General features: G+C 49.7%; 56 protein-coding genes, 1 tRNA gene and 1 other RNA gene (2 of these 58 cut by a window edge). 52 read left to right on the top strand and 6 right to left on the bottom strand.

Going from position 1 to position 57,671, the window contains the following annotated elements; all coding sequences use genetic code 11:
* Nucleotides 1-514, bottom strand: the 5' portion of a protein-coding gene (locus AUC31_RS03910; protein WP_058381289.1) for an antibiotic biosynthesis monooxygenase family protein. It extends 2 nt beyond the left edge of the window; the window shows 514 of its 516 coding nt (coding positions 1-514); the start codon lies at nt 512-514; the stop codon is cut by the window's left edge — 1 of its three bases falls inside, at nt 1.
* Between the two features lie 221 nt (nt 515-735).
* On the opposite strand from AUC31_RS03910, the gene hemE reads away from it, so the two are divergent.
* From hemE to AUC31_RS03925, 3 genes are all read left to right on the top strand, one after another.
* Nucleotides 736-1,779 (top strand): uroporphyrinogen decarboxylase, encoded by a 1,044-nt coding sequence (hemE, locus tag AUC31_RS03915; protein ID WP_058381288.1) that lies wholly within the window; start codon nt 736-738, stop codon nt 1,777-1,779.
* A 21-nt stretch (nt 1,780-1,800) separates the two neighbouring features.
* Complete coding sequence (hemH, locus tag AUC31_RS03920) at nt 1,801-2,733, top strand: ferrochelatase (protein ID WP_058381287.1); 933 nt, start codon at nt 1,801-1,803, stop codon at nt 2,731-2,733.
* Nucleotides 2,734-2,885: 152 nt separating this feature from the next.
* Nucleotides 2,886-3,338: a FixH family protein gene (locus AUC31_RS03925; RefSeq protein ID WP_058381286.1), complete on the top strand. Its 453-nt coding sequence runs from the start codon at nt 2,886-2,888 to the stop codon at nt 3,336-3,338.
* 87 nt (nt 3,339-3,425) lie between these two features.
* On the opposite strand, the gene yhfH is transcribed toward AUC31_RS03925, so the two are convergent.
* Complete coding sequence (yhfH, locus tag AUC31_RS17550) at nt 3,426-3,551, bottom strand: protein YhfH (protein WP_083509120.1); 126 nt, start codon at nt 3,549-3,551, stop codon at nt 3,426-3,428.
* A 144-nt stretch (nt 3,552-3,695) separates the two neighbouring features.
* Between yhfH and AUC31_RS03930 the strand changes: the two genes are divergently transcribed.
* The 7 genes from AUC31_RS03930 to AUC31_RS03960 all read left to right on the top strand — a co-directional run bounded on the left by AUC31_RS03930 (nt 3,696) and on the right by AUC31_RS03960 (nt 12,983).
* Nucleotides 3,696-4,688: a lipoate--protein ligase gene (locus AUC31_RS03930; RefSeq protein WP_058381285.1), complete on the top strand. Its 993-nt coding sequence runs from the start codon at nt 3,696-3,698 to the stop codon at nt 4,686-4,688.
* A gap of 71 nt (nt 4,689-4,759) precedes the next feature.
* Complete coding sequence (locus AUC31_RS03935) at nt 4,760-5,464, top strand: response regulator transcription factor (protein WP_058381284.1); 705 nt, start codon at nt 4,760-4,762, stop codon at nt 5,462-5,464.
* A complete protein-coding gene (locus AUC31_RS03940) occupies nt 5,464-6,471 on the top strand; it encodes a sensor histidine kinase (RefSeq protein ID WP_058381283.1) in 1,008 nt (335 codons plus the stop codon). Before AUC31_RS03935 ends, AUC31_RS03940 begins: the two co-directional genes overlap by 1 nt.
* Nucleotides 6,468-7,241 (top strand): ABC transporter ATP-binding protein, encoded by a 774-nt coding sequence (locus AUC31_RS03945; protein ID WP_058381282.1) that lies wholly within the window; start codon nt 6,468-6,470, stop codon nt 7,239-7,241. Before AUC31_RS03940 ends, AUC31_RS03945 begins: the two co-directional genes overlap by 4 nt.
* A complete protein-coding gene (locus tag AUC31_RS03950) occupies nt 7,213-9,150 on the top strand; it encodes an FtsX-like permease family protein (protein WP_058381281.1) in 1,938 nt (645 codons plus the stop codon). The genes AUC31_RS03945 and AUC31_RS03950 overlap by 29 nt, the downstream gene beginning before the upstream one ends.
* 139 nt (nt 9,151-9,289) lie before the next feature.
* Nucleotides 9,290-10,843, top strand: coding sequence for a fatty acid--CoA ligase family protein (locus tag AUC31_RS03955; RefSeq protein WP_058381280.1), 1,554 nt, complete (start codon nt 9,290-9,292; stop codon nt 10,841-10,843).
* A gap of 160 nt (nt 10,844-11,003) precedes the next feature.
* Nucleotides 11,004-12,983, top strand: a complete 1,980-nt coding sequence (locus tag AUC31_RS03960) for a S9 family peptidase (RefSeq protein WP_058381279.1) — start codon at nt 11,004-11,006, stop codon at nt 12,981-12,983.
* A gap of 48 nt (nt 12,984-13,031) precedes the next feature.
* On the opposite strand, the gene AUC31_RS03965 is transcribed toward AUC31_RS03960, so the two are convergent.
* Entirely contained in the window at nt 13,032-13,808 is a 777-nt protein-coding gene (locus tag AUC31_RS03965) for an enoyl-CoA hydratase-related protein (protein ID WP_058381278.1), read from the bottom strand.
* Nucleotides 13,809-13,908: 100 nt separating this feature from the next.
* On the opposite strand from AUC31_RS03965, the gene AUC31_RS03970 reads away from it, so the two are divergent.
* Together AUC31_RS03970 and AUC31_RS03975 are read left to right on the top strand one after the other, a co-directional pair.
* Entirely contained in the window at nt 13,909-15,525 is a 1,617-nt protein-coding gene (locus AUC31_RS03970; RefSeq protein ID WP_058381277.1) for an ABC1 kinase family protein, read from the top strand.
* A gap of 206 nt (nt 15,526-15,731) precedes the next feature.
* The gene (locus AUC31_RS03975) at nt 15,732-16,097 is read left to right on the top strand and encodes a YhjD family protein (RefSeq protein ID WP_058381276.1); all 366 of its coding nucleotides are present in this window, start codon (nt 15,732-15,734) and stop codon (nt 16,095-16,097) included.
* On the opposite strand, the gene AUC31_RS03980 is transcribed toward AUC31_RS03975, so the two are convergent.
* Nucleotides 16,094-16,648 carry a competence protein ComK gene (locus AUC31_RS03980; RefSeq protein WP_058381275.1) on the bottom strand — a complete coding sequence of 185 codons (555 nt, stop codon included), beginning with the start codon at nt 16,646-16,648 and terminating at the stop codon, nt 16,094-16,096. The genes AUC31_RS03975 and AUC31_RS03980 overlap by 4 nt on opposite strands.
* 176 nt (nt 16,649-16,824) lie before the next feature.
* Between AUC31_RS03980 and AUC31_RS03985 the strand changes: the two genes are divergently transcribed.
* The 4 genes from AUC31_RS03985 (at nt 16,825) to AUC31_RS04000 (ending at nt 23,383) form a co-directional block, all read left to right on the top strand.
* On the top strand, nt 16,825-17,064 hold the full coding sequence (locus tag AUC31_RS03985; RefSeq protein ID WP_058381274.1) for an IDEAL domain-containing protein: 240 nt from the start codon (nt 16,825-16,827) through the stop codon (nt 17,062-17,064).
* Between the two features lie 200 nt (nt 17,065-17,264).
* On the top strand, nt 17,265-19,247 hold the full coding sequence (uvrB, locus tag AUC31_RS03990; RefSeq protein WP_058381273.1) for an excinuclease ABC subunit UvrB: 1,983 nt from the start codon (nt 17,265-17,267) through the stop codon (nt 19,245-19,247).
* A gap of 6 nt (nt 19,248-19,253) precedes the next feature.
* Nucleotides 19,254-22,136 (top strand): excinuclease ABC subunit UvrA, encoded by a 2,883-nt coding sequence (gene uvrA, locus AUC31_RS03995; RefSeq protein WP_058381272.1) that lies wholly within the window; start codon nt 19,254-19,256, stop codon nt 22,134-22,136.
* Nucleotides 22,137-22,219: 83 nt separating this feature from the next.
* Entirely contained in the window at nt 22,220-23,383 is a 1,164-nt protein-coding gene (locus tag AUC31_RS04000; RefSeq protein WP_058381271.1) for a DUF4097 family beta strand repeat-containing protein, read from the top strand.
* Nucleotides 23,384-23,434: 51 nt separating this feature from the next.
* Here AUC31_RS04000 and AUC31_RS04005 read toward each other — a convergent pair whose 3' ends face one another.
* Nucleotides 23,435-23,977, bottom strand: a complete 543-nt coding sequence (locus AUC31_RS04005) for an N-acetylmuramoyl-L-alanine amidase family protein (RefSeq protein ID WP_058381270.1) — start codon at nt 23,975-23,977, stop codon at nt 23,435-23,437.
* 164 nt (nt 23,978-24,141) lie between these two features.
* On the opposite strand from AUC31_RS04005, the gene hprK reads away from it, so the two are divergent.
* From hprK to AUC31_RS04105, 20 genes are all read left to right on the top strand, one after another.
* Nucleotides 24,142-25,068 (top strand): HPr(Ser) kinase/phosphatase, encoded by a 927-nt coding sequence (hprK, locus tag AUC31_RS04010; protein WP_058381269.1) that lies wholly within the window; start codon nt 24,142-24,144, stop codon nt 25,066-25,068.
* Between the two features lie 21 nt (nt 25,069-25,089).
* A complete protein-coding gene (gene lgt / locus AUC31_RS04015) occupies nt 25,090-25,902 on the top strand; it encodes a prolipoprotein diacylglyceryl transferase (protein WP_058381268.1) in 813 nt (270 codons plus the stop codon).
* Nucleotides 25,903-25,921: 19 nt separating this feature from the next.
* On the top strand, nt 25,922-26,857 hold the full coding sequence (locus AUC31_RS04020; protein ID WP_058381267.1) for a nucleoside recognition domain-containing protein: 936 nt from the start codon (nt 25,922-25,924) through the stop codon (nt 26,855-26,857).
* Nucleotides 26,854-27,507, top strand: a complete 654-nt coding sequence (ppaX, locus tag AUC31_RS04025; RefSeq protein WP_058381266.1) for a pyrophosphatase PpaX — start codon at nt 26,854-26,856, stop codon at nt 27,505-27,507. Before AUC31_RS04020 ends, ppaX begins: the two co-directional genes overlap by 4 nt.
* Entirely contained in the window at nt 27,504-28,016 is a 513-nt protein-coding gene (locus tag AUC31_RS04030; protein WP_058381265.1) for an acyltransferase, read from the top strand. The genes ppaX and AUC31_RS04030 overlap by 4 nt, the downstream gene beginning before the upstream one ends.
* A 139-nt stretch (nt 28,017-28,155) precedes the next feature.
* Nucleotides 28,156-29,319 carry an ATP phosphoribosyltransferase regulatory subunit gene (locus tag AUC31_RS04035; protein ID WP_058381264.1) on the top strand — a complete coding sequence of 388 codons (1,164 nt, stop codon included), beginning with the start codon at nt 28,156-28,158 and terminating at the stop codon, nt 29,317-29,319.
* Complete coding sequence (hisG, locus tag AUC31_RS04040; protein ID WP_058381263.1) at nt 29,312-29,938, top strand: ATP phosphoribosyltransferase; 627 nt, start codon at nt 29,312-29,314, stop codon at nt 29,936-29,938. The genes AUC31_RS04035 and hisG overlap by 8 nt, the downstream gene beginning before the upstream one ends.
* Nucleotides 29,935-31,218, top strand: coding sequence for a histidinol dehydrogenase (gene hisD / locus AUC31_RS04045; protein WP_058381262.1), 1,284 nt, complete (start codon nt 29,935-29,937; stop codon nt 31,216-31,218). The genes hisG and hisD overlap by 4 nt, the downstream gene beginning before the upstream one ends.
* The gene (hisB, locus tag AUC31_RS04050) at nt 31,215-31,802 is read left to right on the top strand and encodes an imidazoleglycerol-phosphate dehydratase HisB (protein WP_249222073.1); all 588 of its coding nucleotides are present in this window, start codon (nt 31,215-31,217) and stop codon (nt 31,800-31,802) included. Before hisD ends, hisB begins: the two co-directional genes overlap by 4 nt.
* Complete coding sequence (gene hisH, locus AUC31_RS04055; RefSeq protein WP_058381261.1) at nt 31,799-32,428, top strand: imidazole glycerol phosphate synthase subunit HisH; 630 nt, start codon at nt 31,799-31,801, stop codon at nt 32,426-32,428. The genes hisB and hisH overlap by 4 nt, the downstream gene beginning before the upstream one ends.
* Nucleotides 32,421-33,149, top strand: a complete 729-nt coding sequence (hisA, locus tag AUC31_RS04060) for a 1-(5-phosphoribosyl)-5-[(5-phosphoribosylamino)methylideneamino]imidazole-4-carboxamide isomerase (protein WP_058381260.1) — start codon at nt 32,421-32,423, stop codon at nt 33,147-33,149. The genes hisH and hisA overlap by 8 nt, the downstream gene beginning before the upstream one ends.
* On the top strand, nt 33,143-33,895 hold the full coding sequence (gene hisF / locus AUC31_RS04065) for an imidazole glycerol phosphate synthase subunit HisF (protein ID WP_058381259.1): 753 nt from the start codon (nt 33,143-33,145) through the stop codon (nt 33,893-33,895). The genes hisA and hisF overlap by 7 nt, the downstream gene beginning before the upstream one ends.
* Nucleotides 33,892-34,515: a bifunctional phosphoribosyl-AMP cyclohydrolase/phosphoribosyl-ATP diphosphatase HisIE gene (hisIE, locus tag AUC31_RS04070; RefSeq protein WP_058381258.1), complete on the top strand. Its 624-nt coding sequence runs from the start codon at nt 33,892-33,894 to the stop codon at nt 34,513-34,515. Before hisF ends, hisIE begins: the two co-directional genes overlap by 4 nt.
* A gap of 85 nt (nt 34,516-34,600) precedes the next feature.
* Nucleotides 34,601-36,127, top strand: a complete 1,527-nt coding sequence (locus AUC31_RS04075; RefSeq protein ID WP_335339132.1) for a tetratricopeptide repeat protein — start codon at nt 34,601-34,603, stop codon at nt 36,125-36,127.
* Nucleotides 36,128-36,194: 67 nt separating this feature from the next.
* On the top strand, nt 36,195-37,154 hold the full coding sequence (gene trxB / locus AUC31_RS04080; RefSeq protein ID WP_058381256.1) for a thioredoxin-disulfide reductase: 960 nt from the start codon (nt 36,195-36,197) through the stop codon (nt 37,152-37,154).
* 206 nt (nt 37,155-37,360) lie between these two features.
* The gene (locus tag AUC31_RS04085) at nt 37,361-37,846 is read left to right on the top strand and encodes an NUDIX domain-containing protein (protein WP_058381255.1); all 486 of its coding nucleotides are present in this window, start codon (nt 37,361-37,363) and stop codon (nt 37,844-37,846) included.
* The gene (gene rapZ / locus AUC31_RS04090) at nt 37,839-38,720 is read left to right on the top strand and encodes an RNase adapter RapZ (protein WP_058381254.1); all 882 of its coding nucleotides are present in this window, start codon (nt 37,839-37,841) and stop codon (nt 38,718-38,720) included. The genes AUC31_RS04085 and rapZ overlap by 8 nt, the downstream gene beginning before the upstream one ends.
* A gap of 4 nt (nt 38,721-38,724) precedes the next feature.
* Nucleotides 38,725-39,720: a gluconeogenesis factor YvcK family protein gene (locus AUC31_RS04095; protein WP_058381253.1), complete on the top strand. Its 996-nt coding sequence runs from the start codon at nt 38,725-38,727 to the stop codon at nt 39,718-39,720.
* A 21-nt stretch (nt 39,721-39,741) separates the two neighbouring features.
* Nucleotides 39,742-40,692: a DNA-binding protein WhiA gene (gene whiA / locus AUC31_RS04100; RefSeq protein WP_058381252.1), complete on the top strand. Its 951-nt coding sequence runs from the start codon at nt 39,742-39,744 to the stop codon at nt 40,690-40,692.
* A 57-nt stretch (nt 40,693-40,749) separates the two neighbouring features.
* A complete protein-coding gene (locus AUC31_RS04105; RefSeq protein WP_058381251.1) occupies nt 40,750-41,007 on the top strand; it encodes an HPr family phosphocarrier protein in 258 nt (85 codons plus the stop codon).
* A 64-nt stretch (nt 41,008-41,071) separates the two neighbouring features.
* On the opposite strand, the gene clpP is transcribed toward AUC31_RS04105, so the two are convergent.
* Nucleotides 41,072-41,683, bottom strand: coding sequence for an ATP-dependent Clp endopeptidase proteolytic subunit ClpP (clpP, locus tag AUC31_RS04110; protein WP_058381250.1), 612 nt, complete (start codon nt 41,681-41,683; stop codon nt 41,072-41,074).
* Nucleotides 41,684-41,849: 166 nt separating this feature from the next.
* Between clpP and AUC31_RS04115 the strand changes: the two genes are divergently transcribed.
* From AUC31_RS04115 to AUC31_RS04190, 16 genes are all read left to right on the top strand, one after another.
* A tRNA-Arg gene (locus AUC31_RS04115) sits at nt 41,850-41,921 on the top strand.
* A 156-nt stretch (nt 41,922-42,077) separates the two neighbouring features.
* The gene (locus AUC31_RS04120; RefSeq protein ID WP_058381249.1) at nt 42,078-42,656 is read left to right on the top strand and encodes a LemA family protein; all 579 of its coding nucleotides are present in this window, start codon (nt 42,078-42,080) and stop codon (nt 42,654-42,656) included.
* Entirely contained in the window at nt 42,653-43,441 is a 789-nt protein-coding gene (locus AUC31_RS04125) for a TPM domain-containing protein (protein WP_058381248.1), read from the top strand. The genes AUC31_RS04120 and AUC31_RS04125 overlap by 4 nt, the downstream gene beginning before the upstream one ends.
* A gap of 14 nt (nt 43,442-43,455) precedes the next feature.
* Nucleotides 43,456-43,686 carry a glutaredoxin family protein gene (locus tag AUC31_RS04130; RefSeq protein ID WP_058381247.1) on the top strand — a complete coding sequence of 77 codons (231 nt, stop codon included), beginning with the start codon at nt 43,456-43,458 and terminating at the stop codon, nt 43,684-43,686.
* Between the two features lie 104 nt (nt 43,687-43,790).
* Nucleotides 43,791-44,834: a sugar-binding transcriptional regulator gene (locus AUC31_RS04135; protein ID WP_058381246.1), complete on the top strand. Its 1,044-nt coding sequence runs from the start codon at nt 43,791-43,793 to the stop codon at nt 44,832-44,834.
* Nucleotides 44,835-45,842 carry a type I glyceraldehyde-3-phosphate dehydrogenase gene (gap, locus tag AUC31_RS04140; protein ID WP_058381245.1) on the top strand — a complete coding sequence of 336 codons (1,008 nt, stop codon included), beginning with the start codon at nt 44,835-44,837 and terminating at the stop codon, nt 45,840-45,842. It abuts the gene before it with no gap.
* 110 nt (nt 45,843-45,952) lie between these two features.
* Nucleotides 45,953-47,137: a phosphoglycerate kinase gene (locus tag AUC31_RS04145; RefSeq protein WP_058381244.1), complete on the top strand. Its 1,185-nt coding sequence runs from the start codon at nt 45,953-45,955 to the stop codon at nt 47,135-47,137.
* Between the two features lie 13 nt (nt 47,138-47,150).
* Nucleotides 47,151-47,912: a triose-phosphate isomerase gene (gene tpiA, locus AUC31_RS04150; RefSeq protein ID WP_058381243.1), complete on the top strand. Its 762-nt coding sequence runs from the start codon at nt 47,151-47,153 to the stop codon at nt 47,910-47,912.
* The gene (gene gpmI, locus AUC31_RS04155; protein ID WP_058381242.1) at nt 47,905-49,437 is read left to right on the top strand and encodes a 2,3-bisphosphoglycerate-independent phosphoglycerate mutase; all 1,533 of its coding nucleotides are present in this window, start codon (nt 47,905-47,907) and stop codon (nt 49,435-49,437) included. Before tpiA ends, gpmI begins: the two co-directional genes overlap by 8 nt.
* A gap of 386 nt (nt 49,438-49,823) precedes the next feature.
* On the top strand, nt 49,824-51,119 hold the full coding sequence (gene eno / locus AUC31_RS04160) for a phosphopyruvate hydratase (protein WP_058381241.1): 1,296 nt from the start codon (nt 49,824-49,826) through the stop codon (nt 51,117-51,119).
* Nucleotides 51,120-51,887: 768 nt separating this feature from the next.
* Complete coding sequence (secG, locus tag AUC31_RS04165; RefSeq protein ID WP_058381240.1) at nt 51,888-52,115, top strand: preprotein translocase subunit SecG; 228 nt, start codon at nt 51,888-51,890, stop codon at nt 52,113-52,115.
* A 107-nt stretch (nt 52,116-52,222) separates the two neighbouring features.
* On the top strand, nt 52,223-52,969 hold the full coding sequence (locus AUC31_RS04170) for an alpha/beta hydrolase (protein WP_058381239.1): 747 nt from the start codon (nt 52,223-52,225) through the stop codon (nt 52,967-52,969).
* Nucleotides 52,970-53,040: 71 nt separating this feature from the next.
* Complete coding sequence (gene rnr / locus AUC31_RS04175) at nt 53,041-55,314, top strand: ribonuclease R (protein WP_058383667.1); 2,274 nt, start codon at nt 53,041-53,043, stop codon at nt 55,312-55,314.
* Nucleotides 55,315-55,362: 48 nt separating this feature from the next.
* Complete coding sequence (gene smpB, locus AUC31_RS04180) at nt 55,363-55,827, top strand: SsrA-binding protein SmpB (RefSeq protein WP_058381238.1); 465 nt, start codon at nt 55,363-55,365, stop codon at nt 55,825-55,827.
* 79 nt (nt 55,828-55,906) lie between these two features.
* Nucleotides 55,907-56,261, top strand: a transfer-messenger RNA (tmRNA) gene (ssrA, locus tag AUC31_RS04185).
* Nucleotides 56,262-56,573: 312 nt separating this feature from the next.
* On the top strand, nt 56,574-57,671 hold the 5' portion of the coding sequence (locus AUC31_RS04190; RefSeq protein ID WP_058381237.1) for a type I restriction-modification system subunit M. 909 nt of this gene lie beyond the right edge of the window; 1,098 of the gene's 2,007 nt are visible here — the first part of the coding sequence; its start codon is at nt 56,574-56,576; its stop codon lies beyond the right edge, outside the window.

A 57,671-nucleotide genomic window follows, 5' to 3' on the forward strand; every position in this document is an offset into this window, starting at 1 on the left:
ACGCATCTTCTTCGGGTTTCGCTTTATACATGGTAACGTAAGAAGAACCGGAGAAGATATTGGCGCGCGGTTTTTCCGCTTCTTCCTGTGGTTTTTCGGAATGTGCTTTGGCAAAAGCTTGTGATTCTTTCCATTTCTCATAGAATGCCGGTGATTCCCATTCGGTCAAGACGACATACGTGTCGGAATCGAGCGGCCGCAAGACGCGGAAAGCGACATATCCGGGCTCGTTTTCAATCGCGCCGGCACGGTTCTTGAAGCGGTGCTCAAAAACAGGCCGCCCTTCGTCGGCAACCGGGATATTGTTCATGACGAAAAATCCTTTTTCGCGGAACTCGCCCGTGCCATCGACCACTTCAAAGCGGCGAGGAGTTTGGAAAATGGATTTCCCTTCGGTCTCGTGCAATAGCAAAGTCGTGTTTTCGCCTTGCATCAGCACCATTGTTTCATCCGCATGCTTTTCACGCATTTTTTTCATAAATTCGTAAGTTCCTGTCGTCATATAAATATTCATTGAAAAAGCCTCCTAATCATCGGGATACATTTTGAATTGCTACCTCACTTTTCCCTAAAATACGGCGCTTGAAACAGATGGTGTCAAATCGGTGAAGGGAATCGGGTCTAATTTATGACAATTGCCGCCGGATTCTATACAATAAGGGGCGGAGAGTCTATAGTATAGACGGATAATGAAGGATAAACTATAGCCGCAAAGACTGAAGGGATGACTAATTCATGACTTTTAATGATACGTACCTGCGCGCAGCGCGTGGAGAGAAGACCGATCATGTACCGGTATGGTATATGCGCCAGGCTGGGCGTTCACAGCCAGAATACCGCAAGATCAAAGAGAAATATTCGTTGGAAGAAATCACGCATCAGCCGGAACTTTGCGCTTACGTCACGAAGCTGCCGGTCGACCAATATGACGTCGACGCAGCGATTCTTTACAAAGATATCGTGACACCGCTTCCAGCCATTGGGGTGGACGTCAAGATCAAAGGCGGCGTCGGGCCGGTCATCAGCAATCCGATCCGCACAAAAGCGGACATCGACCGCCTCGGTGAAATCAATCCTGAGCAGGATGTCGACTACGTGCTGAAGACAATCAAGATTTTGACTGAAGAGCAATTGAACGTGCCGCTCATCGGTTTTTCCGGCGCGCCGTTCACGCTCGCGAGCTATATGATCGAAGGCGGCCCATCGAAGAGCTATAACAAAACGAAAGCGATGATGGTATCAGAACCGGAAATGTGGTTTGCGCTCATGGACAAACTGGCCGACACGATCATCCCTTACGTAAAGGCACAGATCCATGCCGGTGCAAAAGCGATCCAGATTTTCGACTCATGGGTCGGCGCATTGAATGTGGAAGATTACCGCATTTTCATCAAACCGGTCATGGACCGCATCTTCAAAGAAATTGGCGAAGAAGGCGTGCCGATGACGATTTTTGGCGTCGGTGCAAGCCACCTGGCGAATGAATGGCATGACCTGCCGGTAGATGTGGTAGGACTGGATTGGCGTTTGCCGATCACCGAAGCACGTGAAAGAGGCTTGACGAAAGCCTTGATGGGCAACTTCGACCCGTCTTATTTGCTGGCGGATTGGTCTGTCATCGAAGAACGCACGAAAAGAATCCTGGATATGGGCATGCAAAATGATGGCTATATCTTTAACCTTGGACACGGGGTCTTCCCAGAAGTGCAGCCGGACACGCTGAAGCGTCTGACGGCATTTGTCCATGAATACAGTGCAGCTTATAAACAACAGAACTAACAAACTTTTGACGAGGTGATTGTGATGAAAAAGACAATGGGATTATTGGTAATGGCGTATGGTACGCCGTATTCTGAAGATGACATCGAGCGCTACTACACGCATATTCGCCGCGGCCGCAAGCCGAGCGAAGAAGCGTTGCAGGATTTGAAAGACCGCTACAAAGCGATCGGCGGCATTTCACCGCTGGCTAGAATTACAGAAGACCAAGCGAATGGCTTGTGTGACCGTTTGAACGAATTGCAGGATGACATCGAGTTCAAAATGTATCTCGGCTTGAAGCATATCGAGCCATTCGTGGAAGACGGCGTGGAAGAGATGAAAAAAGACGGCATCGAAGAAGCGATTTCAATCGTTCTTGCGCCGCATTTCTCGACATTCTCCGTTAAATCCTATAACGGCCGTGCAAAAGAAACAGCCGATAAACTCGGCATCAAGCTGACTTCAGTGGAAAGCTGGTACACAGAGCCGAAATTCATCCAATTCTGGAGCGAGAAAGTAAGCGCGGCATTTGCTGAAATGTCAGAACAAGAACGCGCGAAATCCTGCCTGATCGTCTCTGCGCATTCCCTGCCGGAGAAAATCATCGCAAATGGCGATCCGTACCCAGACCAATTGAAAGAAACAGCGGACTTGATCGCCGAAGCGGCGGGCGTTGAAAACTATGAAATCGGCTGGCAAAGTGCTGGGCAGACGCCAGAGCCATGGATCGGGCCAGACGTCCAGGATTTGACGCGCGAGTTGCACGAAGAAAAAGGCTATAACTCATTCGTCTACACGCCAGTAGGTTTCATTACAGACCATTTGGAAGTCTTGTACGATAATGACTACGAATGTAAAGTCGTCTGTGATGAAATCGGCGCAACATACCGCCGTCCGGAAATGCCGAACGTCGACCCATTGTTTATCGATGGAATGGCCAATGTCGTCTTGAATAAATTAAACGAAAACTAATCCTGTCGAAATCGTCTAGGATGCAAGCTTTCAAGCTATAAACCGTTATTAAAACGCCGCTCGGCAGTTAACTGCGGCGGCGTTTTATCAATGAATGGGCAGAAATTGCGGCTAGTGGGCGCAATATGCGCCCGCTGCGAGGAGGAAATCACATGAAAAAGTGGATCGCTCTGATGCTGGTATTGCTGTTGGCAGCATGTGGCGAAGAAGATTCATCGGCTGGTGCGGGAGAATTGCCGCAGGAAGTGGAAGTCGAATTCAATACACAAGAAACCGCCGACCCTGGCGAAGAAATGTTGCTATCGGCCACTGTCACGCAAGGCACAGAGGCGGTAGAAGATGCGGATGAAGTGGTCTTTGAAGTATGGCAATCGGGAGCTCGTGACAATAGCGAGATGCTAGAGGCAAGCCATACGCAAGACGGGGTTTACGAATATGCATGGACGGCAGGAGAAGAAGGGCTGTATTTCATCCAAGCCCATACAACGGCCCGTCGCATGCACGTTATGCCGAAAATGGAATTGACGATAGGCAATCCGGACCCTGAAACGATTGTGCCTGATGATAGCGAAGATGCAGATGCCATGGAAAAGATGGGTCATTGATTCTTCAGTCTTCGCTGCTGTTGCACAACAGTTGGAAGGTAACGCATAAAAAAACGGCCGGAGAATTTCTCCGGCCGTTTTGTCTGTTTAGATTTCGTTACAGGTCTGGCAGTGATTGCCGTAGCACTCGTGCTGCTCTTCGATTTTCTCTCCGCAAGTGGCACACTGTTTCGGGGGCAAGTTCTTGAAGAATTCGACTACGTTCTCAATCATTTCTACCAGCTCCTTTTTGTTATAGTACTGTAAGTGATAAACACAGTGTATTATAACAGTTTAGATCCGTCAACCCTCAACCGTGATTATTTTTAAAAATTCCGTTAAAATAAAGTCAGTCAACAGTAAAAAAGGAGAGAGATCATGTATTTCGTAGATAATAAAGGCATCACAGATCCACGCATCAACCTGGCCATCGAGGAGTATTTATTGAAAACGATGGATGTCGACCAGAATCCATTCCTGCTGTTCTATATCAACGAACCATCCATCATTATCGGAAAAAACCAGAACACAGCAGAAGAAATTAATACCGACTATGTCGATTCGAACGGCATTCATGTTGTGCGCCGGCTTTCAGGCGGTGGGGCCGTGTATCATGACCATGGCAATTTGAACTTTAGTTTTATCACGAAAGATGACGGCAATAGTTTCCGTGATTTCCGCAAGTTCACAGAACCGGTCGTCAAAGCCTTGCAAGATATGGGCGTCAATGCCGAGCTTTCAGGGCGCAACGACCTCCTCGCTGAAGGGCGCAAGATTTCCGGCAATGCCCAGTTTGCGACAAGAGGGCGCATGTTCAGCCACGGCACGCTGTTATTCGATACGAAGATGGATGAAGTCGTGTCGGCTTTGAAGGTCAATAAAGAAAAAATCGAGTCGAAAGGCATCAAATCGATCCGCAGCCGCGTGGCGAATATCTCGGAATTCCTCGATCAGGAAATGTCTGTGGAACAATTCCGTGAAGCTGTGCTGCATTCGATTTTTGCCGGTGAAGAAAATGTCCGTTTCTGGGAACTCACCGATGAAGACTGGGACAATATCCATGAATTGTCAAAAGAACGCTATGCTAATTGGGACTGGAACTACGGCAAATCGCCGAAGTTCAATATCAAGCAATCCCACCGCTTCCCGGTCGGCGGCATCGATGTCCGCCTGCAAGTGGAAAAAGGCATCGTGCAGGAAGCGCATATTTACGGCGATTTCTTCGGGGTCGGCGATGTATCGGAAATCGAACAGGCGATTACCGGCGTGAAATACGAACGCGTCGCGCTGGCTGAAGCGATCGAAGGCATCGACATCCCGAAATTGCTCGGAGGGATCACGACAGAAGATTTCCTCAAGTTGATTTATTAAGATTTTCTGTGGAGCCTGCTTTCGAGCAGGCTCTTTTGTTAGAATAGAAGGAAACGGGAGGGGGAGTGAATATGGGTGAACAGCGGATATTCATTGTCGAGGATGATACGAAGATCGCTTCGCTATTGTCGGATACATTGCGCAAATATCATTACCAAGTGGAAACGGCGAAAGACTTTGACCGCATCTTGGAGGAATTCGCTGCGTTCGACCCCCATTTGATTCTTTTGGATATCAATTTGCCTTCTTATGATGGGTATTACTGGTGCCGGCAGTTGAGACAGCAGACAACTTGCCCGATCCTGTTCATCTCCGCCAGGTCAGGGGAAATGGACCAGGTATTTGCGCTTGAAAACGGCGGCGATGATTTCATTACGAAACCTTTCCATTATGAAATCGTCCTTGCAAAAATAAGAAGCCATTTAAGAAGGGCTTATGGGGAATATGCACCGAAACAAGAAGAGCGCACGGTTCGTGCAGGGCGGCTCGTGTTATATATGGAGCGGCTGGAATTGCATTGCCGGGAAACGGAAATCCCGCTCCAGAAAAAAGAAAGCACTATTTTAGAACTGTTGATTGCCGCGTATCCGAAAGTGGTAACGCGTGAACAATTGCTAGAGGAGCTATGGGATGACCAGGCGTTCGTCGATGAAAACACATTGAATGTCAATATGGCCCGCGTGCGCAAGAAATTGACGGATTATGACATCCAGAGTTTCATTGAAACGGTGCGCGGCGCCGGCTATCGGCTGATCCTTGGCAGGGAGGAGCAATGATGCTGCGGTTATTCCTGCGTGAACATGCCGCATTTATCGTCTTCCAGTTCCTGCTCGTCGGGTTCATCCTCATGCTTTACTGGCTCGATGGATTCCGCAATACGGACACGGCCATCTATTCCTTCATCATCAGCTTATTGCTATTGGCCAGTTTTCTCGGCGTCCGCTTTGCGATGCGCTACCGTTATTACGAGCGCCTCCTCAGCGATCCGCCGAATATGGAGCATGCTTTGCAGCGCGAAGGGCGTTCGCCGGAAACGGTGCAAACAGAATTGTATATGCAAAAACTATACCGCTTGTATCAATACGAAGTGCAATCGCTTTATGCGGGGCAGACCCGCCATTTGCAATTCATCAATCAATGGGTTCACCAGATGAAGACGCCGCTATCCGTCATGCATCTGCTATTGCAGGAACCGGAAGAACTGGATAAGGCGAGCATCCGGGAAGAAGTAGACCGTCTGCGCGCAGGGCTCGACACAGTATTGATGAACGCCCGTCTCGATACATTCGAGCAGGATATGCAAATCGAGCAAGCGTCGCTGCGCGGCATGGTATCCGAAATGGTGACGGAAAACAAGCGCCTGTTCATCTCGCGCCGTGTCTATCCGGAAATCGACATCGAAGAACGCTACCAAGTGGCGACAGACCGCAAATGGATGAAATTCATTATCGGCCAATTGCTGACGAATGCGGTGAAATACACATTTGAAGAAAACAAGAAACTGTATATCCGGGCCAGCTGTCTAGAAGGCACCATTACCTTGTCCGTGCAGGATGAAGGCATCGGGATCCCGCCATCGGATTTGCCGCGCGTTACGAAAGCCTTCTTTACGGGAGAGAACGGGCGCCTGAGCGGCGAGTCGACCGGGATGGGGCTGTATCTGGCACAGGAAGTATGCAATCGGCTCGGGCATGAGCTGGAAATCACTTCATCGAAAGGCCAAGGGACGACCGTATCGATTGTCTTTCCTTATCAGGAACAGAATGTAGGGGGATCAACATGACAGTAGTAAAAATTGATGAAGTGACCAAAGTCTATGAAGGAAAAGTGACGCATCGCGCGTTGAACCAATTAAGTTTCGAAGTGGAAAAAGGGGAATTTTTAGCAGTGATGGGCCCTTCCGGAAGCGGCAAGACGACGCTATTGAACTTGATTTCAACAATCGATTCATTGACTTCTGGCACCATCCTCATCAATGGCATCAATCCGCATTCGTTGGATAAAGATGAGCTGCCGCTGTTTCGGCGTCGCCAGCTAGGGTTTGTGTTCCAGGATTTCAATTTGCTGCAGATGCTGACTGTAGAAGAAAATTTGGTGCTGCCGCTGACGCTTGACGGCATGCCGATCAAAGAAATGGAGAGCCGCGTCCAGGAATTGGCGGCACGGCTTCATTTGCAGCCATTTCTCCATAAGAAGCCGAATGAAATTTCGGGCGGGGAAGCGCAGCGTACAGCAATCGGCCGCGCGCTCATCCACCGCCCGGCGCTCATACTTGCGGACGAACCGACCGGCAATCTCGATTCGAAAGCTTCGAAAGATGTGCTCGAGTTATTGAGCGGCTTGAGCCGTGAGGAAGGGACGACGATCATCATGGTGACGCACGACCCGATCGCAGCGAGCTATTGCGACCGTGTGCTGTTCATCAAAGACGGCGAATTCTTCAATGAAATTTACGGGGATGACCGCCGCCAAACCTTCTATCAAAAGATTCTCAACGTGTTATCTCTATTGGGAGGCTCCGTCAATGACCTTTCGCCAACTCGCCTTCCGTAACGTTTTCAGGAATTTGAGAAGCTACGCAGCCTTCCTATTGGCCAGCGTCTTTTCGGTCATGGTGTTCTTCATCTATTCGATGTTCATCTTCCACCCGTTATTCGAAGAAGAAGGGTTCCGTGTATTGGCCGTGCGCGGCATGTTCATCGCGGAAATCGTGCTGTATATTTTCACGCTGTTTTTCCTGTTCTATTCCTTAAGCGCGTTTTTACAGGCGCGAACAAAAGAATTCGGCGTCTTGATGCATCTCGGCATGAGCAAAAAGCAGCTTAATAAATTGGTGTTTTTCGAGACAATGATTCTTGGCGGCCTGTCGACAGCGGCGGGGATCGTCTTCGGTTTCGCGTTCACGAAATTCTTTTTCATGATCGGCCGTGAAATCATGCAATTGGAAGAATTGCCGCTGTATTTCTCCTGGAAGCCGTTTGTGCTGACCATCGGCGCATTTGCCAGTTTGTTCATCATCATCTCGCTCATCAGCGTGTCCTTTATCCGCACAAAACGCGTCGTCGATTTGCTGGAAGGTTTCTGGAAAACCGAAGACGAAGCGGCGTATTCTCCAGCTTTATCGGCATTCGGATTGGCGCTTTTGGGCATTGCGTATTTTTTGGCGGCGACAGTGTCCGACCGCACCGTTTACATCATGGTGTTCATCGTCCCGCCACTCGCGACGATTGGCACGTATTTGTTTTTCACGCACTCAATCCATACCTTCCTTCAATTGTATAAGAAGCGCCGCAGCATCTATTGGCATAAAACACGCCTTGTGTCGCTTGCCGAAGCGGCGGTTAAGTTAAAAGACAGCGCGCAAATGTTCTTTATCGTGACCATCGTCTCGACCGTCGCCTTCCTGACGGTCGGGACGCTTGCCTCGTTCACTTCCTACACTGCGGAGTTCCGGCAAAGCAATCCGCTCGGGTTGATCTATGTTTCTTTTGAAGGCAATGCACTCGAACAGCAGCAATTGGACCAGCTGAAGCGAGAGCTTGAACAACAGCAGCTTGCTTACACGCTCGTGCCTTTGGAAGTGAAGCGTCAGACATCGAGCGCAAGTGGCAATGACGTCGACATCATGTCCTTGACCCAGTTCAACCGACTGGCCGAAGCTCTCGGTCACGAACCGGCACGGCTTCAAGCCGGCGAAGCAATGTTTGTTCCGTTTTCACAGGAGTCACTCCGTGAACTGCAGAAAAGTTATGCGGAGACGGAACTGTTGGAAAGCGGGGTGGAGCTGACGATCGACCAGACCTACCCGCAAGTGCTGTTTCCGGCGCATACCTTGAATGCCAATACGATCATCATGAACAATGAAGATTTCGGGGAAGTCGATGAACCGTTAATGGGCTACCCACAAGGCGCATCGGATTTCCGCTATTATGCCTTCCATGTGCCGGATTGGACAGAGACCGTGGCAATCGGCGAAAACGTCCGCTACCCGATTAGCGAGGCAATGCTCAGCGGCAATTTTGCCGGCCTCAATTATTATTTTGAGAATCCGGGTTACGAATACCGCTGGTTCAAATCTTCCTTTGCGCTGCTATTGTTCATCGGCTTGATGGTGGCCGCGGTGTTCCTGCTGGCAGCCGGAAGCTTCATTTACTTTAAATTGTATACCGGGCTCGAACGCGACCGCAGGCAGTACCAGTTGATGGTGCGTCTCGGGATGACGGAGCGGGAACTTGGCAAAATCGTCAACCGCCAGCTCGTGCCGCTGTTTTTCCTGCCTTGGGCGCTCGCGCTTCTTCACAGTGCTTTTGCATTCATTTCGCTTCAAGTGGTGTGGGATGAGTTTGCAGAGCTGTCAATTTTGTCTGAGATGTCGATTGTGCTTGGCGGTTTTACGCTTATGCAGATTCTCTATTTCTTCTTGATCCGCTGGCGCTATATTGCCCATTTAAAAGCATATTGACCTAAACGAACCGCCGGAATCATTCCGGCGGTTTTTTGCTGGGGATTTTTGGCGGGCAGTTGTATTGTCTGAAGATTTATTTTATAATGAAAAAAGTAAATATGAATGAGTATTCATTCAATAGAAAGAGGGATATTCAATGAATTTGGGAGAACGTGTTCACGAAATTGCACAACAGGAAGCTGGAAGAATTGCCTATACGTTCATGGGCAAAGACACGACTTACGGTGAATTCGACCAATCGGTATCGAAATTCGCTGGTGCGTTGCAAGATCTCGGCGTGGAAAAAGGGGACCACGTCGCATTTCTTTTGAGCAACACCCCGCATTTTCTCATTTCGCTTTATGCGACGTTGCGCCTGGGCGCCACAGCTGTTCCGGTCAACCCGATCTATAGCCCAGATGAAATCGCTTACATCGTCAACAATAGCGATGCAAAAGTGGTCATCGCGCTGGACGCTTTGCTGCCGCTCGTTGAAAAAGCGCACCAGGCCTTGCCTGCAGTGGAAACATACGTCATTTGTGAGACCGACCCATCGACTGCTGAAAAAATGGCACAGCTGCCGGAAGCAGTCAAAGGAAAGGTCCGTTCATTCACACAGCTTCTTACAACTTCCAATGCATTTGGTGGAACAGCTGATATTTCACAAGATGACAACGCCGTCATTCTTTATACGTCTGGGACGACCGGCAAGCCAAAAGGCGCTATGCTGACACACGGCAATCTCTATTCCAATGCACAGGATGTTGCGGAGTATCTGCAAATCACGCCGGATGACCGCGTCGTGGCGACGTTGCCTGTGTTCCATGTGTTCGCCTTGACCGTCGTCGTCAATGCTCCGTTACTACAAGGGGCAACGATTGTCCTCGTGCCGCGCTTCACGCCGCAGGACGTTTTCGCTGCGACAAAAGCGACAAAAGCAACCGTTTTCGCCGGTGTTCCGACGATGTTCAATTTCATGTACCAACTTCCCGATGTGGATCCGTCCGATTTCGCTTCTGTACGTTTGGCGATTTCCGGCGGATCCGCGATGCCTGTCGCGTTGCTGCATAATTTCGAAGACAAATTCAATGTGCGGATCTCGGAAGGCTACGGCTTGTCTGAAGCTTCGCCTGTCACGTGTTTCAACCCAATTGATCGCGAGCGCAAAGCCGGGTCGATCGGCACATCGATCACCAATGTCGAGAACAAAGTCGTCAATGAACTCGGCGATGAAGTGCCGGTCGGGGAAGTGGGCGAGTTGATCGTTCGCGGTCCGAACGTCATGAAAGGCTATTACAAAATGCCGGAAGAAACCCAAGCAGCGATCAAGGACGATTGGCTTTATACGGGGGATCTGGCGAAAGTCGATGAGGAAGGTTATTTCTACATCGTCGACCGCAAGAAAGACATGATCATTGTCGGCGGCTATAATGTCTATCCGCGTGAAGTGGAAGAAGTATTATTCGCCCATCCGGCAATTGTCGAAGCAGCGGTGGTCGGCTTGCCGGATGCCGATTTCGGCGAGTCGGTCAATGCTTATGTGGTGTTGAAAGATGACTCGGTTTCCATCGAGGAGCTGCAAGAATATTGTGCGGAGCATTTAGCGAAATACAAGGTACCGCGACATATGGAAATTCTCAATGAATTGCCGAAAAACACGACCGGCAAAATCCTGCGCCGTTCGCTGAAAGACCAGGCTGTTAAAAAATAACCGTGCACCGCTTTCCGCTTCTGTCGGGAAGCGGTTTTTATATGTAGAAATCCGCTAGACAGGTTTTCAAAGAGCTTTCATTGAAAAGACAGACAATTATCGATATAGTGAAAGGGCAACTGTTACGACAAACGAAATATATATCCAGGAGGCTGAGCGTGTGTCGAAAAAAGCTGTTGAAATAGAAGATTTACTCGCATTAGTGTCCGTGACCGACCCGAAGGTTTCACCCGACGGGAAGCGGGCAGTATTCGTTCAAACAAAAATGGACGAAGAAGATAATACATATCATTCGCATGTGCACCATATCTCGCTGGAAACCGGCGAGTCGATTCCTTGGACTTACGGAAAAAACCGCAACAGCCAACCGGCTTGGTCAGCAGACGGCCGCCATATCGCTTTTCTATCCGACCGCAGCGACAAGAATCAAGTATACGTCCTGCCGGCAGGAGGCGGGGAAGCGCGCGCTGTGACGGATTTTGAAAAAGGGGTAAGCAGTTTCCGCTGGTCGCCTTGCAATAAGAAAATCTGGGTCAATGCGCTGGTGCAGGACGGCAAAACCTTCACGGATCGAGAACCGGAACAAGAAGAGGACAAGAAAAAGCCTGAACCTTACCGCACGACGGTCATGAAATACAAAATGGACGGCAACGGGCTGGTCAAGCAGGACTACCACCGCCAGATAGGCTCTGTGGACCTGGAAACAGGAACGGTGGAGCAGTTGACGGAAGGGGCTTATCACTTCGGCTTGGAAGCCGTTTCCCATGACGGCACGAAACTAGTGTATGGATCTGCCAAAGAAGAAATTCAGGATTTCATTTTCCGCCAGTCGCTCTACATGCGCGATCTGGAAACGGGAGAAGAAACGGCTATCATCGAACAAGACGGATACTACGGGAGCGCCGCATTTTCCTTCGACGATGCACGCTTGGCGTTTGTCGGACATTCACGTGCATACGAAAATGCCACGCAAGCCGAACTGTATGTATACGATGTGGCAAACCAAACGACGCAGTGCCTGACAGAAGGCATCGACGCACCGATCGGCGATTATGTCGTCGCTGACCATCAGCAAGGGGCGCAGGCACCAGGCGTCGTCTGGACACAAGATGACCATTTATATTTTCAAGTGTCTACAGATGGCGATGTGCGCCTGTATTTCGCTTCGCTTGACGGCGCGGTGTATCCGGCTTCCCCCGAAGATGAGCATGTCTACGGCTACGACATCGCTAGAGACGGCAGCTTTGCGCTGGCCGCGATCAGCGACCCGGTATCTCCCGGCGAGCTCTACAAACTCGCCATTTCTACAGGAGAGCGCGAGGCACTGACTTTCTGCAATTCACACTACCTAGAACAAACGGAATTGATTGCACCGGAAATCGTTTCGCATACAACGGAAGACGGCTTTGAAGTACATGGCTGGCTCATGAAGCCCCGTGGATTCGAACCGGGCGGAAAATATCCGCTCGTCGTCAATATCCACGGTGGGCCGCATGCCATGTACGCCAATACATTCGTCCATGAAATGCAGGTGCTTGCAGCAAACGGCTACGGCGTCCTGTATGTCAACCCACGAGGCAGCCACGGCTACGGCCAACGCTTTGTCGATGCCGTGCGTGGCGACTACGGCGGCGGCGACTACCGGGATATCATGGGGGCACTCGACAATGTTCTCGCAGAAAATGACTGGGTGGATACAGAGCGGCTCGGCGTGACCGGCGGCAGCTATGGCGGATTCATGACCAACTGGATCGTCTCGCATGACCAGCGCTTTAAAGCGGCTGTAACCCAGCGCTCGATCTGCAACTGGATTTCCTTTTTCGGCGTTTCAGACATCGGCTATTATTTCAGCGAATGGCAACATGGAGCCGCCATGGACAATGTCGACAAGCTGTGGGAGCATTCCCCGCTGAAATATGCGAAAGACATCCACACGCCACTGCTCATTTTGCATTCGGAAAACGACCATCGCTGCCCGATCGAGCAAGCGGAGCAATTATTCATCATCTTGAAGAGCATGCATAAGGAAACGGAGTTCGTCCGATTCCCGGAAGCCGACCATAATTTATCGCGTACCGGCAAACCGAATTTGCGTTTTGCGCGTTTGCAGGAGATTGTCGGCTGGATGAAGCGACTGTAAATATGTAAAAAAGCCAGGCGGAGCAATTGCTCCGCCTGGCTTTTTTGGTTAACGACCCTTGAATTCCGGCTTGCGTTTCTCGCCGAACGCGAGCAGCGCCTCGACGCGGTCTTCTGTCGGAATGGTGATTTCGTATGCTTTTCGTTCGATTTGAAGCCCTGTCTGCATATCAGCGTTCATACCGTTTTTGATGGCGAATTTGGCCTGCTGCAATGCGATCGGCCCGTTCGCAAGGATCGAATCCGCAAATTCGCCTGTCACTTGCGCCAAGTCATCGCCCCCAGCGAGGCGGGTGACGAGGCCGTAATCAAGCGCCTCTGGCGATTTCAAGCGGCGCGCAGTCAAAATCAGTTCCATCGCTTTCGCTTCGCCGATCAATCTCGGCAGGCGCTGCGTGCCGCCGGCGCCCGGGATGATCGCGAGGCTCGTTTCGGTCAATCCGAGCAATGTATCATCCGTCACGATGCGGAAATCACACGCTAAGGCGAGCTCCATGCCGCCGCCGAATGCGTAGCCATTGATCATGGCGATTGTCGGCTGCGGCAAGTTTTCGATGGTCGTGAACACTTCGCCGATTTTGTATATATTGCGCTTAACTTGCTCTTGCGTCAAGGTCTTGCGTTCTTTCAAGTCCGCTCCGACGCTGAACGCCTTATCGCCGGCGCCGGTAAAGACGACAACCCGGATATCCGGGTTGATGCGGATTGCTTCTGCCACTTGGCCAAGTTCGGCGAGCATATCGTAATTGAATGCGTTCATCGCATCCGGCCGGTTCAATGTGATGAACGCCAAATTTCCTTTTTGTTCATAATGAATTGTGTCCATATCCATCCCCCTTTAATAATCCATCCGTTAAAAACATACCACTTTTTGGACTAATCTGTCACCAAACTCTATAATGGGAACAACAGGGGGGAGCTCATTCATGAACCAGGTTACATATCTCCGTATTTACCGCATCGTTTCCATGGCGATCCGATTTTATGTGCAAGTGGCGCTTTTCCAAAGGCGCAATAGGGGCAAGTGGACTCCAGTCGTTGAACAGCGCTGGAATGAGCTCGTTACCCGCCAGGCAAAAGAATACAAGGAACTGGCGCTCAAGCTGGGCGGCTTAATGATCAAATTGGGCCAATTCCTGTCAACCCGTGCGGATATCATGCCGCCAAGCTTTTTGGCGGAACTCGAGGGCTTGACGGACCGTGTGCCGTCCGTGCCGCGAAAAGACATCATCGAAGTGCTCGAGCAGGAATGGAATGTCGAGCACGGCAATTATCTGGATGAATTATCGGACCAAGCAATCGCTTCGGCCTCCATCGGCGAAGTGTTCAAAGGCCGTTTGAAGAATGGTACCGAAGTCGCTGTCAAAGTTCAGCGCCCAGGAACCGACCGCATTATCCGGGCCGATTTCCAGGCGATGCGCATCGTCATCTGGCTCGCGAAGAAATTCACCCCGTTTACGAAACAAGTCGACTTCGACCAATTATACGTCGAGATGACCGAAACGATCGGCGCGGAACTGAACTTCGTCGGCGAACTTCAGAACGGTCGTGCTTTTGCGGACCGTTTCGCGGAAATGGACGGCGTCCACATCCCGGTATATTACGATGAATATACGACCCGCCGTGTGTTGGTGATGGAATGGATTGAAGGCGCCAGAATCACCGACATCAGTTTTATCGAAGAGCATGGACTCAACCGCCACGAAATTTCCGAGCGATTGTTCATCCTGTTCTTGGAGCAAGTGCTGTACGGCGGCCAGTTCCATGCCGACCCACATGGCGGCAATATCCTGTTGAAACCCGACGGCACCATTGTGTTGATCGATTTCGGCATGATCGGCACGATTTCCGAACGCGATTCGCAAGCGATTCTACTGATTGCGGAAGGCATCCTGTTCAAAAACTACGAACAAGTACTCGACGGTTTGGAAGATTTGCGATTCCTGTTGCCGAATGCAGACCGCGACTTACTAGCGGATGCTGTTGAGCGGCTCGTTGCTGCTTACGAATCGAACGAATTAATGCAAATGGACAGTTTTGTGGTCGAGCGGTTATTAAAAGACATGCAAAACATTGTCCGCACGCAGCCGGTGCAGCTGCCAGCGGAATTTGCCTTTTTTGGCCGTGCGACATCGATTTTCGTTGGCGTCTTGCATGTATTGGATCCTAAAGTTGATCTCTTCGCCCTTGCGCGTCCACGCGTACTAGAGTGGGCTTCGACCAAACGGGAAGGAAAAGGGATTTTTGGGAAAGAAGACGTCTTCCGTTGGATCCTTAATTCCACGGGGCCGGCACGGGCATTTCCGAAAAAGCTCATCAACTTCCTTGATGAACCAGAACGCATTCGCCATTACTTGGAGAATAAGGAAGGGCGGGAGCGGGAACACCAGCGCAACCTGCAGAGCCGGATGTTTGCCGGCATCTTCTCACTGCTGTCGTTTTCCGGGATTTCATTATCCGTCTGGTTCTGGCACGAACCGTTCCTATGGGTATCGTCGGTGTTTTTCGTCGGCTCCCTGTGGGCGTTCCGAGCCATCCGTTAAACAGAAAAATCGCCTTATCGAAATGCAGGTGTTGGGCCTGCATGCCGAAAAGGCGATTTTTTGTAGTGGATGGATTCTGCCCGGTCCTTCAGGCATAGAAAAACAATCGAAATCATCTTTTTTTAACTGGCGGCTCTTGCAATTTCCGGATTCCCGGTTAAAATGAAAATAAGAACACTTGTTCCTATTAGCTAGGGGGTGAGGAAATGCCCCTAATTTCAAGGGCGGAAATAGCCGTGTTTGAGAAGCGGGTGCAATTGCCGATGGTGCTCCTCATTTTGGAACGAGATCGCGAGTGGATCAGGAAAAGTCCTTTCAAGCTGAAAGCTCCTTACCTGGAATTATTGGATAGGGCGATCGAGCAGGCAAAAGGCGACCTGGCCGAAACCATCGAGTTGATGAGGGCCCATGGCATGAAGGTGAGGCGGGGAAGTAAAGACGGCAATTTCTCGGAATATGTATTTTGCCACGGCGGCTATGAAGACCATCGCCGCTATTTGAATATTCGTTTGAAAAATGCCGTTGAAGATCAATTGAGGTTTTACCTGACAGCGGCCGCTAAATCAATTTAATCCAGCGGCTGCTGGCTGCGAGGCGGAAACGCCCGTTTCGTCACATAATTCATCCGGTGGTTATGGACACGCTGTGCTTTTTTGAAATAGCGGCGCAAAGACCCGGTGAAGGAATGCTGGTTGCGAAGCGCGATAGGAGAGATATCCGCAGGGACGACGACGCCATTGCTAAGCGATACCAAACTGCCCCGTCCGCTATCATCCGCCGCAATCAAATCGATGGCATCGAAATTGAACCAGATGGAATCCTTGTTTTTCGGAGAGTGGGTTGGGAAGAAAATCAACGGGTTGCCGTAATACTCGCCGACGATGATCGGCGGCTTGTGTTTTACGCCAATCGCTTTTTGTGCGTAGAGCGTGGCGCTGGCGAGGGAGCCGCGATAGAATGAGCATGATTTCGCCACAATTTTATAGACCGATTCCTCCACCAGGAATTCGCTGCGGTCTTCGATGACCCGTGTCAGGAGCCGGTGGCCGTCCATATACGGGAGCAGCGCGTATGTATTGCTGCAAATTGTATAAGAGACGGGATATTGATTCTTCTTACCCATGAATATTTACCCCCTAAATTTACTTTACATACCTCATTATAATAAAAAATGGAAAATACACAATAAGTTTTTTTCGAAAAAATTATTTTTTCAATCTCGTTGTAATTTTCAAAAAACTCTTGCTTCTTTCTTGCGCTTTCGTGTATACTAATGAAAAGCATTCGGGGTGAAGAAGAATGGAAAACTATTATTCTTATGCTGACTTCATGAAAGCGATGGCTCAAACGAAAAAGATCACGGAAGCGGAAAAGCTGCTGAATGAGATCTACCTGGATCTGTTCTTGAAGCATGTTCACCGCGAACAGCAGGAAACGCAATTGCTGGCACTTATCGATGAGGCCCTGGATCATAACGACCGCAAATCTTTCGACACATATACTGCACAGCTGCAAGAGCTGAAGCGGGAAGAAGAATAACAGAACCGCCCGGAGAAACTCCGGGTGGTTTTTCTATGTCTTGATGACGGCAGCTGCGCTTCAGTGAAATCAAAAATCCCTCCTGTAAACAGCCGATAAGATGAATATACTTCAGAAAAAACATACGTTCGCTTTTTGTTAGGGGAATTTTAGGGCATATGTTAAAGTAGAAGTAGTGAAAAATACGGGAGGACATATCCATGAAAAAGGAATTTAACCTGCAAGCTCCTTATGAACCGGCGGGCGACCAACCGGAAGCCATCGCTCAATTAACGAAAGGCATCATCGACGGCAAAAGGTTCCAGACCTTGCTCGGTGCGACCGGGACGGGGAAAACCTATACGATGTCGAATGTCATTCAACAAGTGAAAAAACCGACATTGGTCATGGCCCACAACAAAACTTTGGCAGGTCAGCTCTATAGCGAGTTCAAGGAATTCTTTCCTGACAATGCCGTAGAATACTTCGTCAGCTATTACGATTATTATCAGCCTGAGGCATATGTGCCGCAATCTGATACATTCATAGAAAAAGATGCGAGCATCAATGATGAAATCGATAAATTGCGCCACTCAGCGACCAGTTCCTTGTTCGAACGCGACGACGTCATTGTCATCGCTTCCGTTTCCTGCATCTATGGCCTCGGTTCCCCGAAAGAATACCGGGAACTCGTCGTCTCGCTGCGCAAAGGGATGGAGATCGAACGCAACCAGCTGCTGCGCAAATTGGTCGACGTGCAATATGAACGCAACGACATCAATTTTATACGCGGAACATTTCGCGTACGCGGCGATGTGGTGGAAATCTTCCCGGCTTCGCGCGATGAGCGCTGCTTGCGCGTGGAGTTTTTTGGCGATGAAATCGACCGCATCCGTGAAGTCGATGCTTTGACAGGAGAAATTATCGGTGACCGCGAACACGTCGCTATTTTCCCGGCGTCCCACTTTGTTACGCGTGAAGACAAGATGGTCAGAGCCATTGAAAACATCGAAGCGGAACTAGAAGAACGCCTCAAGGAAATGCGTGCGGAAGATAAACTGCTCGAAGCGCAGCGGCTCGAACAGCGCACTCGCTACGATTTGGAAATGATGCGCGAGATGGGCTTCTGCTCAGGCATCGAAAACTATTCGCGCCATTTAACGCTGCGTCCAGCAGGCGCACAGCCTTATACATTGATTGATTACTTCCCGGATGATTTTCTGCTGGTCGTCGACGAAAGCCATGTCACTCTGCCGCAAGTCCGCGGCATGTTCAATGGTGACCAGGCGCGTAAAAAAGTATTGGTCGACCACGGCTTCCGTTTGCCGTCCGCCATGGATAACCGCCCGCTGACATTTGATGAGTTCGAGGAGCATATCGACCAGGCGGTGTTTGTTTCAGCGACGCCAGGCCCTTATGAACTCGAACATACACCGGAAATGGTGGAGCAGATCATCCGTCCGACGGGCTTGCTTGACCCGGAAATTGAAATCAGGCCGATCGAAGGTCAAATCGATGACCTTATGTACGAAATCCAGCAGCGTAAAGAGCGTGGGGAGCGTGTATTGGTCACGACCTTGACGAAGAAAATGTCGGAAGACTTGACGAATTACTTGAAAGAGGCAGGCGTCAAAGTCAATTACCTGCATTCCGAGATCAAGACGCTCGAGCGCATCGAGATCATCCGCGAGCTGCGGATGGGCGTATACGATGTGCTGGTCGGCATCAACTTGCTGCGGGAAGGGCTTGATATTCCTGAAGTTTCATTGGTGACCATACTCGATGCCGATAAAGAAGGCTTCTTGCGTTCGGAACGTTCCCTTATCCAGACGATGGGGCGTGCTGCCCGAAACGAGAACGGCCACGTTATCATGTATGCGGACCGGATCACGGATTCGATGCAGAAAGCGATCGATGAGACGACCCGCCGCCGCACCATTCAGGCGGCTTATAATGAAGAACACGGCATTACGCCGGTCACGATAAAGAAAAAAATCCGCGACGTCATCCGCGCAACAGAAGCGGCGGAAGAAGCGGAAGAATACGTCAGCAAAGCGGTCGAAGGCAAGAAACTCAAAAAAGAAGACCGCATGAAGCTTGTCACTTTGCTTGAGAAGGAAATGAAAGAAGCGGCGAAAGCGCTCGATTTCGAACGTGCCGCAGAACTGCGTGATACAGTGTTGGAATTGAAAGCGGAAGGATGATAGGACTTGAAAAACCAAGAGATACGCATACAAGGCGCGCGTGCCCATAATTTAAAAAACATCGACGTGACGATTCCCCGCGATAAGCTCGTCGTCATGACCGGTTTATCCGGTTCCGGGAAATCTTCCCTGGCGTTCGATACAATCTATGCGGAAGGCCAGCGCCGCTACGTCGAGTCCTTGTCGTCTTATGCACGGCAATTTCTTGGCCAAATGGATAAACCGGACGTCGATTTAATCGAAGGATTGTCTCCGGCGATTTCGATTGACCAAAAGACCACGAGCAAGAACCCGAGATCGACCGTAGCGACCGTGACGGAAATCTACGATTATATCCGGCTCATGTATGCGCGGATCGGCAAGCCGATCTGCCCAAACCACGGCATTGAAATTTCTTCCCAAACGGTGGAGCAGATGGTCGACCGCTTGGTTGAATATCCGGAGAAGACGCGCATGCAAGTGTTGGCGCCGCTCGTATCAGGACGTAAAGGCACACATGTGAAACTGCTCGAAGATATTAAGAAACAAGGTTATGTACGGGTCCGCATCAATGGCGAACTCATCGATTTAGACGATAATATTTCGCTCGATAAAAACAAAAAGCATTCCATTGAAGTGGTCATCGACCGTGTCATCATGAAAGATGGAATCGCCCCACGCTTGAGCGACTCGCTGGAGTCTGCGTTGCGTCTTGGGGAAGGGCGTGTGCTGGTGGACGTCATGGACGAAGAGGAATTGCTGTTCAGCGAACACCATGCCTGCCCAATTTGCGGATTCTCCATCGGTGAATTGGAGCCGCGCATGTTTTCATTCAACTCGCCATTCGGGGCATGCCCTGAATGCGACGGCCTTGGCATGAAACTGGAAGTCGACCCTGAACTGGTCATTCCGGATTGGGATGTCAGCCTCGCAGACCATGCCATCGCCCCGTGGCGCCCGACGAGTTCCCAATATTACCCGCAATTGCTGCAGGCAGTATGCGGCCATTTTGGAATTGAAATGGACGTGCCGATGAAAGAGTTGCCTGAAGAACAGGTGAACATCATCTTGCATGGTTCCGATAACGAAAAAATCCGTTTCCGCTATGAAAATGATTACGGCAAAATCCGCGACAGCCATATTTTCTTTGAAGGCGTACTCGCGAATGTCGACCGCCGCTACCGGGAAACCAGTTCCGACTATATTCGGGACATGATGGAAAAATTCATGGGCCAGCAGCCATGCCCGACATGTTCAGGCTACCGGTTGAAACCGGAGTCATTGGCTGTCAAAGTCAATGACCTGCACATCGGTCAAGTTGTTGAATATTCGATTACGGAAGCGCAAGCATTTTTCGACAGCTTGACGCTATCGGAGAAAGACCGCCAGATTGCTACTATGATCCTCCGCGAAATTCAAGAGCGTGTCGGTTTCTTGATCAATGTAGGGCTCGATTATCTGACATTGAACCGCGCATCGGGCACATTGTCAGGCGGCGAAGCACAGCGCATCCGCCTGGCAACGCAAATCGGGTCACGGCTGACAGGCGTTCTTTATATTCTCGATGAACCTTCAATCGGCCTTCATCAACGCGATAACGACCGATTGATCAGCACATTGAAAAATATGCGCGATATCGGCAATACGCTGATTGTCGTGGAACACGATGAAGACACGATGATGGCGGCGGATTACCTCATCGATGTCGGCCCTGGGGCTGGCGTACACGGCGGCGAGATCATTGCAGCCGGCGCACCCGGAAAAGTGATGAAAAACAAGAAGTCGCTGACCGGCCAGTATTTGAGCGGCAAGAAGTTTATTCCACTGCCGGCTGAACGCAGACAGCCAAACGAACGGAAGATTTCAATCCGCGGCGCCTCTGCGAATAACTTGAAAAATGTCGATGTCGACATCCCAATCGGGTTGTTCACGGCGGTCACTGGAGTTTCGGGGTCTGGGAAAAGTACCTTGATCAACGAGATCCTCTACAAGTCACTGGCCCATAAACTGAACCGGGCACGGGTCAAGCCCGGCCAGCATAAATCGGTAGAAGGCATCGAGGAACTGGAAAAAGTCATCGATATCGACCAATCACCGATCGGGCGCACGCCGCGTTCCAACCCGGCGACCTATACAGGCGTATTCGATGATATCCGGGATGTTTACGCGACGACCAATGAAGCGAAAGTGCGCGGCTATAAAAAAGGGCGTTTCAGCTTCAACGTCAAAGGCGGGCGCTGTGAAGCCTGCCGCGGCGACGGCATTATCAAAATCGAAATGCATTTCCTGCCGGACGTTTACGTACCGTGTGAAATCTGCCACGGCAAGCGCTACAACCGTGAAACGCTGGAAGTGAAATACAAAGATAAAAACATTGCAGACGTGTTGGAAATGACAGTCGAAGATGCATATGCATTCTTCGAAAATATCCCGAAAATCAACCGTAAATTGAAAACCATCGTTGATGTCGGGCTCGGCTATGTAACGCTCGGACAGCCGGCGACTACATTGTCCGGCGGTGAAGCACAGCGTGTCAAATTAGCTTCGGAGTTGCATAAACGCTCCAATGGCAAGTCGTTCTATATCTTGGACGAACCGACGACCGGGCTCCATGCCGATGATATTTCACGTTTATTGAAAGTGTTGCAAAGGCTTGTGGACAATGGCGATACCGTATTGACGATCGAGCATAATCTCGATGTCATCAAAACGGCCGATTACTTGATTGACCTTGGCCCAGAAGGCGGGGACAAAGGCGGCACGATCTTGGCCACTGGTACGCCGGAAGATATCGCTAAAGTCGAAGGATCCTATACTGGCATGTACTTAAAACCGATTCTTGAGCGGGATCGTGCACGCATGAAAGAACTGGTCGGAAAGGCCAGCGCTAAGAAAAGAAAAGCAAAGTGAAACTTTCCCTCAACCCAAACGTATCATTAAAGTAGAACAGGAATTTCTGCGAGGGCAGAAATCCGAAGAGGAGGCCAAACGATATGCAAAGCGAAAAAGAACGCATTTTGGACATGGTTGAAAATGGCACAATCTCGGCACGTGAAGCGGTTGAGCTATTGAAAGCGGTCGACGGCGGGGAAACAGGCAATGCTTCAAAAGATTACGGCCGTGAAACTTACCGCAGTTCACGCGGCAAGCGTGGATTCTTCCGTCCGGAAGACATGTTCAAAAAGTTCTCGAAAGACTTTTCGAAGGATTTTTCCAAGAACATGTCCAAGGATTTCAATCAGCTCGGAGACCGGATGATGCAGTTCATGCAGACATCCGCCGATAAGCTGAAAACGATGGAATTCGATTCGCCATTCGGTGAAGCCGTGCGTTTTGAACACACCTTTACGGAAGAAAGTGCGGATCTCCACACGATCATTGCCGATATTGCTAACGGGCAATTGGAAGTGTTCCCTTCACAGGACGGTTCGATCCGTGCAGAATGCAGCGTCAAGGCATTCCGCGCAGAATCTCCGGAGCAGGCAAAACAGGATTTTCTGGAGAAATTTGTCTTCATTGCGGATGATCGTAAATTGCGCATCATCAGTGACTTGAAAACGACGCAAGTGAATCTCGTCTTGTATGTGCCGGCAGCGGCATTTGAACAAATTGTCGTCCGTCTGTTCAATGGCGGGTTCACGATGAAGCGCCTGGATTCGGCATTGATCAAAGTCAAAACCGCAAATGGCAAGATTGACTTGAAAACGATCCAATTTGAAGAAGCCGAGCTTGAAACGGCTAATGGTCCGATCCAGATGATGGAAGTGAAAGGCCGCGAAGTCGAAGCAGAAACTTTGAATGGGCGTATTTACATCGATGGGGATATCGAAGACATCGACGCGAAGTCCTTGAATGGCAATGTCGTTGCGACGACGCGTAGCAAAGAGGCGAAAAAGCTCGAAGCGAAAACTTTGGCGGGCAATGTGGAGATTTACATCCCGCAGCATTTGGCACTGCGAGGAGAAGTCTCTTCGAACCTTGGACGCATGGACGTCATGCTGCCTGACATCAACAGCAGCCACGAACAAGGCCAGTTCATGCAGAAGAAAATGCATTTCACAAAAACAGGGGATGTGGAGTCAGCAGGCGGGCCATTGCTCGTCTACGGCGAAACCAAAACCGGTTCGATCCTTGTGCGTTATTTGACAATCGACTGAACCACATAAAAAAAGCCCAGTGGAGAATTTTCTCCACTGGGCTTTTTTGCGTTATCGTTCCATGCAGGTGATGGCAAAGCTGATGGCGCGTGCGCAGCGCTTGCGATAGTCATCGGATTGCAGCAAAGCCGCTTCATGCTTATGGGTCATAAAACCACATTCCACTAGAACCGCGGGCATGGTGGTATCCCGCAGCATAGCGAAATCCGCTGTTTTCAATCCGCGGTCTTTCCGCTGCGTCGATAAGATCAACGAATCCTGGAGCAACTGCCCAAATTTACGCGTCCGGGCAGGGGCGGCGGGATAGATGAAACTTTCGATGCCTTGTGCAGCGCTATAATTGTTTCCTGACGCATTCGCATGGATTGACACCAAAAGTTCTGCGCCGGACCGATTGGCGAAATTCGTCCTTTCTTTCAAAGGGACGTCACGGTCTTGCTGGTGGCTAAACAACACCGTGTATCCATCCGCCGCCAAGCGTTTTTTCACTTCTTCAGCGACCGCGTTGTTGAAATGGAATTCGCGCATCCTTCCATCAGGTGTGCGTTTGCCGATCGTCCCTGGCCCGTGTCCTGCATCAATGATAATCTTCATCTAACATTCCCCCTTCATTCTTTATATAGAAGGAAAGGGCGAGAAAGGGGACGAAATTCTTCAATTTCTTTTTTTCCATGTTAAAATAAAAACAAACCGACCGCAAAACGAAGGAATTATTTGGAAGATCTAATTTGCGCAGCCGGGGGAATGAGGGGAAAACTATGGGACAAGTAACAGTGAAACAAGTAATGGAGATGTTCGGCTTGAAACTGATCAGCGGCCAAGAAGGCATCGGGCGCCATATTGCCATCAGTGATATTTCAAGACCGGGACTGGAAATGGCAGGTTATTTCACCCATTATCCTGCAAACCGCATGCAATTGCTCGGAAAAACGGAACTATCGTTTTTTGCCATGCTGAAACCGGAAGAACGGCTAGACCGAATGATGAAACTGTGTGCGGAGGATACGCCCGCCATCATCGTCTCCCACGGTGTCGATGTGCCGGAGGAATTGGTCATTGCCTCTTCCGAAAAACACGTGCCGGTGCTCGGGACGAATATGACCACCACCCGCTTCTCGAGTTTGCTGACGAACTTTCTAGAAAGCCGTCTCGCTCCGACGACCGCTGTACATGGCGTGCTGGTCGATATTTACGGCATCGGTGTACTCATCACCGGAAAAAGCGGCGTCGGGAAAAGTGAAACCGCATTGGAACTCGTCAAGAAAGGCCATCGCCTCGTAGCGGATGATTGCGTGGAGATCCGCCAAGAAGGCGAAAGTACGCTTGTCGGACATCCGCCGAAGCTGATTGAGTATCTTCTCGAAATTCGCGGTGTCGGCATCATCGACATTATGACTTTATTCGGAGCGAGTGCCGTACGTAACTTTAAGCGTATTTCACTTGTCATTGATCTCGAGATTTGGGATCAAGATAAAACTTATGACCGTCTCGGCCTAGAGGAAGAGACGATGAAAATCATTGATACGGATGTGACGAAGCTAACGATTCCTGTACGCCCAGGACGCAACCTTTCTGTCATTATCGAAGTAGCCGCGATGAATTACCGCCTGAAACGGATGGGGGTCAATGCCGCTGAGGAATTCTCCAAGCGGCTTGATGATGTAATCGCACAAGATACAAATTAAGCGAATGGGAAGGTGCATTATATGTATTCAGTTTTAGCAGCGATCGATCCGGTGGCGTTTTCAATTGGGCCGATCGATGTCCGGTGGTATGGCGTCATCATTGCGACCGGCATCGTCATCGCATTTCTCGTCGGCCAAAAAGAAATGGTCAAGCGCGGCTTGCATCCGGATTATCTGACCGATCTATTGATCTGGGCGGTGCCACTCGCCATTGTCGGCGCGCGTATTTATTATGTGATGTTCGAATGGGAAAATTATAAAGACCAGCCCGCCCAAATCATCGCCATCTGGAATGGCGGGATTGCGATACACGGGGCGTTGATTGCTTCGGTCATCGTCGCCTATATATTCACGAAACGCCGCAATACGCCGTTTTTGAAAGTGGCGGATATTTTGGCGCCAAGTATTTTAATCGGACAAGCGATTGGGCGCTGGGGCAATTTCATCAACCAGGAAGCGCATGGCGGAGAAGTCTCTCGCCAGTTTCTTGAGAATCTGTTCATTCCCGACTGGATCATCAATCATATGTACATAGACGGAGCTTATTATCACCCAACCTTCCTCTACGAATCGATGTGGAGCTTGGTGGGAATCATAATCTTGCTGCTGCTCCGAAAAGCTAATTTGGTGCGCGGCGAAATGTTCTTCTTCTATATGATTTGGTATTCAGTCGGCCGTTTCTTCATTGAAGGAATGCGCACTGACAGCTTGTATGTCATTGGCGAATTGCGCGCTGCACAACTTGTATCGGTCATCGCGATCGTTATTGGGCTTGCGTTCATCATCTACCGACGCGTGGCCATCAAAAACCCACCGCGCTATTTGGATAAATAACTAGGAAAGAAGAGATTGAATGTCGACAGTGAAAAATGGCTTGAAAGCCGGATTAAAGACTACGTGGTCACTCGGGAAAATCATTTTCCCGATTACTTTGCTCATCACCATGCTGCAATTCACGCCGGTATTGCCATTTATCATCGATTTAATCGCACCGGTCATGGGGATATTCGGCCTGAGCGGCGAAGCGGCCGTTCCGCTTGTGCTCGGCAACGCGCTCAATTTGTATGCCGGAATCGCCGGAATTTTATCGCTTGAACTGACCGTGAAAGAAGTATTCATCCTGGCGGTCATGTTATCGTTCTCCCATAACATCTTTATCGAAACCGGCGTCGCCTTGAAAGTCGGCGTCCGTTTGTGGGTCGTCTTGGTGGTGCGTTTCGGTCTTGCGGCTTTGTCCGGCATCTTAATTAACTTATTCTGGTCGGGTGGCGGGGAAATTGCGCAATATGGCTTTGCGCCTGAAGTCGCCGCTGCGCCGGAAACATGGCTTGGCATCTTCTTGCTCGGCTTGGAAAAAGCAAGTTTTGGTGTGCTTCAGCTGGCGATGATTGTCATCCCGCTTATGCTGATGATCCAACTATTGAAAGATCGCCATTATTTGCAGAAAATCTCAAATATGATGGGGCCGCTCACTAAGCTGATCGGCGTCGAGAAAAACGCCTCATTGACGCTCGCCTCCGGATTGATTTTCGGATTGGCGATGGGAGCAGGTGTGATGATCCAAGCAGTTCAGGAAGACGGCGTCAGCCGGAAAGATGCGACACTCGCCTTTATCTTCCTGGTGGCATGCCACGCGATTGTCGAGGATACCTTGATTTTCATTCCGCTTGGCATCCCGATTTGGCCGCTGCTGCTGATTCGCGTCATCACCGCCCTCGCCTTGACGATATTCATCTCTTACCTATGGCGTCGGGCTGAAGACAATCGGAAGGAAGTGCTCTCTACATGAACAAAGATATAACGACTTTATTGTTTGATTTTGATGGAACTTTGCTCGATACGAATGAATTGATCATCCAGACATTCCTGTCGGTGCTCGGTGAACATTTTCCGGGCGAATACGGACGGGAAGATGTCTTGCATTTTATCGGCCCTTCATTGGAACAGACCTTTACAAAAATCGCACCGGGCAAAGTCAACGAACTGAGCGATCAGTACCGCCGCCTAAACCGGACGCTCCATGACGAGTTGGTGTCTGAATACGACGGAGTTGCAGAAACTTTGCGGACGTTGAAATCCAGAGGCTTGAAAATGGCGATCGTTTCCACTAAACGGGAAGAAACGATCTTGCACGGCTTGAAGTTGATGGGCGTGCACGATGTGTTCGATGTCTTGGTGGCATTGGATCATGTGCAGAACCCGAAGCCGCATCCCGAGCCGCTTGAACTGGCATTGCGTTTATTGGAAGCGGATCAGCAAGAGGCCTTGATGATCGGTGATAATTCACATGACATCGAAGGCGGCAAAAATGCCGGCGTCCGCACAGCGGGCGTCGCATGGACTGCAAAAGGAGAAGAGTTTTTAGCGAGCTTTGAACCGGATTTCATGCTGCAACATATTTCCGACCTGTTGGAATTGACGAAGGCGGGCGTAAGATGAGACGCACCGAGCGATATCCTGTTGAAGGAGCAAATTCGCTTTGGCATATCTACAAAACCGTGCCGTTCTGGAAAGTCGCGAAAAACTTTCTGGTCCTCCAGACGGCCCGCTATACGCCGTTTTTGCCGATGAAAAACTGGCTGTATCGCCAATTTCTTGGCATGAAGGTCGGCAAGGAAACGTCATTTGCGCTGATGGTCATGCCCGATGTTATGTTTCCGGAACGCATACAGGTAGGTGATAATACCGTCATCGGCTATAATACGACCATTCTTGCGCACGAATACTTGATTGAAGAATACCGGCTCGGCGACGTCTTGATCGGCGACCGTGTCATGATCGGAGCAAACAGTACGATTTTGCCCGGCATCAAGATTGGGGATGGCGCCATTGTCTCCGCTGCCACGCTCGTCCATAAAGATGTACCGGCTGGAGCTTTCGTCGGCGGCAATCCGATGAAAATCATCTATACAGCCGAAGAAATGGCCGATCGACAAGCAAAATCCTGAAAGCTCAGTGCTTTCAGGATTTTTTATATCCTCCTTGCTTGACGAGCCAAAGCGGCTTGCGCTAAAATAAGAATCACTTTAACGATTCATCACTCTAGCGAACTAAAGTGAAATAACCGATAATAGGAAGTGTTCAACGATGACCATCGAAATGTTTGAAAAACCATTAGGCATGCGTGACGATTTTCCTTTAATTGCAAAGCAAAAAGCAGATTTAAGAAAACAAGGCACTCAATTGATCGAGCGGGCAGGGTATGAACTGCTGCAAACGCCGACTTTGGAATACTACGAAACGATCGGGAAGATCTCCGCGATTTCAGATGACGCGTTATTCAAGCTGCTCGATAGCCAAGGTAAGACGCTCGTCTTGCGGCCGGATATGACATCCCCGATCGCACGGGTTGCGGCATCGAAATTATTGCGTGAAAAAATGCCGATCCGTCTCGGCTATTATTCCAATGTGTTCCGTGCGCAAAAGCGCGAAGGCGGACGCCCTGCAGAATTCGAGCAGATGGGCGTCGAGTTGATTGGCGATGATTCCCTTTATGCGGATGCGGAAGTGATCAGCCTGGCTTGGGATATTCTGAAGGAATTGGGCGTTGGTTCTGCCCGCACCGTCATCGGGCACACGAGGCTGCTTGAACTGATATTGGCAGATTTCGGGCTGGATGCGGAACAAAGCGGCAAAGTGCGTGAACTGTTTGTCGCGAAGAACGGTGTAGGGGTCGAGCAATTGGCAAAAGAGCTGCCGATCCCTGAAGGCAAACTGGCATCGTTCCTGAAATTGATGCAGGCAACAACAGTAGCTGATTGGAAACAGTGGATCAACGAAGAAAACGAAGAACAACGCGAGCTTTACCGCGACATGGAGCGCCTTGAACAATTGCTTGGACGCAATGGACTCGGGGATGCAGTCACTTTCGATATTTCCTTCAGCAGCCACATGACGTATTACACAGGATTGGTGTTCGAGTTCTACGGAGCCGGCAGTGGATTTCCACTCGGCAGCGGTGGGCGCTATGACGGCTTGATGGAACAGTTTGGCTTGCAGGTCGGCGCGACCGGATTTGGGTTGCGGGTCGACCGTTTGCTGGAATCGGTAGCACCTGAAAAAGCAGAGCAACCGCACACATTGATCTTATTCGATGAACAAAACGAGCAATATGCATTCGATAAAGCACAACAACTAAGAAATTCAGGGAAACGAGTGACCTTGCAGTATGCACCGGCCGTTAAAGCGCTGGAGCCATTCACTGCCTTGTTCACCGAAGTCATCAGAGGGGAGGAGCTGCACAATGGATGAATTGACGATTGCCATGCCAAAGGGCAGAATCTTTGAAGAAGCCTATGAACTATTAGTCGGTGCGGGGTATGACCTGCCAAAAGAGCTCGACGACTCGCGCAAGCTGATCGTCGAAGCGCCGAATGAAAAATTCCGCTTTATTCTGGCGAAGCCGATGGATGTGCCGACTTATGTTGAGCACGGGGTAGCGGATATCGGCATTGCCGGAAAAGATGTCTTGCTCGAGCACGATAGAGACGTACACGAATTATTGGACCTCGGCATCAGCGCATGCTATATCGCGACGGCCGGGTTGCCAGATACGGAAATGGACGAAGTGACGCCGCGCATTGCGACGAAATATCCGGCGGTGGCTTCACATTATTACCGCAGCAAAGGCGAACAAGTCGAGATCATCGAATTGAACGGCTCAATCGAATTGGCGCCGTTGATCGGCTTGTCCGACCGCATCGTTGACATCGTGTCGACCGGGCGTACGTTGAAAGACAATGGCCTGGTGGAATATGAGAAAATCGCGGACATCACGTCGCGTCTCATCGCGAATCCCGTAAGCTATCGTTTGAAGCAACAGCGCATTACGGAATTGGTCGATAAACTGCGTGAGCAGGTGGGACGATGAACATCCAGCGCCTGACAGATGAACTGTCGATTCGGCGCCAATTAGCCGACGGCACGGATCAGCAATTGCAAGCGGTAAAAGAGATCATTCAAGCGGTGCGTACAGAAGGAGACGCCGCGTTGTTCCGCTTTTCAAAAAAATGGGACAAAGCGGAGTTGTCTGCATTAAAGGTGACGCCAGAAGAAATCCAGCAAGCAGCGGAGCGTTTTGATCCCCAACTGCTGGCTGACCTGACAGAAGCGGCGGACAATATCCGCAGCTATCACGAAGGCCAACAGCAACAAGGCTATCGCCGGGACCGTGCGGACGGGTCGTATGTCGCCCAGCGCGTCACAGCAATCGAATCGGCCGGATTGTATGTTCCAGGCGGCACAGCGGCCTATCCATCTTCCGTCTTAATGAACGTCATTCCGGCACAAGTCGCCGGAGTCGGGCGCATCGTCGTTGTATCCCCGCCTGATAGCGAAGGGAATTTATCGGATGGCGTGCTTGTTGCAGCGCATATCCTTGGCATTGAAGAACTATATAAAACTGGCGGGGCACAGGCAATCGCGGCACTCGCTTACGGCACGGAATCGATCCAACCGGTCGATAAGATTACCGGGCCCGGCAATATTTTCGTGGCGCTTGCAAAACGCGAAGTGAACGGAGACGTCGCGATCGACATGATCGCAGGTCCGAGCGAAATTGCCATTATTGCCGATGATAGCGCATATGCGGATGAAGTGGCGGCGGATTTATTATCCCAAGCAGAGCACGATCCGCTGGCAAGTGCTGTATTATTGACAGAGAGCCGTGCGCTTGCCGAACAAGTCGCTGAGCAAGTGAAAAGCCAATTGACCACTTTGCCGCGCGAAGCGATTGCCGCGGCGTCGATCCGTGACCACGGCGCCATCTATGTAGCGGACAACCGCGCTGATTTGATCCGTGCTGCCAATCAATTGGCTCCAGAGCATTTGGAGATCATGACAGAAGATGCGGAAGCGGTAGCGGAACAAATCGATCACGCCGGCGCGATTTTTATCGGCCGTTATTCATCGGAACCGATCGGCGATTATTTTGCCGGCACGAACCATGTCTTGCCGACCAATAGCACGGCGCGCTTTTCAAGTGCTTTGTCCGTCTATGATTTTGTTAAACGGACGAGCATCGTCCATTACAGCGAGCAGGCATGGCGTGAAAATCAAGAAAAAATTGCAAGGCTCGCACGGCTAGAAGACCTCGAAGCACACGCACGTGCAGTCGAATCGCGCGCTTGGAAAAAGGAGAGTCAATCATGAGGAAATCGGACATTACGCGAAAAACCAATGAAACGGAAATTGCCGTCAGCTTCTCACTCGATGGAAAAGGGCAGGCGGATATCAATACAGGAGTGCCATTCATGGACCATATGCTGGATCTTTTCATCAAGCATGGCCAGTTCGACGGGCGTATCCACGCAAATGGCGATACCCACATCGACGATCACCATACGACAGAAGACATCGGCATCGTCCTTGGCCAGGCCGTGCTTGAAGCGTTAGGCGATAAAAAAGGCTTGCGCCGCTACGGCAACGCTTTTGTGCCGATGGATGATGCGCTCGCGCAAGTGGTCATCGATTGCTCGAACCGCCCTCACCTGGAATTCCGGGGAGATATCCCGAACGCCAAAGTCGGCGCATTCGATACGGAACTGGTCCATGAATTTCTGTGGAAGTTTGCGTTGGAATCACGTATGAACGTCCACGTCATCGTCCATTACGGACGCAATACGCACCACATCATCGAAGCGGTTTTCAAGGCGCTTGCCCGCGCGCTCGATGACGCGACGATGATCGACCCGCGTGTAGAAGGCGTCCCGTCGACAAAGGGGCTTTTAACATGATCGTTGGCATCATTGATTACGGCATGGGCAATTTATTCAGCGTCGAACAGGCATTGAAAAAACTGGAATGCACCGTCATCACCTCAGATGATGCACAAGTCTTGGCGGAAGCGGATGCGATTTTGCTTCCAGGTGTCGGCGCTTTTCCGGATGCCATGAAGCGCTTGGAGGAGAAAGGCTTAGCCGAATTCATCCGTTCGCTTCCGGAGCAGAAGATTCCGTTGCTCGGGATTTGCCTCGGCATGCAATTATTATATGAAGACAGTGAAGAAGGCAGGCAGGTCAATGGGCTTGGTTTATTGAAGGGCCATATCCGGCGCTTTCCGAAAGGCGATTACCGCATCCCGCATATGGGATGGAACCGCCTGAACTTCACACAACAGCCGTACTGGCTTGAAGATGTACTGGAAGATACACATGTTTATTTTGTCCACTCGTTTTTGGCGACGGAGACGGATCGTGCAGAAGTCTTCGCGACAGCTGAATACGGCGGGCTTGAAGTGCCGGGTGTTGTCGGCGGCGGATTGATTACGGGGATGCAATTCCATCCGGAAAAATCGGGCGAGTTCGGACATTATTTATTGGCGCAGTGGATTGCAAATGTCAGGGGGGATTTTCATGAGTGAATTTCAAATTTATCCGGCGATCGACTTGAGGGGCGGAAAATGCGTCCGATTGTTCCAAGGCGATTATGGCCAGGAGACGGTCTATGCGGATTCGCCTGTTGAAATGGCGAAAAGTTTTGTGGAAGCCGGGGCTAAGTGGATCCATATGGTCGATTTGGACGGCGCGAAAGACGGCAGCCGCATTAACGATCAAGTGGTCATCGAAGCGGCGAAGCTCAATGCCAACATCCAAGTGGGCGGCGGCATCCGCAGCCGTGAAGACATCAACCATTATTTATCGAATGGCGTTTCCCGTGTCATTATCGGAAGTTTGGCTGTAAGGGAGCCAGAACTGGTGGCGTCATTTATCGAAGAGTTCGGCGCAGAGCGGATCGTTATCGGCATCGATGCCAAAGACGGGATGGCGGCGACAGAAGGATGGATTGAAACTTCCCATAAGCCGGCATCTGAAGTGGCCGCTTACTTTGCTTCAAAAGGGGCGAAGCATTTCATCTATACCGATATCTCGACAGATGGCACACTTGCCGGCCCGAATATCGACGCCAACCGGAAGCTCGTCGCCGATGACGCTTCGCAAGTCATTGTATCGGGCGGCATCGGAACGCTCGATGATGTGAAACAGGTCAAGCAAGCGGCTGGTGACAGCCCAATTGCTGGACTCATCATCGGCAAAGCGTTGTATGAAAACCGCTTCACCCTTGAGGAGGCGCTGTCATGCTGACCAAACGCATCATCCCGTGCCTGGACGTTAAAGAAGGGCGTGTCGTCAAAGGCGTGAGCTTTGTGGAACTTCGTGATGCAGGAGACCCTGTGGAACTTGCTAAATTCTATGATGAACAAGGCGCGGATGAATTGGTCTTCCTGGACATTTCCGCTTCCCATGAAGGCAAAGAGACGATGGTCGAAGTGGTGCGCATTGTCGCCACTGAACTATCGATTCCCTTTACCGTGGGCGGGGGCATCCGGACGCTTGATGATATGAAACGCATGCTGCGTGCAGGGGCGGATAAAGTCTCTTTGAATACAGCAGCGCTCGACCGGCCGGAACTGATCAAAGAAGGCGCAGATTTCTTCGGATCGCAGTGCATCGTCGTCGCTATCGACGCGAAAAGAAACGGCGATAGCTGGGACGTCTACACGCACGGAGGCCGTAACCGGACCGAATGGGATGCGATCGAATGGGCGAAAAAAGCGGTCGCTTTAGGGGCTGGGGAATTGCTTTTGACCAGCATGGACAGCGATGGCCAGAAAGACGGATTCGATGTCGAACTTACCAAGGCGGTGCGTGATGCTGTCGAAGTGCCTGTCATCGCAAGCGGCGGTGCAGGAAACCGTGAGCATTTCCAGCAAGTATTCGAACAGGCAGATGCAGATGCTGCTCTTGCGGCATCGATCTTCCATTATAAAGAAACGAGCGTTAGAGAAGTGAAACAGTATCTGCAGCGAGAAGGAGTGAATGTCCGGTGACAAATGTGAAATACGACGAAAATGGGTTAGTACCAGTCATATTGCAAGATGCAACTACAAAACAAGTGTTGACTTTGGCTTATGCCAATGAAGAAGCGGTTACGCGCACAATCGACACGAAAGAAACCTGGCTGTATTCAAGAAGCCGCCAAGAACTTTGGAATAAAGGAGCAACCAGCGGCAATACGCAGCGCATCCAATCCGTACAAATTGATTGCGACGGTGATTCCTTGATTTATGAAGTGATCCCGAACGGCCCGGCCTGCCATACAGGAGAGGCAAGCTGTTTCCATGAAACATTGGCAGGGGAACGCACGGCCTCAGCATCAGACATGATTACCGAGCTCAGCGCGTTGATCAAACAACGCGAAACCGATATGCCGGAAGGCGCCTATACAACCTACCTGTTTGAAGAAGGCGTCGATAAAATCTGTAAGAAAGTCGGGGAAGAAGCAGCAGAAGTCATTATCGCTGCGAAAAACCGAGATGCGCGTGAATTGGCAACGGAAAGCGCAGACCTGCTTTACCACTTGCTCGTATTGCTGCAGGAACAGAAAGTTGATTTCAAAGAAGTGACGGGTGTGCTCGAAGAACGACACGCGGCAAAAAAGGACAAGTAAATAATAGGGAAATATGCTATAATAACAGCACATTTAGGGATAGGAGCGATTTCGATCGTTCCTTTTCCTGTTACGGAGGCATATTTTGGAGAAAAACAAAAGAAAAAATTTCGATAACGTCGTATCATTCATTCCGACAGGGGAATTTTACTATCAAAAAGCACTCAAGGAGCTGCAGCGCGAACAATACGATAAAGCGTATAAGTATTTACAGCGTGCAAAAGAACTGACTCCGGATGATCCGCTTATCCTCATGCATTACGGAGTGGTGCTGATGGAGCGGCAGGAGTTTGAGCTGGCAATGGATGAATTGCGCACTGCCCATAAGCTCGATCCGGAAGAACCGAATATTTTATTCTTTTTGGCTGAAGTCCATGCACATCTGGGCTTGTTTTTTGATGCCCGAAAATATGCTAAGGATTACCTTGAAAAAGATACGCGCGGGAGCTATGCAGCGGAAGCGATGGAAATCATCGATTTTGCCGAGCAGGAAGACTGGCAGCTGTTCGATGATGACGGCGAAGCCCATAATAGCGAGTATTATTACTTGCAGGAAAAAGCGCGCCGTTTGATGGAACAAGGCAAGTTTCCCGAAGCGATCAAGTTATTGGAAGAAGTGATCGAGGAAAAGCCGGATTTCTGGGGGGCTTATAATAACCTGGCACTGGCGTATTTTTATGTCGGGGAAACGGAAATGGCGAAATCGCTGCTTCACGAAGTGCTCCGCAGAAACACCGGCAACCTTCATGCCTTATGCAATTTAGCGGTGTTCCATTATTACGAGAAAAATGATGAATTGGACGATATCCTCGGCTTGCTCAAAAAGATCCAGCCCTATGTCTTTGAACATCGCTATAAATTAGGCGCGACCTTTGCTTTGGTCGGCAAGTACAAAGAAGCATACCGCTGGCTAAAGAGCCTTCAAAAGCGTGGATTTGATGGAGACCCGGCGTTTTACTTCTGGCTGTCGCATGCCGCGTATCATTCAGGCCATGAAGAAACCGCAAAGTATGCATGGGAGCAATTAAAGCGGATGGACCCGGCAAAAGAAGGCTATGAACCGTGGGGAGAGCAGCCAGTAATGCCGCATGTCGATGCGCTCGAACACGACCGCGATTTTCTCATCCACAAACTCGACCATCCCCATTTAAGCGAGCGGATTTACGGTTTGTTCCTGCTTGGGAAATCTTCCCATAAGCAAGAAATCATCTCGCATCCGAATTGGCTGAAATCCGAGCAGCCATCGGTTTTGGAAACCTATATGCTCGGCTATGCGCTCGGCCACCCATTCCGCGAATCGGTCAAAGAAGAAAAAGCCTTTTTGCGCGCGATGGAAACAGCGGAGCGCTTGTATTACCAAAAAGGAATGGTCGATCGCGAAAATGATGCCATTTTCCAATTGTGGTTCATGTTGGCTGAACAGGCTTTCGATGGCGATTATGCGTTCCGCAATCCCGCAGCACTTGCCGCTGCCGCAAGCTATATGGTTGAATCGGCGGAAAAACGGGAAACCACCAAAAAAGCAGTTGCCGCAAAATTCGGTACGTCTGCTGCCACGATGGCCAAATATGTCGATGAGTTAAGCAGATTTTTGCCGAATTTCAAGGACTAGGCATAAAAGTTGAAGGCGGCAGTTTATTGCTTTACGATTTAGCTAGTGATAACGAGGAGGGCCTATAATGACAGAAACGACTAATATTTATGATGTGTTAATCATCGGCGCAGGGCCGGCTGGCATGACAGCAGCAGTCTATACGTCCCGAGCGAACCTTTCAACGCTCATGCTCGAGCGCGGGATTCCCGGCGGACAGATGGCCAACACCGAAGAAATTGAAAACTATCCAGGATTCGACCATATCCTCGGTCCTGATTTGTCCACAAAAATGTTTGAACATGCAAAAAAATTCGGAGCCGAGTACGCTTACGGCGACGTAACTGAAATCATTGACGGCGATGAATTCAAAACCGTCAAAGCCGGATCGAAAGAATACAAAGCACGCGCTATCATTTTGACGACTGGAGCCGAGTATAAGAAAATGGGCATTCCAGGCGAAAATGAATTGGGCGGACGCGGCGTCAGCTATTGCGCAGTGTGTGACGGCGCATTCTTTAAAGGCAAAGAACTGGTCGTTGTCGGCGGCGGGGATTCTGCCGTAGAAGAAGGAGTTTATTTGACACGCTTCGCGGATAAAGTGACAATCGTCCACCGCAGAGACGAATTGCGTGCACAGAAAATCCTCCAAGACCGTGCATTTGCCAACGACAAGATCGACTTTATCTGGAGCCACACAGTAAAAGAAATTCACGATAAAGATGGCAAGGTCGGCAGCGTTACCTTGGTATCGACAAAAGACGATTCCGAACGGGAATTCGAAGCGGACGGCGTGTTCATCTACATCGGCATGCTGCCATTGACAAAACCATTCGAATCACTGGGCATCCTGAATGACCTAGGCTATATCGAAACAAATGAAGAAATGCAAACTTCGGTGCCGGGAATCTTCGCGGCAGGCGATGTGCGGGATAAAACTTTGCGCCAAGTTGTTACAGCGACTGGCGACGGCAGCATCGCCGCGCAAAGCGTCCAGCATTACGTGGAAGAGCTTGCCGAAAAAATTGCTTCAAAAGCGCAAGCTTAACGCTTTCTTAATCCATTTGTAACAGCATTGTCATGCAAAAGAGGTATAGTAAGTAGTGTAAATCAACCCCCTTTTTATATAGTTATTTTTGACAGGCTGCTTTCCGGATTGTCCGGGGAGTGGCCTCTTTTTTTGCATTCTTTTGCATGACACGCCAGGATAGATGTATAATGAAAATAGTTTATATTAGATGCGGAGTGGCAAATGTGCAGCGAATCGCGAATTTATTGCTAATAGAGAATGGCAAAGTATTATTGATGAAAAAGCCGCGCAGGGATTGGTACGTAGCCCCTGGCGGCAAAATGGAAAGCGGCGAATCGATTTATGAAGCGGCCATCCGTGAATTCAGGGAAGAAACGGATGCAGAGCCGTTGGGCGTTCACTTGAAAGGCGTTTATACGATGATGATCCAAGAACACGGACGGACGGTGGATGAGTGGATGCTGTTTACATTCCGGGCGACACAGCTCCGGGGAATCCCATTCGAAGAAACACGTGAAGGGATTCTCGAATGGCATCCGGTAGAAAGCCTGCGTACCTTGCCGATGGCGGAAGGGGACCGGACGAACCTATTGTTTGCAGCCTATCAGGAAGGCGTCCAATACGGGACCTTCTATTATACGCCAGAGTTCGAACTGCTAGAAGAGAACATCCAATCATCGACCGAAGAGGTGAATCGCCAGCATGGATAAGCATATCGAAGAAACCGAATTGATCATCATCACCGGCATGTCCGGTGCTGGGAAGACAGTGGCGATCCAAAGTTTTGAAGACCTCGGTTTTTTCACAATCGATAATCTTCCCCCGGCGCTCCTCCCGACATTCATCAAATTGATGCGGGATTCGGGCAAATCGATGAAGCGTGTCGCAGCGGTTATGGACCTTCGCGGCGGCGATTTTTTCGCCAGCCTCGTCGATGCAATCGATGACCTCTCGAAAGAACCGGAAGTGGCGATCACGATCCTGTTTCTCGATGCGGAAAACCAGACCCTCGTCAGCCGCTATAAAGAAACACGCCGTTCCCACCCATTGTCACCGGGCGGACTTGTTCTCGGCGGCATCAAAAAAGAACGGGATATGCTGAAAGACTTGCAAGGACGGGCCCATTATATGTATAACACGTCAGAAATGAGCCCGCGCCAGCTGAAGGAGAAAATCACCTCGGATTTTGCTTCGAAAACGAGCAATGTCTTTACGGTCAATTTGATGTCTTTCGGCTTTAAACATGGCATGCCGATTGACGCCGACCTGGTGTTCGATGTGCGCTTTTTGCCAAATCCTTATTATATAGAAGAGTTAAATCCACAATCGGGCTTGGATCAGCCGGTTTCCGATTATGTCTTGAAATGGCAGGAAACACAGACGCTGGTGAGTAAGCTTGAGGATTTATTCGATTTCATGATTCCCCAGTATAAACAAGAAGGCAAAGCACAATTGGTCATTGCTTTTGGCTGCACAGGCGGCCAGCATCGATCCGTGACGCTTGCCGAGTATTTCGGGAAATATCTATCGAAAAACAACAAAGTCAGCATTACGCATAGAGATGTGAAAATCAGAAAGGGCTGAGCATATGGAAAAAAGTCTCCAGCAAAAACGAGTCGTAATCATCGGGGGCGGAACCGGTCTGTCCACTTTGCTGAGGGGCTTAAAAACTTTTCCGCTCGACTTGACGGCAATTGTGACAGTGGCAGATGACGGTGGAAGCTCCGGGCGTTTACGCGATGACTTGGATATCCCACCGCCGGGAGACATCCGCAACGTCATGGCTGCGCTGTCGGATGCCGAACCATTGGTGGCTGAAATGTTCCAATACCGATTCAAACATTCGCTTGATTTGGAAGGGCATTCACTGGGCAATCTGATGCTCGCGGCATTGACTGATTTGACAGGCGATTTTTCACATGCGGTCCGGGAAATGAGCCGTGTTTTGAACGTCAACGGTACGGTTTTGCCTGCCGCCAATCAATTGGTCACATTGAACGCAGAGCTTGAAGATGGAACCATCATCAAAGGCGAATCCAAAATACCCGCCTATCTGCAGCCGATCAAGCGTGTATTCCTCGAACCTGCCGGCGTCAAGACATTGCCGGATACCATACAGGCGATTCAATCTGCGGATGTTATCGTCATCGGGCCGGGTTCCTTATACACGAGCATTTTGCCGAATTTGCTCGTGAAGGATATCAAAAAAGCGCTGCTCGAGGCGAAGGCGAGAAAAATCTATATTTGCAATTTAATGACCCAAGCGGGTGAAACTTACGGCTATACGGCTTCAGATCATGTAAAAGCCCTTTACGACCATGTAGGCGTGAACTTTCTCGATGCCATTCTGATCGATAAAGTCCAAATGCCGCAAGGAGTGGCTGAAAGATACAAAAAAGAAAAAGCATGGCCGGTGGAATACGATGAAGAACGCCTGAGAAATATGGGGCTTGAAGTATATCGCCATGACATTGCGAATATTTTCGGGGAAGCCGTCCGGCATGAACCGATGAAAGTGGCGAAATGGCTTTTCGAATATACCAGCAGCGAAACAAAGGAACCATCGCAGCGCCGGTATTCCTAAAGCTTGAAAGGGGGGGCATAATTGTCTTTTGCATCAGAAACAAAAAAAGAAATGACCCAGATTGAAGTAGACGATTGCTGCGGCAAGGCAGAGCTGTCGGCGATGATCCGCATGAACGGTACGCTGTCATTTTCCAATCGCCAGTTGAGCCTGGATATCCAAACGGAAAACGCCGCGATTGCCAGAAGGATCTATACCTTGCTGAAGCGCTTCTACAAAGCATATCCGGTGGAACTATTAGTCCGCAAAAAGATGCGGTTGAAAAAAAACAATGTCTATATTTGCCGCTTGCGGGAAGGCGCAAAATTTGTGCTTGAGGATTTGTTGATCTTGTCGGAAGGCTTTCAATTTCAGCAGGATATTTCCCCTGAGCTGATCTCGACAACGTGCTGCAAGCGCTCTTATTTACGCGGTGCCTTTTTGGCCGGAGGATCGGTCAATAATCCCGAAACGTCCTCTTACCACTTGGAAGTGTATTCTTCCTATAAAGATCACGCTGAAGCACTGGTTATCCTGATGAATCATTTCCAGTTGAACGCGAAAATGATCGAGCGGAAAAAAGGATTTGTGACCTATTTGAAGGAAGCGGAGAAAATTTCCGATTTCCTCAGCCTGACAGGCGCCCACTCGGCGCTATTGAAATTCGAAGATGTCCGCATTCTCCGCGATATGCGCAATAGCGTCAATCGCTTAGTCAATTGCGAAACGGCCAATTTGAACAAGACCATCGATGCAGCGCTGCGGCAAATCGAAAACATCCGCTTTATTGACCAAGTGATCGGAATCGACCAATTGCCGGACCGCCTGAAAGAGATAGCCCGCTTGCGTGTAGAGTACCAGGATGTCACACTGAAAGAACTGGGCGAGATGGTATCGACAGGAAAAGTGAGCAAGTCAGGCGTCAACCACAGGCTTCGGAAAATCGATGAGATTGCCGAGTCGTTGAGAAAAGGCGAAACGATCAGCCGGTAAAACGGCTGCTCTTTTCTATAGATTGCGTGAGAGTCAAGTTTTCGGAGGAGGATATGCATGGTAGAAAAACAAGTGGAAGTGCAATTGAAATCGGGATTACAAGCGAGACAGGCCGCATTGTTCGTACAGGAAGCCAATCGCTATAGTTCGGATGTCTATTTGGAAAAAGGCGACAAGAAAGTCAATGCCAAGAGCATCATGGGCATCATGAGCCTGGCCGTCAGCAAAGGCACGAACGTGACGATTTCGGCAGACGGCGCCGATGAAGAATCGGCAGTCGATGCGCTGGCGCAATTGATTGATAAAGAAGCTTAAAGCCAAGCGCTTTAAGCACCAAAAAAGAGCTGCCCCGCAAGCGGGACAGCTCTTTTTGTGTAACTTACTCTTCTTTTTCGTGGTTTTCCGGCAATTTGTTGCGCGTGATGATTTGGTCCACGAGACCATATTCGAGTGCGCGTTCTGCAGTCATGAAGTTATCGCGGTCTGTATCGCGAGAAATCACTTCAAGCGGCTGGCCAGTGCGTTCAGATAGAATTTGGTTCAATTTCTCACGCAAGAACAGGATACGTTTTGCGGCGATTTCAATTTCAGTCGCTTGCCCTTGAGCTCCGCCAAGTGGTTGGTGGATCATGACTTCAGCGTTCGGCAATGCGTAGCGTTTGCCTTTTGTGCCGGCTGCCAGAAGGAAAGCGCCCATGGATGCAGCCATGCCGATGCAAACTGTTTGGACATCTGGCTTGATAAATTGCATAACATCGTAGATTGCCATACCGGCTGTGATGCTGCCGCCTGGGCTGTTGATGTAGATGGAAATATCCTTTTCCGGATCTTCCGCTTCAAGGAATAGTAATTGTGCAACGATGGAGTTGGCGACATTGTCATCGATTCCGCTGCCGAGCATGATAACGCGGTCTTTCAATAGGCGGGAATAGATATCGTAAGCGCGTTCGCCTCTGCTTGTCTGTTCGATTACTGTAGGGATTAAATTCATGGATAATTTCCTCCTTCGGGTAAATGTAAGTGCTACTGAAACACTGTTCAGCCGTACATTCATCATACACATCATGGTCAATGAAGGTCAAATCTAACGAATTGAAAATAGGCGCTTGAAATAAGAAGAAAGCTTTTGTATAATAGAAAAGTCGCGAACAACATTTGCCCTCGTAGTGTAAAGGATAACACGTAAGATTCCGGTTCTTGAGATGGGGGTTCGATTCCCTCCGAGGGTGTAAAAATTGAAAAACCGCACAGCCTGCTAAAGGCTGTGCGGTTTTTTGTTGAATCTTTTTAGCGGCTGAAACGTAGAATCAGATGGAATGGGTTTCAAGGAACGGATAGTCAGGGAAAACAAAAAATATTATTGTAAAAGAAAAGGAGACGGGAAAATGAAAAAATTACTTATTCCATTGCTATTGGTGATTGGGCTGATCGTCGTTGCCATCGCCGTATTCGGTTCAAGCTATAATAATTTCGTTCAATTGGAAGAGGACGTCAATCAATCGTACGCGCAACTTGAAAGTCAATTACAGCGCAGGCTCGATCTCATCCCGAACTTGGTCGAGACGGTGAAAGGCTTTGCCGACCAGGAGCAAGAGGTCATCGATAGTGTCACGGAAGCCCGTTCGAGCATGGCGAATGCCGGATCAGTCGAAGAACAGGCCGAGGCAGACGCCGAATTGAGCGGCGCGCTCAGCCGCTTGCTCGTCGTCGTCGAGAACTATCCGGAAATCCGCTCGAGTGAGAACTTCCAGCAATTATCCGATGAACTGGCCGGAACAGAAAACCGGATTGCAGTCGCCCGCCAGGACTATAATGGCTCGGTGACGGAATTCAACCGGGAAGTTCGCAGTTTCCCAGGCAACATGGTGGCGGGAATCTTCGGCTTTGACGAAAAGGAATATTTCGAAGCTGATACCGGGGCAGAAGATGCACCGGATGTGGACTTTGGGACTGACGAAGAATGATCCGAAGAATTCCTGTTTTGCTCTTGTTGCTGCTGATGATCCCCGGAACTGTGCAGGCGGCAGAATTTCCGGAGTTGACTGACGATATTTACATTCAGGATATCGCGGGCGTCTTGAGCGAAGAACAGGAAGCCGAGCTCAAGAGCTTAGGTGCTGGCCTGGAAGACGCGACAACTGCACAGATTGCCGTTATGGTCGTCGAGTCCTTGGAAGGTGAGCCGATCGAAAGCTACGCCAATGAAGCGTTGCGCCATTATGGCGTAGGCTCAGCGGAAGAGAACAACGGCGTGCTGGTCGTGCTATCGATGACAGACCGCGAGATCTACATCGAAATCGGCTACGGACTGGAAGGCGCGCTTCCTGACGGAAAAGTCGGGCGCATTTTGGATGATTACGCCGTTCCATATTTGCGTGAAGACCAGCCGGACGAAGCGATCCTCAATACGTACCAAGCACTGTACAATGAAGTGGCTGCGGAATACGGCTGGGACGGGGAAGCGGCTAGCCCCCAGCCGCTCAATGAAGTGACGCCAGGCAGCAGTGAAGGTGGAGGCGGCTTTATGCAGCCGGTCATCACCTTCCTGATCGTACTTGTTTTGTTGTTCCTGTTTACGGGAGGAGGCGGCGGCCGTGGACGTCGCGGCCGCGGCAGAACGATGAGGCGCGGTGGATTTTTCGGGCCCGGCAGTTTTGGCGGCGGCTTCGGAGGCGGTTCCGGCGGTGGAGGTTTCCGCGGCGGCGGTGGCGGCTCTTCAGGAGGCGGCGGAGCCGGGCGAGGCTTCTAATAAGGAGGAATGGCATGTATACACTCTATACTCGGCCAAATTGCGGGCTTTGCGAAGAGGCCAAGTCTGCACTGACGCTATTGCAGGAAGATTACCCGATTGACTTCCGGGAAATCAATATTGAAGAAGATGAACAATTGCATGAACAGTATATGCTGATGATTCCAGTGCTCACGAAACACGAAAAAGTGCTGCTCTATGGAAATTTTGGCTATGGCGAACTTTTGGAAGCGTTAATTCTTTAACGCTTCTTTTTATTTGCATAAATCTAATAGCTCGGCTACAATGAATCTAGTGGGACGTAATTATATATAGTGGGACAGAAAACGTCCAACAAAGGGGTGGAGCGATGGATCCAGTTCTGCAAGCGCAAGTGCATTTATTGCCTGAACTGCCAAGCTTGCTGAAAAAGCGCTATAGTATCCTCGAGCTGATTCAAACCGAACAGCCCGTTGGAAGGCGCACGATCAGCGAGATGACAGGCGCAGCCGAAAGGGAAATCCGCAAAGAGACCGATTTATTGAGGGACCAAGCCTTGATCGAAATGAGCAAGAGCGGCATGAGCCTGACGATACTGGGAGACGATGTTCTTGACCAACTCCGTGAGCTGGTCAAGGAATTGGCTGGGACTGCAGAGCTCGAAACCGGGCTGCAAGCGAAACTCGGCATCAAACAAGCCGTCGTTCTGCCAGGGGATAGCGACCGGTTATCTTCGGTCAAAGCCTCTATTGGCAGGCAAGCCGCTCGTATTGCGGAGGAAATGTTCGAAAACTGCCGGACGATCGCTGTTACTGGCGGCAGTACAATGGCCGCCTTAGCAGCTGAAATCCGCACGGCGAGGAAAAACCCTGCCATGCAGTTTATCGCTGCAAGAGGCGGCCTGGGGGAAGAAATGCTTCACCAGGCGAACACCATCGCTTCATCCTTTGCCGAAAAAACAGGCGGAGCTGTCCGCACGCTTTATCTGCCTGAGCATTTGAGTGCGGAAGCGCTCGAAATGATGATGAGGGAACCTGTCATCAAAGAAATGATGGAGCTGTATGACCGGACGGATTTAGTCATCCATGGAATCGGCGATGCAGAAGAGATGGCCATCAGGCGCCGCTCTTCCGTGAACGAAGTCGAGAAGATCAAGACAGGCGGGGCTGTTAGCGAAGCATTCGGTTATTATTTCGATAAAACCGGAAAAATAGTTTATCGCATCCCAACAGCGGGCATTCAATTAGAGCAGGTCCAAAAAGCACCGGCCATCATGGCGGTTGCCGGAGGACGCACGAAAGCGCGCGCCATCGAATCTTATTTCCAGGCCGCGCCTGAACGTACCATCCTCGTTACGGATGAAGGAGCAGCAAGGGCAATACTTAACCTAACAACAAAATTGGAGGAATTATAAATGACTTTAAAATTAGCAATCAATGGTTTTGGCCGCATCGGCCGTGTCGTATTCCGTGAAGCAATGCAAAACAGTGAAGTGGAAGTAGTAGCAGTCAATGACCTTACAGATGCAGCTATGCTGGCACACCTTTTGAAATACGATTCAGTGCACGGCACGTTGGACGCTGAAGTTACTGCAGAAGGCAATTCAATTTTCGTCGACGGCAAGGAAATCAAAGTATTCGCTGAGAAAGACCCAGCGCAATTGCCGTGGAAAGAGCACCAAATCGACATCGTGTTGGAATCTACAGGAATCTTCACAACAGAAGAAGCTGCATCTAAACACATCGAAGCCGGCGCTAAAAAAGTTATCCTTTCAGCTCCTGGCAAAGGCGGCATGAAAATGCTGGTTATGGGCGTTAACGAAGAAACTTATAACCCTGAAGAGCACCACGTCGTTTCGAATGCATCATGCACAACAAACGGCTTGTCTGGCATCTCTAAAGTGTTGAATGAAAAATTCGGCATCAAAAAAGCGATGATGACAACAATCCACTCTTACACGAACGACCAAGCATTGCTTGATGCACCTCACTCTGACTACCGCCGTGCGCGTGCAGCAGCTGAGTCAATGATCCCGACAACTACTGGCGCGGCGAAATCTGTTGCAAAAGTATTGCCTGAACTTGACGGCAAGATCGATGGCATGGCCATCCGCGTTCCAACACCGAACGTTTCGTTGATCGACCTTGTTGCTGAACTTGATAAAGATGCTTCTATTGAAGAAGTAAACCAAGCGCTGAAAGAAGCGACTGAAAATGAGCTGAAAGGTTACTTGGAATACAGCGAACTTCCGCTTGTATCACGCGACTATAATGGCAGCAAAGCTTCCGCTACAGTAGATGCTCAATCTACAATGGCTCTAGGCGGCAATATGGTGAAAGTTCTTGCTTGGTATGACAACGAATCCGGCTACTCTGCACGCTGTGTAGACTTGGCTGTACACATGTACAAAAAAGGGCTGTAAGCTGAAAATCATAGCTTAATTACCAATGAACCTCTATAATAAAGAGGGTAAAAGGGGTGGGGAATTTACCCCACCCCTTATTTTTTTGAATATAATTAGGAGGTATTTTCATGCTGCAGAAAATGACCATGAAAGACTTGGATTTAAAAGGGAAACGCGTATTTTGCCGTGTAGATTTCAACGTACCGATGGAAGACGGGAAAGTGACAGACGACACGCGCATCCGTGCCGCGATGCCGACGATCAAGTATTTGGTCGAACAAGGCGCAAAAGTCATCTTGGCAAGCCATCTCGGACGCCCGAAAGGCCAAGTTAACGAAGACATGAGATTAGCTGCGGCAGGCGCACGGTTGGCCGAATTGCTCGGCAGCGACGTGAAATGCCTTGAAGAATCCGTAGGGGACACTGTGGAGCAGGAAATCGCTTCTCTTGAGCCCGGCGAAATTCTATTGCTTGAAAACGTCCGTTTCCATGCAGGTGAAGAAAAGAACGATTCGGAACTCGCGAAACAATTTGCGGCTTTGGCCGACGTATTCGTCAACGATGCATTCGGCGCTGCGCATAGAGCGCATGCTTCGACTGCAGGAATCGCCGAACATTTGCCGGCAGTATCCGGCCTGTTGCTCGAAAAAGAGCTGGACGTTCTCGGCAAAGCTCTATCCGAACCAGACCGTCCGTTTACCGCCATCATCGGCGGAGCGAAAGTAAAAGACAAAATCGGCGTCATCGACCATTTGCTCGACAAAGTTGATAACTTGATCATCGGCGGCGGGTTGTCGTACACCTTCCTCAAGGCGCTCGGCCATGAAATCGGCAATTCACTTGTCGAAGAAGACAAACTCGATCTTGCCAAATCGTTTGTCGACAAAGCGAAAGAAAAAGGCGTGAAGTTTTATCTGCCGGTGGATGCGACAGTCGCGAACGAGTTCTCGAAAGACGCAGAGACCAAAACAGTGAAAATCGAAGAAATTCCGTCCGATTGGATGGGGCTCGACATCGGGCCGGAAACAGCGAAAATGTATGCCGATGTCATCAACCAGTCGAAACTCATCATCTGGAACGGACCGATGGGCGTGTTCGAAATGGAAGCTTTTGCAAACGGCACGAAATCCGTCGCTCAAGCGATGGCAGAAACTGAAGGCTATACAGTCATCGGCGGCGGCGACTCTGCAGCGGCAGTCGAGAAATTCCATGTGGCAGATAAAATGGACCATATTTCAACAGGCGGCGGAGCTTCTCTGGAATTCATGGAAGGCAAGGATTTGCCGGGCGTTACCGCATTAACTGATAAATAAAGGGAGTGTTTTTGTGAGAAAACCGATCATTGCAGGAAACTGGAAAATGTATAAAACAGCATCACAAGCGAAGGAATTTGTAGAAAAAGTAAACGGCTTAGTGCCGGATGCTGAAAAGCTTGATTCTGTCATTTGTGCTCCGGCTCTATACTTGACGCAATTAGTCGATGCTGCTGAGAACAGCGCATTGAAAATTGGCGCACAGACGATGCACGATAAAGGCGAAGGCGCATTCACTGGTGAAATTAGCCCTGTACAATTGGCAGATATCGGCGTCAACTACGTCATTATCGGCCATTCTGAACGCCGCCAGTATTTCAATGAAACCGATGAAACAGTCAATGCAAAAGTGAAGTCGGCATTTTCGCATCAATTGACGCCGATCCTTTGTGTCGGTGAAACAGACGAACAGCGTGAAGCGGGCCAAATGGAAAGCATCGTGGAATCGCAAGTCGAAAAAGCAGTAGAAGGATTGACCGATGCACAAATCGCCGAGCTAGTCATTGCTTACGAGCCAATCTGGGCAATCGGAACAGGCAAAACAGCGACAGCTGAAGACGCTAACGAAGCTTGTGGCATCGTGCGCAAAAAAATCGCTTCGCTTTACAGCGATGAAACAGCTGAAAAAGTCCGCATCCAGTACGGCGGAAGCGTGAAACCTGCCAATATTCAGGAACTCCTATCAATGGAACACATCGACGGCGCATTAGTCGGCGGGGCGAGCTTGGAAACGGACTCGTTCGTCAAATTGTTGGAGGCGGGTTCAAATGCGTAAAACGGCACATCCGGCAGCGTTAATCATCTTGGATGGCTTCGGCTGCCGCGAAGAAACCGCTGGAAATGCAGTTGCACAAGCGCATAAACCGAATTTCGACAGACTTTGGAACGACTATCCCCATGAACTGTTGACAGCTTCGGGTGAAGCGGTCGGTTTGCCGGACGGGCAAATGGGCAATTCCGAAGTTGGCCATTTGAATATCGGTGCGGGCCGCATTGTTTACCAAAATTTGACACGCATCCATAAATCAATTAAAGACGGCGATTTCTTTGAAAATGCCGCATTCTTAGATGCTGTCATGAATGCCAAAGAAAACGGCAAAGCTTTGCATGTCATGGGCTTGCTTAGCGACGGGGGCGTCCATAGCCATTATGAGCACCTGTTCGCTTTATTGCGCCTCGCGAAACAGCAAGGCTTGAGTGAAGTCTATGTACACGGATTTTTGGACGGCCGCGATGTCGGTCCAAAAACAGCGCTTCGTTATATAGAAGAAACCGAAAAACAAATGCAACAAATCGGCATCGGGCGTTTCGCTTCCATCAGTGGGCGTTACTATGCGATGGATCGTGACAAGCGTTGGGAACGCGTTGAACTTGCTTACCGCGCAATAGTCGACGGGATCGGGCCAAGCGCCAGTTCTGCTGCGGCTGGAGTAGAAGCATCTTACGCGGAAGGAATTGTCGATGAATTCGTCCTGCCGTTTACGGTCGTGAAAGAAGGGGAAGTGCCTGCTGTAATCGAATCAGGCGACTCCGTCATCTTCTTCAATTTCCGTCCGGACCGGGCCATCCAGTTGACAACCGTGTTGACGCGTCCCGATTTTGCCCATTTCCCGCTTAGCATCCAGCATCCACAAGAATTGGTGTTTATCAGTTTCACGACTTACAGTGAAGAGTTGAAGACCCGTATTGCTTACGGCAACGTCAATTTGGTGAATACAATCGGGGAAGTATTATCGGCGAACGGCATGACCCAATTGCGCATTGCCGAAACGGAAAAATACCCGCATGTCACATTCTTCATGAGTGGCGGGCGGGAAGAAGTGTTCCCAGGGGAAGACCGCATTCTCGTGTCGTCGCCGAAAGTGGCAACGTACGATTTGCAGCCTGAAATGAGCGCCTATGAAGTGACTGACCGTCTTGTAGAACAAATCGATGCAGGCGCACACGATGCAATCATCTTGAACTTCGCCAATCCAGACATGGTCGGCCACAGCGGCATGCTCGAGCCGACAATCAAGGCAGTCGAAGTCGTGGATGAATGTCTCGGCCGTATCGTTGAAGCACTCCATCGCCAAGGCGGATCGGCGCTCATCACGGCCGACCACGGCAACGCAGACGAAGTGCTGACAGAAGACGGCTTACCGATGACGGCACATACGACTAACAAAGTGCCCGTCATTTTGACGAAGCACGGCGAAGTCTTGCGCAGCGGCGGCATTCTAGCGGATCTCGCACCAACGATCCTCAAACTGCTCGATGTTGAGCAGCCAAAAGAGATGACTGGAAAACCGTTGTATTAGAAAGTTTAAAAAGTTATAGAATGTTTGTAAAAGAGAGTGATGAACTCGTTTCAGGCGGACGCTTTCCGTGGGCACGGCCTCAGCCGCTTCCCTCGCTTACGCTCAGTCCAGGGTCTTCAGCTCGTGCTGTTCCCGCAGGAAACGAATCGTGCAAAGCACGATTCGTTTGCGACGCAGAAGCGCAGCGATGCAGGAGCATATCTTTGCTCTTCGCCGCCTTACACTCTTTCATCTGTCCTACTCAATGCAACTGTTTTGTGGAATATCATTTGTATTGAAATAATATGGATAAAACTTATTATTAACTCATAAAGTTTAAAATCTGCACATTTCGAATAATTTATAAACGAAATTGAACAAACCATTTGAAAAGGGAGCTGTTGACATTGCCAATTATTACACACATCCAAGCACGCGAAGTACTCGATTCTAGAGGGAACCCAACTGTTGAAGTTGAGGTATTCACAGAAAGCGGCGCATTCGGCCGTGCGATCGTGCCATCTGGCGCATCTACTGGAGAACACGAAGCGGTTGAACTTCGCGATGGCGATAAGAGCCGTTACCTTGGTAAAGGCGTCCTTAAAGCAGTGGATCACGTAAACAACGAGATCGCTGATGAGTTGGAAGAAAACTATTCAGTACTTGATCAAGTATCCATCGACCAAGCGTTGATCGAACTTGACGGAACTGAAAACAAAGGCCGTCTTGGCGCAAACGCGATTCTTGGCGTTTCCATGGCAGTTGCCCATGCAGCAGCGAACTATTTGGACTTGCCTCTTTACCAATACCTTGGCGGATTCAACGCCAAGCAATTGCCGGTACCGATGATGAACATCCTTAACGGCGGTGAGCACGCGGATAACAATGTCGACATCCAGGAATTCATGGTAATGCCAGTAGGCGCTGAATCTTTCCGCCATGCGCTTCGCATGGGTGCAGAAATCTTCCACAACTTGAAAACTGTACTGAAAGACAAAGGCTATAACACATCTGTAGGCGACGAAGGCGGATTCGCACCGAACCTTGGCTCGAACGAAGAAGCGCTTGAGACGATCATGGTTGCGATCGAAAAAGCCGGCTTCAAGCCAGGCCAAGACGTCTTGCTCGCAATGGACGTAGCTGCTTCTGAAATCTACGACAAAGAAAAAGGCGTTTATACATTGGCTGGGGATAACACTGTCAAGACTTCCGCTGAAATGGTCGACTGGTATGAAGAGTTGGCAAATAAATACCCGATCGTCTCTATTGAAGATGGATTGGACGAGAATGACTGGGATGGCTTTAAGCTATTGACAGAACGTATCGGCGATAAAGTACAGCTGGTCGGAGATGACTTGTTTGTTACGAACACGAAGAAATTGGCGCAAGGCATCGAGCAAGGCATCGGCAACTCGATCCTGATCAAAGTAAACCAAATCGGTACATTGACAGAAACATTCGATGCAATCGAAATGGCGAAGCGCGCAGGCTACACAGCGGTCATCTCCCACCGTTCAGGCGAGTCGGAAGATGTAACGATTGCAGACATCGCAGTCGCGACAAACGCAGGACAAATTAAAACAGGCGCACCGTCACGTACAGACCGCGTAGCGAAATACAACCAATTGCTTCGCATCGAAGACCAATTGCACGACACAGCGAAATACTTGGGCGTTAAGACTTTCTATAACTTGAAGAAATAATAGTGAATAGGTGAGGAAGAGCTGCCGGAGATTTTTTCCGGCAGCTTTTCTGTTAGAATGTGTGAGCAAGATAGAGCTTGCTTAGTGTAAGTTGTCTGAAGCTGATTTATGAATCATTGTAAAAAGCTTACGCTTCAGGGGCATGCTTGCCGAGGGGCGGGCGTCGAGCCCTTATGGCTACGCCATATAGGTCTCGCCTGTCCCGCGCAGTCCCTCCGGCGTCAGCCCCTTGCGCTCCAGCTTTGAAAAATTTCTATAAAAACTGGGCTTTGCTCATAGACTTTCTAATAAATATCGGGTGTTAATCAGAACGGAGCAAAATAGCGCAGAACCCCTTACTGCTCCTGCAGCGCTTCGCACTGCATCGCAAAGAATTAGCCTCGTTCATGTCGGCTAATTCTTGCCTGCGGGAAAGCGAGACAGATGAGACCCTGGACTGAGCAAAGCGAGGGAAGCGGCTCAGCGCTCGCCCCCGGCAAATGTATAGGCGAAGTAAAGCTAAGCCTACACATTTGCGATGCTCGAGCTTCTCGAGAGTAGAGCAAGCTTTTGTTGCAGCTATTTTGCGGAGTGAAGTTTAAATGCAATCTTACTTTCCGCTCTACTAGATAAAGCAACTGTTCCTCACCAACAAATTCAAAAAAGAATGAACAGAAAAAGATGAAATGGTCTAAACTATTTGTATTTTTTAGGGGCTCTATTGCTTGAGGTTTCAATTTTTGGTAAACTAGAGTTTGTTGTGAAGGTTCTTTTCAGGAGGTGGTATTTATGCATACATTGTTAATGACATTACTTCTTATCGTCTCGATCGCTTTGATTGTTGTCGTTCTATTGCAATCAGGGAAAAGTGCAGGCCTTTCAGGAGCCATCTCCGGTGGAGCAGAGCAACTTTTCGGCAAGCAAAAAGCCCGTGGGTTGGATCTTGTCCTACACCGGGTGACGATCGTCCTTGCTGCCTTATTCTTTATTCTGGCTATCGCCGTAACGAAAGTATAATGTAGAGCACATCGCCTGACCATTTAGTGGTTGGGCGTTTTCTTTTAGGGGAAATTGGGCACTGGCCTATATAATATAGTAAGTAAATTTAGTTGGAGGGAACTTTTATGCGCATTTCACAACCGAAACCATTCTTCTTTGAGCAAGGGCCGCGTGCAGTTCTGTTATTGCACGGCTTTACCGGAAATTCCGCAGATGTCCGGATGCTCGGGCGATTCTTGGAAACAAAAGGCTACACAAGCATTGCGCCGCATTATGCAGGGCATGGCGTGGCGCCGGAGAAGCTGGTGGAGACAGGCCCCGTAGATTGGTGGAAAGACGTCGAACAGGCGTATCAAACACTGGTCGACAAGGGATACCAGGAGATTGCGGTGGCCGGCTTGTCGCTCGGCGGCGTATTCAGCTTGAAACTAGGGTATACAAAGCCTATCAAGGGCATTGTGACGATGTGTGCGCCGATGCACATGAAATCTACCGACCTGATGTACCAGGGCGTTTTGGAGTATGCCCGTGAATACAAGAAATATGAAGGAAAAGATGATAAGCTTATCGAAGAAGAGATGAAGAAGTTCGAGGAAAAGCCGATGGAAACACTCGCTGAACTGCGTGAGTTGATCGGTGAAGTACGGAATAACGTCGATCATGTCTATGCACCGCTTTTCGTCGTCCAAGGCTCATTGGACAAAGTTATCAATACAGAGTCTGCGAACATTATCCACGACGAAGCGGAGTCGACTGACAAGCGCATCAAATGGTACGAGAAATCGGGCCATGTCATCACGCTGGATCAGGAGAAAAAGCAATTGCATGAAGATATATATGAGTTTCTCGAATCGCTCGACTGGAGCGTGTGAGACGGTCTCAAAAGGAGGAGTTAGGATTGGACAAGAATGAACAGTCATTGGATCAACGTTTATTGGCCTTTATGCGCGAAGAAGCATACAAGCCATTAACGGTGACAGAAATTGAAGAACAGTTCGGCTTTGAAGACGCCGACGAATTTAAGGAATTGGTGAAGACGCTCGTCAAGCTCGAGGAAAAAGGCGAATTGGTGCGTTCACGTTCGAATCGCTACGGTGTGCCGGATCGCATGAACTTGATGCGTGGCAAATTCATCGGCCACGCCAAAGGCTTCGGCTTTTTTGCGCCTGAAGAAGCAGGCCTCGACGATGTCTTTATCCCGCCGAATGAAGTGAACGGAGCGGTAAACGGCGACACAGTCATGATCCGTGTTTCTGAAGGGTCATCTGGAGACCGCCGCGAAGGATCCGTCATCCGCATCTTGGAACGCGGCACAACGAAAGTCGTCGGCACGTTCCAGGCGAACAAAGGCTTTGGCTTTGTCGTCACGGATGACAAGAAAATGAATATGGATATCTTTATTGCGAAAGACGATACACTCGGTGCCGTCGACGGCCATAAAGTCGTCGTCGAAATCACCGGCTGGCCGGAAGGGCGTTTGTCCGCAACGGGCATGGTTACACAAGTGCTCGGGCATAAAAACGACCCAGGCGTCGATATTTTGTCGATTATCCATAAATACGGCATCGAGGTAGAATTCCCGCAGGATGTGCTGGACCAGGCAAATGCTGTGCCGGACCAAATCGATCCCGAAGACCTGAATGACCGCCGTGATTTGCGCGATGAGCAGATTGTGACGATCGATGGGGCGGATGCGAAAGATTTGGATGATGCTATTCAAGTCAAGAAGTTTGATGATGGCACATACAAACTCGGCGTCCATATTGCAGACGTCAGCCATTACGTCACAGAAGGCTCACCGATCGACCGTGAAGCTTATGACCGGGCGACGAGTATTTACTTGACGGACCGCGTCATTCCGATGATTCCGCACCGCTTGTCGAACGGTATCTGCTCGCTCAACCCGCAAGTTGACCGTCTGACCTTGTCTTGTGAAATGATTTTCAACGACAAAGGAGAAGTGTTGTCCCACGATATTTTCCAGAGCGTCATCAACACATCGGCACGCATGACCTATACAGATGTATATGAAATTCTTGAAAAAGACAATCAGGAATTGAAAGAACAATACGCTGAACTGGTTCCGATGTTCGAATTGATGAAAGAACTTTCAGCTGTCTTGCATCAGCGCCGCATGACACGTGGAGCGATCGATTTCGACTTTAAAGAGTCCAAAGTAATTGTGGACGATGAAGGTTACCCGATTGATATCGTTGTTCGTGAGCGCACAGTTGCTGAGCGTTTGATCGAAGAATTCATGCTCGCAGCGAATGAAACCGTCGCAGAACACTTCCATCGCATGGATGTGCCGTCCCTATACCGCATTCACGAAGAGCCGAAAACGGAAAAATTGCAGCGCTTTTTCGAATTCATTACGAATTTCGGTATTACCGTTAAAGGTTCTGGGGATGAAGTTTCTCCAAAGGCTTTGCAGGAAATCATCGAATCTATCGCAGGCAAGCCTGAAGAGCCAGTCGTGTCGACGATGATGTTGCGCTCTATGCAACAGGCGAAATATTCTTCACATAGCCTTGGCCATTTCGGTTTATCGACGGAATTCTATACGCATTTCACGTCGCCGATCCGCCGCTATCCGGATTTGATCATCCATCGTCTGATCCGCACGTATTTGATTGAAAAAGACTTGTCGAAAAAGACAATTCGCCATTGGGAAGCGGAAATGGATGATATCGCAACTCACACATCTGACCGTGAACGACGTGCAGTGGAAGCGGAGCGCGATACGGATGCACTGAAGAAAACACAGTACATGGCAGATAAAGTCGGAGAAGAATTCGACGGCATAGTCTCATCTGTGACGAACTTCGGCATGTTTGTCGAGCTGCCGAATACCATTGAAGGTTTGGTCCACGTGTCCAACTTGACGGATGATTATTATCAATTTGATGACCGTCAGATGATGATGATCGGCGAACGAACCAAGCGCCAGTTCCGCATCGGTGATGAAGTCAAAGTACGGGTTATCGGTGTCAAACCGGAAGAGTCATCCATCGACTTTGAAATCGTCGGCATGACGCAAAATACGCGCCGCAGTTCGCGCAAAGAAACCCCGAAAGTGATTCGCAGCGGCCGTAATGGCGATAAGCCAAGAGACGGCAAAAAACGTGGCGAAGGCGGGGCAGACCGCAAGCCGAAAAACAAGAAAAAGTTTTATGAAAAGCCTGCCAAACAGCAAGGCCGCAACAAGAAGAAATAAAAAAAGCGGCCGCGTGCCGCTTTTTCCAACAGTTTGAGGTGAACAGAAATGGCCAAAGGAGAAGGCAAAGTAATTGCCCAGAATAAAAAAGCGGGATTCGATTTTGCGATTGAAGAAACGATCGAAGCGGGGATTGTCCTGCTCGGTACGGAGATCAAATCCGCCAGAAGCGGCAAAGTGCAGATCAAAGATGCATTTGTCCGCATCCGGAACGGGGAAGCGTGGATTTCCAATATGCACATCTCGCCGTATGAACAGGGCAACCAGTTTAACCACGACCCGCTGCGCTCGCGCAAGCTCTTGCTTCATAAAAAGCAGATCAACGAACTGGTCGGCAAATCGAAAGTCGAAGGGGCAGCAATTGTCCCGCTCAAGATGTATTTGAAAGACGGATATGCCAAAGTGCTGCTCGGCGTCGGTAAAGGGAAGAAGAAATACGACAAGCGCGAAGACTTGAAGAAGAAAGACGCGAAGCGTGCTATCGACCGCGCGCTCAAAGAGAGAAGCCGTTAAACTTGAACTCTGACATGTTTTGTCCTATACTGGTAACAGTACACCGAAGCTAAACCACTTCCGTGTTCTCTTTTAATGAGGGGACGTTACGGATTCGACAGGGATGGTTCGAGCTTGGGTTGCGCGTCGGAGGATCGGCTCCGTCATCAACGTAACTTATAACAACTGGCAAAACTAACAACAACCTAGCATTCGCAGCGTAAGCTCGGATCTGCTTTATGTAACCATCGCCCATGTGGCTGCATAGAGCTCACTTTTAGTGGGATACGGCAGTCAGTGCCGTTTGAGCTGACTGCAAGAGATTCTCGAACTAGCCCTCATGACGCCTGCTTGTCGGCAGATTGAGCGGCGAAACTCCAATAGATAAGCTACACGCGTAGATGCTCAAGTAACGGAGTCTCTGGACGCGGGTTCGACTCCCGCCGTCTCCATAGAATTTTATGGAGTTAAAAAAACGCCAAAATCCTTCGATAGGATTTTGGCGTTTTTTGTTGTTTTTAAAACGCTGAGTTCCGTTTCGGCGGACGCTTTCCGCGGACGAAGCGCTGAGCCTCCTCGTCGCAAGCTCCTGCGGGGTCTCATCACTCCGTTCTTCCGCAGGAGTCGCCGCCTGCACTTCACTCAGCTGGATATTATTCAAATATAAAGTTGAGGTAAGTTTCCATTCAATGGATAGGGCATTACAATTCCGTAGCTCTTCTACTATAATGAAAGCATGAAGAATATGAATTTAAAGGAGAAAACTAATGAATAACTTTCAAAATAAAGTAAGTTTTATCTGGTCGATTGCGGAAGTCTTGCGCGGACCATACAAGCCTGAGGATTACGGAAAAGTCATACTGCCGCTGGCAGTGTTGCGCCGTTTCGATAGTGTCTTAGCTGATACAAAAGAAGAGTTGTTGGCGAATTTCGAAAAATATAAATCATTGAATGAAGATGCACGTGAACCGATCTTGAATCGGGTGGCGAAACAAACTTTCCATAATACAAGCAAGTATGATTTTGGGAAGTTGCTGACGGACTCAGATAACATAGCTGAGAATTTGCGTGACTACATAAACGGTTTTTCCAAAACAGCACGTGACATCATGGAGCATTTTGATTTCGATCGCCAAATCGATAAGATGGAGCAAAATGAACTTTTGTATCTCACCATTAAGCGCTTTAGCGAACTGGACTTGCACCCGTCTATCGTTTCGAACGTGGAAATGGGTTATATCTTTGAAGAATTGATCCGCCGTTTCAATGAGAATGCAGAAGCAGGGGATCACTATACGCCACGCGAAGTTGTACGCTTGATGGTCGGCTTATTGTTTAATGAAACAGCAGACTTAACCAAACCGGGAATTACTCAAACTTTATATGATTGTGCGGCAGGAACAGGGGGCATGGGGTCCGTAGCACAGGAATATTTAAAAGAGCTAAATGATACGGCAGATTTGGAGTTCTTTGCACAGGAAATCAATGCGGAATCCTATGCAATTTGTAAAGCTGATATTCTTATTAAAGGCGAAGATGCCCGCAATATCCGGAATGGCAATACATTGACGGATGATCAATTCAAAGGCCAGCATTTTGACTACCTCATTTCTAATCCGCCATACGGGGTTGACTGGAAACAATGGGAAAAGAAAATCAAAGGTGAACACCAAGACCAAGGATTTGACGGCAGATTTGGGCCAGGCACTCCGCGGACGAGTGATGGACAGTTGTTGTTTTTAATGCATCTCGTTTCCAAAATGAAACCAGTAACTGTGGAAAATCCACAAGGTTCCCGTTTGGCGATCATTATGAACGGGTCACCGTTGTTTACAGGTGATGCAGGATCAGGGGAGAGTGAAATC

The sequence above is a fragment of the Planococcus rifietoensis genome, assembly GCF_001465795.2.
Lineage (GTDB): Bacteria > Bacillota > Bacilli > Bacillales_A > Planococcaceae > Planococcus > Planococcus rifietoensis.

Excerpts from the sequence above, each read along its gene's own strand:
- AUC31_RS04145 (WP_058381244.1), top strand. The coding sequence starts at position 45,953 with ATGCTGCAGAAAATGACCATGAAAGACTTGGATTTAAAAGGGAAACGC.
- secG (WP_058381240.1), top strand. The coding sequence starts at position 51,888 with ATGCATACATTGTTAATGACATTACTTCTTATCGTCTCGATCGCTTTG.
- AUC31_RS03955 (WP_058381280.1), top strand. The coding sequence starts at position 9,290 with ATGAATTTGGGAGAACGTGTTCACGAAATTGCACAACAGGAAGCTGGA.
- AUC31_RS03935 (WP_058381284.1), top strand. The coding sequence starts at position 4,760 with ATGGGTGAACAGCGGATATTCATTGTCGAGGATGATACGAAGATCGCT.
- AUC31_RS04130 (WP_058381247.1), top strand. The coding sequence starts at position 43,456 with ATGTATACACTCTATACTCGGCCAAATTGCGGGCTTTGCGAAGAGGCC.
- AUC31_RS03970 (WP_058381277.1), top strand. The coding sequence starts at position 13,909 with ATGAACCAGGTTACATATCTCCGTATTTACCGCATCGTTTCCATGGCG.
- AUC31_RS04030 (WP_058381265.1), top strand. The coding sequence starts at position 27,504 with ATGAGACGCACCGAGCGATATCCTGTTGAAGGAGCAAATTCGCTTTGG.
- AUC31_RS04095 (WP_058381253.1), top strand. The coding sequence starts at position 38,725 with ATGGAAAAAAGTCTCCAGCAAAAACGAGTCGTAATCATCGGGGGCGGA.
- clpP (WP_058381250.1), bottom strand. The coding sequence starts at position 41,683 with ATGAATTTAATCCCTACAGTAATCGAACAGACAAGCAGAGGCGAACGC.
- lgt (WP_058381268.1), top strand. The coding sequence starts at position 25,090 with ATGTATTCAGTTTTAGCAGCGATCGATCCGGTGGCGTTTTCAATTGGG.
- hprK (WP_058381269.1), top strand. The coding sequence starts at position 24,142 with ATGGGACAAGTAACAGTGAAACAAGTAATGGAGATGTTCGGCTTGAAA.
- AUC31_RS04125 (WP_058381248.1), top strand. The coding sequence starts at position 42,653 with ATGATCCGAAGAATTCCTGTTTTGCTCTTGTTGCTGCTGATGATCCCC.
- hisA (WP_058381260.1), top strand. The coding sequence starts at position 32,421 with ATGAGTGAATTTCAAATTTATCCGGCGATCGACTTGAGGGGCGGAAAA.
- AUC31_RS03925 (WP_058381286.1), top strand. The coding sequence starts at position 2,886 with ATGAAAAAGTGGATCGCTCTGATGCTGGTATTGCTGTTGGCAGCATGT.
- AUC31_RS04035 (WP_058381264.1), top strand. The coding sequence starts at position 28,156 with ATGACCATCGAAATGTTTGAAAAACCATTAGGCATGCGTGACGATTTT.
- AUC31_RS03965 (WP_058381278.1), bottom strand. The coding sequence starts at position 13,808 with ATGGACACAATTCATTATGAACAAAAAGGAAATTTGGCGTTCATCACA.
- AUC31_RS03980 (WP_058381275.1), bottom strand. The coding sequence starts at position 16,648 with ATGGGTAAGAAGAATCAATATCCCGTCTCTTATACAATTTGCAGCAAT.
- AUC31_RS04000 (WP_058381271.1), top strand. The coding sequence starts at position 22,220 with ATGCAAAGCGAAAAAGAACGCATTTTGGACATGGTTGAAAATGGCACA.
- hisH (WP_058381261.1), top strand. The coding sequence starts at position 31,799 with ATGATCGTTGGCATCATTGATTACGGCATGGGCAATTTATTCAGCGTC.
- AUC31_RS03945 (WP_058381282.1), top strand. The coding sequence starts at position 6,468 with ATGACAGTAGTAAAAATTGATGAAGTGACCAAAGTCTATGAAGGAAAA.
- AUC31_RS03940 (WP_058381283.1), top strand. The coding sequence starts at position 5,464 with ATGCTGCGGTTATTCCTGCGTGAACATGCCGCATTTATCGTCTTCCAG.
- AUC31_RS04170 (WP_058381239.1), top strand. The coding sequence starts at position 52,223 with ATGCGCATTTCACAACCGAAACCATTCTTCTTTGAGCAAGGGCCGCGT.
- AUC31_RS04135 (WP_058381246.1), top strand. The coding sequence starts at position 43,791 with ATGGATCCAGTTCTGCAAGCGCAAGTGCATTTATTGCCTGAACTGCCA.
- gpmI (WP_058381242.1), top strand. The coding sequence starts at position 47,905 with ATGCGTAAAACGGCACATCCGGCAGCGTTAATCATCTTGGATGGCTTC.
- hisG (WP_058381263.1), top strand. The coding sequence starts at position 29,312 with ATGGATGAATTGACGATTGCCATGCCAAAGGGCAGAATCTTTGAAGAA.
- AUC31_RS04105 (WP_058381251.1), top strand. The coding sequence starts at position 40,750 with ATGGTAGAAAAACAAGTGGAAGTGCAATTGAAATCGGGATTACAAGCG.
- smpB (WP_058381238.1), top strand. The coding sequence starts at position 55,363 with ATGGCCAAAGGAGAAGGCAAAGTAATTGCCCAGAATAAAAAAGCGGGA.
- hemE (WP_058381288.1), top strand. The coding sequence starts at position 736 with ATGACTTTTAATGATACGTACCTGCGCGCAGCGCGTGGAGAGAAGACC.
- AUC31_RS04120 (WP_058381249.1), top strand. The coding sequence starts at position 42,078 with ATGAAAAAATTACTTATTCCATTGCTATTGGTGATTGGGCTGATCGTC.
- AUC31_RS04020 (WP_058381267.1), top strand. The coding sequence starts at position 25,922 with ATGTCGACAGTGAAAAATGGCTTGAAAGCCGGATTAAAGACTACGTGG.
- rnr (WP_058383667.1), top strand. The coding sequence starts at position 53,041 with ATGCGCGAAGAAGCATACAAGCCATTAACGGTGACAGAAATTGAAGAA.
- AUC31_RS03985 (WP_058381274.1), top strand. The coding sequence starts at position 16,825 with ATGGAAAACTATTATTCTTATGCTGACTTCATGAAAGCGATGGCTCAA.
- AUC31_RS03950 (WP_058381281.1), top strand. The coding sequence starts at position 7,213 with ATGACCTTTCGCCAACTCGCCTTCCGTAACGTTTTCAGGAATTTGAGA.
- hisB (WP_249222073.1), top strand. The coding sequence starts at position 31,215 with ATGAGGAAATCGGACATTACGCGAAAAACCAATGAAACGGAAATTGCC.
- AUC31_RS03975 (WP_058381276.1), top strand. The coding sequence starts at position 15,732 with ATGCCCCTAATTTCAAGGGCGGAAATAGCCGTGTTTGAGAAGCGGGTG.
- hisF (WP_058381259.1), top strand. The coding sequence starts at position 33,143 with ATGCTGACCAAACGCATCATCCCGTGCCTGGACGTTAAAGAAGGGCGT.
- AUC31_RS04005 (WP_058381270.1), bottom strand. The coding sequence starts at position 23,977 with ATGAAGATTATCATTGATGCAGGACACGGGCCAGGGACGATCGGCAAA.
- trxB (WP_058381256.1), top strand. The coding sequence starts at position 36,195 with ATGACAGAAACGACTAATATTTATGATGTGTTAATCATCGGCGCAGGG.
- uvrB (WP_058381273.1), top strand. The coding sequence starts at position 17,265 with ATGAAAAAGGAATTTAACCTGCAAGCTCCTTATGAACCGGCGGGCGAC.
- yhfH (WP_083509120.1), bottom strand. The coding sequence starts at position 3,551 with ATGATTGAGAACGTAGTCGAATTCTTCAAGAACTTGCCCCCGAAACAG.
- AUC31_RS03930 (WP_058381285.1), top strand. The coding sequence starts at position 3,696 with ATGTATTTCGTAGATAATAAAGGCATCACAGATCCACGCATCAACCTG.
- gap (WP_058381245.1), top strand. The coding sequence starts at position 44,835 with ATGACTTTAAAATTAGCAATCAATGGTTTTGGCCGCATCGGCCGTGTC.
- ppaX (WP_058381266.1), top strand. The coding sequence starts at position 26,854 with ATGAACAAAGATATAACGACTTTATTGTTTGATTTTGATGGAACTTTG.
- rapZ (WP_058381254.1), top strand. The coding sequence starts at position 37,839 with ATGGATAAGCATATCGAAGAAACCGAATTGATCATCATCACCGGCATG.
- hisD (WP_058381262.1), top strand. The coding sequence starts at position 29,935 with ATGAACATCCAGCGCCTGACAGATGAACTGTCGATTCGGCGCCAATTA.